This window comes from Candidatus Clostridium helianthi, assembly GCF_045310795.1.
Lineage (GTDB): Bacteria > Bacillota > Clostridia > Clostridiales > Clostridiaceae > Clostridium > Clostridium helianthi.
Window position 1 is genome coordinate 57672 of the sequence record NZ_JBJIAB010000016.1, and the last position, 52684, is coordinate 110355.

A 52684-nucleotide genomic window follows, 5' to 3' on the forward strand; every position below is an offset into this window, starting at 1 on the left:
AACTGCTTAGAGCAACGCTATTTCTCTATTGCACGCCTATATAAGGAAGAAAAAACTATGGACATACATATACATGACTGTTATGAAATATATTACTCTATATCCGGCGGAAAACAAATACTTATTCATAATAAGCTATATGATATCAGCCCTGGAGATCTATTTGTAATTAATCAATATGAAAGTCATCACGTTTCCAAGGTTGATAGGGCTCATGAACGAATTGTTATTTCAATTCATCCAGAATTCCTTAAATCTATATCAAGTGATAAAACAGATTTAAGTTATTGTTTCACAAATCGTAGTGAAAACTTTAATCATAAGATCTCTTTAAATAAAGAACAGCAACAGCACTTTCTTTATTTTATCAATAAAATAATAGCTACTAATGGATATGGCTCTGACATAATTGAGTATGCATCTTTTTTAGAACTAATTACTTTATTAAATGGAATTTATATTGCAAATAATAACTTACATATTGATGATCACTCTTATAAATACAACCAACAAGTCCAAGAAATTATAACATATATAAATGAAAATATTACTGAACCTATTACCATTGACTATTTAGCGAATCATTTTTATTTAAGTCCATCTTATATATGCAGGATATTTAAATTAGCCACTGGAACTACTATAAATAAATATATTTCAGCACGAAGAATAACCATAGCCAAGTCATTGTTAGCTAATGGCACAAATGTTAATGAGGTTTGTGAGAAATGTGGTTTTAATGATTATACTAATTTTCTAAAAACATTTAAAAATGCAGTTGGAATTTCTCCTAAAAAATATTCAACATTTAGCATAAGTTAACTCTTAAAATTTTTGTATAACTACCTTAAATCGATAATATATTTATTAGTAACATTATCTAATTAACTAAAGTGAAATCTTTAGTAGAAATTAAGTTTTTGAATTTATATGAAGCAGAATATGAAAATAAAATTATGTATTTTTAAATTTTGATTAGTTTAACAATTTTAAAGGAGATATGATTATGTTACTGACAAAAGGTTCTACTGGTTCTTACGTTACTTATCTGCAGTATGCCTTAAAAATCAAATGTTGCTATTTTGATATAGTTAATGGCGAATTCTCAACTACAACATATAATGCAGTGATAAAATACCAAAATTCAAAAGGATTAACTGCTAATGGTGTGGTTGATGATACTGCTTGGAATGTTTTAAAAATAGATATTCAATTAATACAGCAGCGACTTAATAGCAAAGGCTATGTCTTAACTGTTGACGGTATTGCTGGTATTAATACCTATAATACAGTAGTAAAATTTCAAAGAGAAAACGGGCTTGCACCTGATGGAATGGTTGGCCCTAGTACATTAGCAGCTTTGGTTACCCAAACACCAAGTCCACAGCCTTCTTCAGCATCTGAACAAATTGTTTCAATAAATCAACTTAATGAAGTGGGTTGGAAGAATGTATCCCTTAACCAAATCAACGAGCTAAATAGCTGCTTAAAAACATTTGCTATAATAACCTTTCCAAGGCTAAGGCATTTTATAAGCCAATGCAGTTATGAATCTGAATGTGGACTTTACACTAAAGAAGTGGATCCTGGTTATAAATACGAAGGTCGTGAAGATTTAGGAAACATATATCCTGGAGATGGTCCAAAATTTAAAGGTGCTGGTTATATACAAATAACTGGTCGAAGTAACTATCTAAGCTTTTCAAATTATATGCGTGATAGAAACATTATGGATGGAGTTAACTACGTAGCAGCTAATTATCCTTGGATGAGCGCTGGTTTCTGGTGGTATACTAATAATATGAATTCACTTTGCGATAGCAGATCTTCTGTTGAAACTATAACAAGAGCTGTTAATGGTGGATTAAATGGCCTTAGTGGCAGGCAAAAATATTATGATATTTGTCTTAGAGTTTTTAGGAGCGATGTCTACTAATTTATATTTTTTTATTACATAATAAGGATATGCCTCAAAATAAATATTCCAAAGCATATCCTTATTACTAAACTACCATTCCCTGCCCTTATCACCAGACATATTATTTTTAGTTCCACTAGGATATAATACTGAATAATGGTCCAATTTAGGATCATTTCCAGAATCCTTAAAAACAAATAAAATCTTAAACTCGCTTCCAGATTTATAGCCTATAATCTTTTCTCCATTTGATGTAACATCATGGTCTGGCTGCCCAAAAAAGTCTTTAACATCTGAAAGTGAAATTTGTTTTAGCTGACTGTCAAATGATCTAACTTCAAAAACTTGATCACCTTTATTAGTACCAAATACAACATTCTTACTTGAATAAGTAGCATAATTTCCTTTTGCTTCTCCTACCCAATCTGATTTATCTGCTTTTCCCCACTTTTTTTCTATATCCTGTAGAGTTGAAGTTTTTACAGGGAAATCGCAGTTAATGATCTTTCCCTCTTCAGATAATTTCTTAATATTATCAAGAACTGCTTTCTGTGCATTATTTTCAGTGTTTGACGTCCCAGCATTACTATTTTCTGAAGGAGCATCTGACTTTGAATTTTTGTCTTCACTGGTTTCACTAGTTTCACTGCTGCTTTTGCCATCATTTGCTGCATCACCTGAAGGCTTACTTGAATTCGAGCATCCTGCCATTATGGTTATAAACAAGGTCATAACAATTATCAATATTGATCTTTTATTAAAAAATAAACTCATATCATTTCTTTAGGCATAGCACTGAATTTATAAATTCCTTAGCCTAAATACTCACTTCCTTTCCTTTTATATAAATATTTTAACTTAAATTCACTAAGATACCACAATTATATAATACCCATAATTGATATTATTACTCATTAAAAAATATGGTTACTATACTTTAATTTTATCACTTTTATCATTTAAATAGGAGACTATTAATAAATAAAATTACTAATCAACTTACTTCTATAATAAAATCTTGAGGACTTATGAGTTTCGTTACTGTAACTTTTTCCTTTTAAGAATAGTTTATAATCAATAGATGGTATTAAAATTAAAGCTTAGATTTTTGTTTTATACTAAAAAATCTAAGCCTTGATTAAATAGAATTACATCATTAATAATTTTCTTAAAACTTCATAAAATGTAATTGAATTTTCTTATGTATTTAATTTCTTTAATTCTTTTATACATTCTTCGCAGATAGCAACTTCTTTAAATTTGGTAACACTTTTTATATTGCCACAAAAAATACATCCAGGAGTATATTTTTTTAATATTATTTTCTTTTCTTCTTCAAAAATCTCCAAAGAGTCCTTTTCATTAATTGAAAGTAATTGCCTTGTTTCCTTTGGAATTACTACTCTTCCGAGTTCATCGACTTTCCTTACCATTCCTGTTGCTCTCATTATCAACATTCCCCCTTAACATATTATAATTCTACTATAATATATTTCGGAAATTATTTACAGTCTCATTTTTTCAAATTATGGCAAATTAATACCATTTTTTAGCTTCAAATTCTTATTATCAGCGTTATTGATAGATTTAAAATATTTTTACATTTTTCAAAAAATTCTATATTTTAAATAGAATAATATAATAAACTATCATGATAGTCATCCCAAGTGGAATTCCTAGCTTCATCCATTCCTTGCTGTTAATTTTTAATTTACCGGCCGAAATGATATTAGGAATATTCCCTGGAATCATCATTCCTCCACTAATAAGTAACCCCATTAACACAGCTTTAACTTGTGCCTCTGACATTTTCACACTTACTTCAGCAGCTGCTAATGTTGCATTATCAAGAACAGCTGATGACATATTAAACCAATATAAATAGCCAATATGAAGATTTATTACATAAGTATCAATTAATATCTTAAATCCTTCTCCAAGTAATTCTAGAGCTATAATAAATAAAATAATTTTAAGCGCTCTTATGAATATTTCCCTGTTAGTTTCTTCTATAATAATTTCTCCTGTATTATTTGATTCTATTTTTTCTTGAATACCATAAAATGTACCAATAATTCCAAGAATAAATATAGCAGGTATTATATAAATTCCATACTTATCCAAGAGGTACCAAAAGCCCACATTAAGTTTTGAAACAATCATTGTAGACAATGGCTCTCCTATAGGTGTTAATACCGCTCCAATCCCAATTGAAAAACATGCAACCACATCAATATTAATTTTGTTTTTTCGGCTTATCGGTAGTATGCTAACTATTTCTACTAAAAGCAAAGCTGCAATAATGGCAGTTATTATGCTTGATAAAAACCCAATAATAACTATTAACAAAAATATAAAAAGTTTTAATGGTACGTATTTAAGAATATACGTAAGTGCTCCTTTTATGTGAGTTGATAGAGCCTTAAATATAAATCCACCAATTAGTACTGCAACGGCTATTGTATACATAAATTTATTTTGAATAATTCCTAAAAATAATTCTTTATTTATAGCTCCTGAAGTTATGCACGATAATACTCCTACTATAAATAAAAATATTTCAAGATTATTTTCAACTTTCTTTGATGCTATTGGTAATACAAATGTCACTGTCAATAATAATATTAATACATAAAACAAATTCTAACACTGCCCTTCCGTTATAAAATGAACTTGATTGCTGCTTAATTCCTGTTAGATTTTTACCCTAGTTAATAAATTTACAAATGATATTAAGTTAATCTTACCATTTTAATTTAGCACTTTAGATAGATATAGTGGTATAAAAAAAGCAGGAAACTCAAATAAGAGTTTCCCACCCTGGAAACAAACTTCTTGGAATCAAGTGCAAACTTGTCCAACCGATAAAAAAATATTCTATTAAATCTTCCAAAATTATAGCATATATTTTATAAAACTTCAAATAAAATATATAATCCTAATTTATTCACAAAAATATAAAAATCATGCTTACAGTGCTGCATAAGTGATTTTTAATGACTTAATATTTTCACCAATTGCATTTAAAAAGCGTGGATTTAATAAAAGATCTACGGTAATTTTCTATAAATAAATATCTGAAAATTCTACATGTGTAGTTTGTATTAGACGATTTCCTGAGAACTCTACCACTTCTCTTTCACCTTTCTCTTGAACTATGCTTTCACTAGGAAGAAATATTGAGAAAGTACTTCCTCTTCCAACCTTACTTTTAAGAGATATGGTTCCGCCAATTGCTTCAACAAATTTCTTCACTAAAGATAAACCTATTCCAGTTCCTTCTGCTTGTCTTGATAAAGAACTATCAACCTGACCAAACCTTTCAAAAATTATATCAGCTTTATCCTGAGGTATTCCTATACCTTTATCCTTAACTTCAATGCAAATCCCATCTCTTCTTGAGAGAATTTTTACACTTATTGATTTTCCTTCTGGAGTAAATTTAATGGCATTTGATAATAGATTAAGTAATATTCTTTCATACTTTTCATCATCTATTCCAACAATCTTTTGTTTAACGGATGCTGAAAATATTATATCAATACTCTTTTGACTAGCATAAGTATATACCGAATCAACAATAGCCTTAGTCATAAATATTATATCTATGTTGCTTTTATTAACTTTTATTCTTCCTGCATTAGCTCTAGTAATGTCCAATATATTATTTACTAGTCTTAGCTGCCTAAATGAATTTAATCTTATCATCCCTAAGTACTTTTTGAGCCTGTCCGATAGTTCTTCACTACAAAAATAATCTATTGCTTGAATAGCAGAATTTATAACATTAAGAGGTGTTCTAAACTCATGAGATATAAGTGATAAAAACTCATCTTTCATTTCTAATGCTTTTTCAAGAGTCTCATTTTTTTCTCGTTCAGCTTCCAAAAGCTTGATTTGAATTTTTTCTAAAACTTTCTGATTTTCCATAAAATCTGTTATATCTCTGCTATTAATAATTCCATAAGCAAAGTTTCCTTCTTTATCAAAAACAGGAGTTCCACTCACGGAAACATATTGTTCACACTCCCCTATTTTTATCTTCATAAAGTATTCTTTAACGTATTCTCCACGTATAATCTTACAATGTGGTATATCTTCTGCCATAATCTCATATCCATCTAAATCTAAAAACTTTTTGTTTGTATCATTTGGATGATTATAATCCCAATAATAGCTCATTCTTTTTTGTGCCATCTTATTTTTCAAGAAAATTTCGCCATCTTTATTAAAAACATAAATCGAATCTTGCATATTATCAAGAATTGCCTGTAACTGCTCTTTTTGCTCTAATATTTTTCTTTCATTATTGAAACGCTCCGTAATATCATGAGCAGAAACCAGCTTTGTAATTAAATTTTTCCTATCGTCATATATCGGGCAAGCGCTTACACTATAATGAATAGTTTTATCTGGTCTTTTAGCTGTAATAAAGAAGTTTTTAATACTCTCACCATTCATTAACCTAACACCCGGTAGATCATTTACTTCAAGCAGATTTCCATCTTTATCATAGTATTTAGTATCTTTGCACGTATCGCCCACGCTTTTATATCCATTGATATCATATATAAATTTTTCTGATTCTTTATTTAATAAAGTTACACTTTTGTCTGGATTAAACAAAAACATTCCATCCGATGCACTGCTAATAATTGCTTCAAGCTTTTTATTTTGTTGTTCTATAAGCATCTGCGCTTCAATATCATGTGTAATATCGCGACTGCAAATAACTGCAAATTTTATATTTCCATTGCTATCATAAATAGGTCTTCCATTTAAACTAATATGTTTTGTTTTAGTCGCATTTTTTAGAGTCATTCTATCATTTATAACTACTTCTCCCCTAAATACTTTTGAAATAGTCATTTCTTCTTTAGGAATCTCGCCTCCATTTAAATTATAAAACTTATAATGATTGGGATTACTAATTTTTCTAAGATTAGTAATCTTAAAATATTCTTCAGCAGATTTATTAGTTAAATAACAATTTTTATTACTATCATAAATAACCAAAGCATCATCTATACTTTGTATAATCTCATCTAATTCAGCTTTTTGATGCTTAATTTCCTCTTCTAACCTCTTCCTTTCGGTTATATCACGATTAGTTTCAAGTACTACTAACTGTCCATATTCATCGACAAAAATTTGATGACTTGTTTCAATGATAAGTTTTGTTCCATCTTTTTTAGTATGCTCTATTTCACCGCTCCATACCCCGTCCTCTAGCATACTCTCCTTAATAGTTTTTATATCTACTGAATGAACAGTTTTTAATAAATCATGACTTATGCAGCCAACAGCCTCATCACTGGTATAGCCATACATAAGCTCTGCACCTTTATTCCAATAAGTAATAATTCCATTTAATTTCCAAGCGAAAATAGCTTCTCTTGATAAGTTCAACATGTCTGCCTGTCGTTTTAACGTATAATTCTGCTGTTTAATTATTTCTGCCTGTTCCTCAATTTTTTTTCTATGAACGACCTGTTCAGTTATTTCTGTAAGCATTACAACGCAATATTTCATTTCACCATCTTCAAAAATAGGTATTAATGATATTCTCCAATAGGTAATTCCCCTACTAAAACCGTCATACTCATATTCATCTATGTTGCATGCACACCTTGTTCTAAGTAAATTATCCCATAGCCTTTCATATGCACTCCCCTTAAAGCCTGTCGTGAATTCTGATATATGTTTTCCTATACAATTTTCTATTTTATTAAAAGGCTCATCCATAAAACTCACATACTTCTCATTAGTTTTAAGAAGCGTCATATCTGGAAGACTATATACTCCTACTCCATAATAATTATTTAAAATTAATTCATTTAAAAATGAATGTTTAATTTCAATATTAGAATTCATTTTTTCACTAAAGATATATATATCTTTTTCTTTCTCACATATTACTTTTATATTAACAAATTTAACTCCTAAAGATTTCGTGAACAAAAAATAGTTGATCTTCTCATCAATATCGCTAGTATTAATGTTTGGACCAACCCTTAATTTTTCAAATACATTAATTATGCTACTATTTAATAATTCCTCATACCTATACTCTGTTAATTCTATAAACTGTGTACTAACATCAACAATCAAATCATTTTCTATAACTAGAAAAATTGAACTTTTCATATATTCATTAAGCTTTTCTTCTTTCATCTATGACACCCCCATTGCTAATAACAATTATCATTAGTTATAATATTCGCATAGGGATATTTTAGCATAATATGACATATTTTTCTACAAAACTACTTAAAAAGTAGAATTATTACTCTTATTTACGTTTACCGTCTTTATCAAATACTTTTCTTAAATGGATCTCTGTATAAAATATTGATATTAAAACAATTATTAAAGATCCCATAACACATGTTATATTTGATCTTCCTGGATTATTCCCATATAAAAAAGTTATCGTGATGGAAAAAATTATTGATATAACTGCGCCTAATATCATCATTGTTCCACTATAGCTATTTGCTTCTTTCCATACATCATTGTTTTTCTTTGAAAAAGAAGTTCTATATCCATAAAAATTATTTACCTCTTTGGGAGGCCACAATTTTAATATAATTCCAACACCAAGAAATACTATGCTTGGTCCTAAGTTACCTAATATCTCCATAAAACTTCCCTCCATTTAAGCTATATCTCTATATATTTAAATTTATTTTTACGCCACAAAATAAATTTTTCAAAATCTTTATAAGAAATTCCTATGGTCGCTGTATTTACATTAGGATGAAAATTAACAATATCCTGATTAGCTAAATCTTTATCTATTAATACTATAACTTCTCTATTAGAATCGTTTATTAATCCAAAAGGAGTAACGGATCCTGGTGTTAGCTTTAAATATTTATATAAACGTTCTTCTGATGCAAATGATAACCGAGTACTGCCAATTTGCTTATCTAAAGCCTTTAAATCAACTCTCTTATTTTCATCTAAAACAACTAAGTAATGGGTATCTCCTTTTCTATTCCTAATAAAAAGATTTTTACAATGACCTCCTGGAATATCTATATCTAAATTTTTGGCTTCTTCAACTGTATATATTGGATTATGCTCATATTTAGTGTACTTAATACATAATAAATCTAATATTTCATATACTTTCTGCTCGTTTGTAATACTCATTTTTTCTCCTTTTCTATAAGACTATATACACGTTCTCTTATAACTGCAGCATATTTTTTAACCTTCAAAATTATTTCCGTATTTATTTCAAACTAATCTTCTATTATTCATTAATTATATGTACTATCTTTAGGAAGGTAAGATAAATTAAAGCATATCCTCCCTCACTAAAGATCAATCTCTAACTCAAAGCACTAATATGCAAATTTTATTGTATTTAACATACTTTCAAAAGATGTCATATTTTCATCTGATATTTTTCCACGTTGCATAAGTGTAAATAAATATGCTTTGTTACTGTTACAAATTATTGCTTGTTCTACTTGTACATCCATTCCCTTAAAATTATAAGAATAATTTAGCGTTAACACATTATTATTATTAAATTTACGCTCTTTAATTTGTAAATTATTTATATCTGAGCGATTTTTTATATAAGTTTCTGCTGAATTAAAATAAACCTCTTCTGAATATCCCTCCATGCCATCTATAACCAAGTTCACATTAGTCCCCTGATTATCTAGATAGTAAATATCAGCTCCTTTTAAAGTCGTTTTAGTCCAATTTGAAGGATATGAAACTGAAATCTTATCAGATTTAGTTTCTAGACCTGTCCAATCCCCATTATTACTTAAAACATATCCATCAATAACTGTGTTTTTAGCCATATAACCACTAGCATAAAAATAATACCATTTTCCTTCTATCTTTTTCCAACCTGTAGCATATGAATCACCTTCTGTGTACCACCATCCAGTACTATTACTCTTCCATTCTGCGCTTGCGCTTATCGGAGTTATAGCTAACACTGAAACCGCTATTAGTGACCCTGCTATTAATTTTTTTAATTTTACCATTATTATTCCCCCTAAGTTCTTATAATATATAAGTTCCATTTAATAAACTTTCTAATCATTAAAGTTATTCCTTTTCATACTTCCGCTTTAAAGATTTAACTTTGATTGATAAATTTTTAGAACTCATATATAATTTTATCTTACTTTTGTCCTTTGTCAAATATTCCAAGTAATAGAATTAAATAGTAGTTGTTAGTTATTGAGTTTAATAAAATGTTAAAATTTATTTGATAATCTCAAAGTTTCTCTAAATAAAGATAATATTGAATTATCATAAATTTTAGTAAAAGCAAATAATACAGAATTATCACTTAAAATATCCGTTAGAGCATAATTATATAAAAACTACTTCAAATTAAAATGTACTCTATAGGATAAATCTTTATCTTCTAGAGGATTAAAAGAAAATATAGGAATTAGTATATTTTCTCTGTCTACCGTTGTTATAAAAATATATTGTTCTATTAAATACAAGCCATTAATAGAACTCCAATTATAAATTGTTTCAGCAAATTTGGTCTGGATCTTTATTCCGTCATCCATAAAGCTTAAATGTTTTGCTTCAAATAAATTTCTGTATTTATCAGAATCATATATTCTAAAAACTTTTTTCCTTAACCTAAATTTAAAGATTCTTTTTCTAAAAAGTAAAAATATGCCGCAAGTAATTAATCCTGCTATAACATACAAAGTACTTCTAAATACTAGTATTACACCTATTTCTATTATTAAAATAATATATAGTATAAAGACGTATTTGTTGTTTGTAAACTTTCGTTTCATGAATATGTTTGATATGAAAATCTAGCAGATCATCATTTGAAATCTTGAAATCTACCTCCATAAGTACCTCTTTCTATCCTTGTTTCAATTATTATTATATGTTAACATTTTGTTATACAAATTTTTACTTTAAAGCTTAACATGATAAAGCTTTAATATAAAGTTAAATGCTTGACTATTAATATTTGAATCTCTTATTACTATTTTTTAAAGCTATATAAGGAGGACATATATTGAAAAAACTTAATTACATAACACTAGCAACATTAATTATAGTATCTTTTACAGCTATCGGCTGCAACTCAATAGGTAAAAATGAAAATGCTGATAAAAACCAAACTACAGCTGAACATAAAACTGAAGAATCAAGTAAAGATACAGATAAAAATGATAATTCTGAAACTCGCGGAAACTCTCCAAGAGATCAGGCAATTTTTGAAGAAAACGAAGAAAGAGATAATACTGAAATAGATAAGAGATATAAAGAAGTGGATAAATCTAAACTGAATTATGATAAAACTAATTCTTCTCTTACTTACTATGAAACTGAAAATAGCTTTGTTGGCAGTGAAGCTGGAATACCTAATGTAGATAATAAAAAATACAAAGATATATTAACTGACTATACCTATGCAAGTGAAGTAAATCCAACAAAAATAACTTATGAAAATGCAATAAGACTTGCTAAAAGCGTGTTGCCTAATGATATAAAAGAAATAAGAAATAAATATGATAATTCCACTGGAAAAACTCATATAGTTTACTCCTCTAATCAAGGTAATTTTGTATTAGGTCTAGCATACGATTATGACGAATCTCATAATTCTGGTTTCACCCCAAATTCCAAGAATAATACTATCGTTGGAATAGATTATATGAAAGAAATTACAGAACAATAAAGAAGGACTGTAGTAAGATTTGCATAATAGCAAGCCTACTACAGTCCTCTATTTTAAATTAATACAATATCTTGTTAATTCCAATTTTCATAAACAGGAGTATCACAAGAATTATATCTTATCCTGCAATCTATGAACATACCATAAGTATCATCAGAAATTTGATTTCCATTTCTATCATATAATGCTCTGATTCTAAGATAATCTGGGTGACTTGTACCATTTTGTGATCTGCTTTTATATAGTTAAATTTAAATTTTCTTTAACTTTAGTTATTGTTTATGATTTGTGGTAGCCAACTCTGGTCATTTATGGAATTACATAGATTTAAGAAACCATCAAAATACCCAAATTGGAGATAATATTAATTTATTAGATTCAATAAAGTTATATATAAATTAAGCTTTCTAATATTAAAATTAGCTCTAAATATTTTATTATCTCAAAAAATCTTCCTATGAAGATTATAATTTTCAAAATATGCTGATTTAGCTTTATATTGCGAAATCTAATTAGTTCTAAAAATCTCAAAATATTTTACTGGAACATAATCAGTTAACCACACTTTGTTTTCAGATAGGAAGAAATTATATCCATCTTTATTCATCTGCTCACTGTTAATTTTAAATATAACTAATTCTCCATGTCTTTTACCTACTTTTGTGGCTGTTTCTATATCAGCTGATAAGTGAACGTATTGTCTATTCTGTTTTTTAATACCTTCTCTGCATATGCTATCCATAAACCTGGTTGAAGTTCCATGATATAATACTTCAGGTGGCTCAACAGCTTGCAATTCAAGATTAACTTTTATTGAATGGCCCTGATTTGCTTTAATTTTAGTTTTATCATTATTAAATGAATATCTTTGTTTACCATCTTCTGCAACAATTCTTTCAATATCTGAAATTGTTACCCTATATTCTTTTTTATTTAGTCCATTAATTAAATCAGAAGTACTAATATATCCATATTCATCTAAAGTTAATCCAATTTCTTCTGGTTTATGCCTGAGTATAAGGCTTATAAATTTACTAATTCTCATATCTTCATTACTTATCATCGCTTAACACCTCATTTTCTATACTCTATTAGCTTATATAAATATATATACTTTTATTACAAACTCCATTTTAGACAAATAAACAAATATTATCTCGCGTAACTATTAAAAGAGATTTTTGATTTATTATGAATCTATTAAACAAACTAGAATTTATTATTAATAATTGACATATATACTAACTAATTTTAACTACTTCTTTAATAATTCAACCTAAAAACCAATTAACTTATATTTTACCATACTCTGAAATTACTTGAAAAACTTTATGAGAATGTATTCTTCTATTATGACATACATTTAAAGTCTTAGAATCCTGTAAATGAAATTCCTGTACGTTTGCCAGTTCCAAATTTCATCATGTATAATGATAGGGCAACTAATGTCTCTTGCATTAATTTGGCAAATGAAAGCTTTAAGTAGTACTTATATGTCTAGACAAAATATTTTATGACTTTTTCTTTTTATTTTACTAGAAACTGAGTACAAAAAATGACTAAAAAACAAAGTTCTATTAAAATTACAATCAGTGCATTATTTATTATACTTATGGTAGGTACACTTACTACTGTAGGCTACATTATATTTTCTAATTGGAAAACCTCGTCAGATAATATTATAAAAAAATTGGAGAATGAAGCTAGCAATAATATATTAAATAAAATTGAGGCACTTGTTGGAATTCCGTTGAATACAAATGAACTAAATCATAATTTAATTGAAAATGATACCATAGATATGTCTAATAAAGAAAAACGTGATGCATTCTTTGCTGGAGTAGTGAAATCAAGCAGAGAAGAAATTTATAGCTTTAGTTACGGAATGGAAGATGGCAGTTATTATGGCGCTCGACGAAATAAAGATAACAACATAGAGATATATAGGAGTACTCCACAAACAAATGGACATTCTCTTTACTATTCTGTAACTAATGATTTGCATGAAGGGAATTTTGTAGAAGATTTCGGAGCTTTTGACCCTCGTACAAGAGACTGGTATGAAATTGCAAAAGAAAAAAAGATGCCTATATTTTCACCTCTTTATAAGCACTTTGTAAAGGATGATTTGGCGCTTTCTGCAGCTTATCCTATTTATGGTAAAGGCGGAGTTCTTCAAGGCGTATTGGGTACTCATATAATTCTTTCCAGTCTAAACCAATACTTGAAGGATATTGTTAAAGATAATAACGGAATTGCCTATATTATTGAAAAAAACTCAGGGGCTTTAGTGGCTAATTCTCTTTATAAGCCTAACTTTGAAACTATTTCAGGAAGCGATATAAGAAGAATCAAAATCGATGAAACCGAAAACAAACCTATTGCTGAAGCTTATGAAAATTATAATAAGACATCAAACACTAACTTCGTCATAAAATCAGGTGGAGATAAATTTCATGTGAAGCTAACTGAGTACAAGAGAGAAGGTTTAGATTGGCTAATTATAACAGCTATACCTGAAAGTCTGTTTACATCTGAAATAAATAACAATATTCAGACTGCAATATTTTTCTCAATTATTGCACTTCTTCTATCTTTGATTATTTATTTAAAGAGCACTGAGGTTATACTAAGGCCAATTAATCATTTGATAAATATTTCGGAAAAATTTTCAAAAGGAGACTTGCATCAAAGAGCAAAAATCTTTAAAAACGATGAAATTGGAAAGTTATCTAGTGCTTTTAATAAGATGGCAGAAGAATTACATATCCTTATAGACAATCTTGAAGAAAAAGTTGAAGAAAGAACTAGGAAATTAGAAAAAACAAATACAGAACTTAAGTACGCAAAAATAGAAGCAGAAAAAGCTAATGAGGCTAAAAGCGAGTTTCTTGCCAATATGAGCCATGAAATTCGTACTCCATTAAATGCTGTTATTGGTTTTAGTGAGTTGCTGAAAAATACAATAAAGGATGAAAAGCACAAAAGTTATATTGAGACTATAAATGTTGCAGGAAACAGTCTGCTCACTATAATTAACGATATTCTCGATCTATCAAAGATAGAGGCTGGGAGAATAGAGCTGCAGTACAAGCCTCTAAAGCTTAGCAATATCTTTAGAGAAATTAAAAACATATTTAGAGAAAAGGCTAAGAGTAAAAATATTGAATTTTTACTCGATATTCAGGAGGACTTTGACGAGAGTATTCTTCTTGATGAAGTGAGAGTTAGACAGATACTATTAAACCTAGTAGGAAACGCTGTAAAGTTTACTGATAATGGATATGTGAAGCTTTCACTAAAAGGAACTACTTCCAAAAACAAGAGTAGTGTGGACTTTAGAATTTCGATTGAGGATACAGGCATTGGTATTGCTGAATGTGAAAGAGAGAAAATATTTGATGCTTTCAAACAAGCATCAGGACAAAGCATAAAGAAATTTGGCGGCACAGGTCTTGGGCTCTCCATTACTAAAAAGCTTACAGAAATGATGCAGGGGAAAATCTTTGTTGAAAGCACTGAAGGAAAAGGAAGCACTTTCTATGTTGAATTTTATAATGTTCCAATAGCTGCGACTGAAGAACTTCCTGAAGATACAAGTACTGCTTATTTTAATAAGTACAACTTTTCTAATGAAAAAATACTTGTTGTAGATGACATAGAAACTAACCGCTTTTTATTGGAGGAATTGCTTTCAAAGGCTGGTCTTAAAGTTATAACTGCCGAAAACGGCTTTGAAGCAATAAAAATATTTGAGCAAGGCAAACCAGACTTGGCAATTATAGACTTAATTATGCCAGAAATGGACGGTACTCAATTATCATCAAAACTTAAAGAAAATCCAGAATTTTGTTGCATTCCAATTATTGCCCTAAGTGCATCTACCGCACAAGACGTACCTAATGGATGTAAATTCGATGATTATTTGATCAAGCCTGTTAGCGCTGACAGGATATTTAGTAAAATATCTAAGTATATTAGAAATAAGTCTGAAAAAGATATTCATGTTTCCATTAAAACCAACAGTGAAAACACGATATCAATTACAATTGAGTCTGATAAACTTATTGATTTGAAGAATAAAGTTACACCATTAATAAAAAAATTAGAAAACTCAATGATTATAGGTAATGTAAAAGATTTAGCCCAAATATTAATTTCATTTGGGGAACAGCATGATTTGAAGTCTATATCTGATGAGGGTGAGGAATTGATTAAAAGTGCAGAAAGTTACAATATAATTAAAATTAAATCAAGCTTAAGTAAAATAAAAAGACTAACCTTGGAGGATGGACTGTATGAGTAACATTAATAGCGACTTGATATTGATAGTAGATGATAATCCAAATAATATACAAGTAGTAGCTACAATTATGTCTGAAAACGGATATGAACTAGGTATTGCAATGAATGCCACTGAGGCATATAAATTTCTTGAAGAAAACATTCCAAAACTTATTTTGCTGGATGTTGATATGCCAGAAATTGATGGTTTTGAGGTGTGCAGTACCCTAAAAAAAAGTTCAAAGTATAAAGATATACCCATAATATTTCTAACTGTGAAAGATGAAAAAGATGACATTGTAAAGGCCTTTGATTTAGGAGCTGTAGACTATGTAACAAAGCCATTTAATAGAAAAGAATTAGTTTCTAGAGTAAAAACACATATTTCATTAGAAAAAACAAAAGATGAACTTAAAAAGAAAAACCTCGAGCTTGAAAGAACATTAGAAATGAAGGACGAGTTTCTGTCCCTAATATCACACGAATTTAGAACTCCTCTCAATGTTATTAGCTCAGCAATTCAAGCCATGAACTATATTTGTTCCAATGAATTGTCAGATAAAGCAAAAAAGTACTTACGTATGATAAGACAAAATACCTTTAGACAGCTAAGGCTTGTTAATAATTTACTAGATATCACAAGAGTGAATGCAGGACGAATTAAAATTAATAAAAAGAATGTAGATATTGTGTTTTTGACAAGGTCTATCATAGAGTCAATATATACATATGTAGCTCTAAAGTCCATTGATGTAACATTTGTACCTCTAATTGAAAAGAAAATTATAGGAATTGATGATGAGAAATATGAAAGAATACTTCTAAATCTTCTTTCTAATGCCACTAAATTTACTCCTGAAGGCAAGCCTATTATTGTAACTTTAAGTTCTATAAACGATAAGATATGTATTGAAGTTAAAGATAAAGGAATAGGCATACCAGAAGATAAGGCGAACATTATCTTTGAAAGATTTGGACAGGTAGACAGCTCTCTATCAAGACAGGCAGAAGGCGCAGGCATTGGTCTGTCGCTGGTAAAGAAGTTTGTTGAATCACTGGGAGGCAGCATATCTGTTAAAAGTGAGTTGGGCAAAGGAAGCGCTTTTACTATTTTACTTCCTAGTGAAGCTATAATTGAGGATTATATGGATAAAGAACCAGTAAATTTATTGGATAATCGCCTTGTGCAAAATACCAAGATAGAATTTTCTGATATCTATTTGTAATGTATTTTTATGAAACTTCTCTTTAAATTGAAACCTGCTGATAAAGGTAAATACTTTTATCAGCAGGTTTTTAAATTTAATTTTACCTATTTTTCTGTATGCCAATTATCCAGACCATTTTTTATTTTTTGCTATAAATAAATTATTACTCTGCAAGAATACTTACCCTTCTATTTTTTTAGCCATTCATGTAATTATTCATATTACAAAACTCTCCATAAACGCATTATTATATTTAGATGAGTAAATCAAAAAACTTCTATATGTAGTAAACATATTACTTTAGGTTACTCTTCAATAAATTAATATAAATTATTTTCTATTTTTATATAAAGCATACATTCTCTACCGTATATCTACATTTAGAAATTAACTTAACACTAAACACAACATATGTAAATTAATCAATTTAGTTTGCAGCCATTAAACGAGGAAGGAGGTTCATATGAATTTTGATTATATTGAAAATCTGGTGAGAAGATGTAAAAATAATGATGAAGTCGCAAAAGAAAAATTAGCTGATGAGTTTAAGCCTTTAATCTATAATATCTCAAAGAAAACTTTTGTTGATGGATACAGCATTTATGATATTCAGCAGGAATGTTATAAATCACTTTTTAAATCTGTTTCCATGTACAATTTGGAGAAGCACAGGTTTGTTGCTTATGCTACTAATGCAATAAAGAATAATGTAAATGATTTAATTAGGAAAATGAATTTTAGAAGTTCCACTGACAGTAATGATGTTTTAAGTTTTCATGATAACTTTGAAGAAGATATCCCCTCACAAGAAATATCTATCGAGGCTTCATTATGTGAAGTCTGTGATTATGAAGATTTAAAGTCAGCTCTTAAAACTTTAAATGAAGAAGAAATTGAACTTATAAATTTTGTATTTTATAAGAATCATACTGTTAAGGAATATGCCTATTTTAAAGATATGTGCTACTCTACAGCCGTTTTGAAAAAGAAAACTATTTTAAGAAAAATATTTAATAGCATCCCAGTATATTATTAAAATCTAACAGCATCAAGGTTAACATTTACCTTGGTGCTGTTATTTTTATTTTACTGGAATATAAATTCCTAAAGAATAAAAAAGCCTAAAGTAAAAAAGTATATTTATAACTATACTTTTCTACTTTAGGTTAAACAAATTGGTGGCTCACCCGGGAATCGAACCCGGGACACCATGATTAAAAGTCATGTGCTCTACCGACTGAGCTAGTGAACCAAAATAATAATTATGATAGGATGCTTTTGCAAATAATTAAGCTAAATCGATTTCCTTGCAGCCTACTAATATTTTTACATGGGGTGAACGATGGGACTCGAACCCACGACAACCAGTGCCACAAACTGGCGCTCTACCAACTGAACTACGTTCACCATTATGGTGCGTTTTAAGGGATTCGAACCCCTGGCCCACGCCTTAGAAGGGCGTTGCTCTATCCAGCTGAGCTAAAAACGCATATTATTTATTATGTTGCAAACTCTTTAATTTTTTTGGAGCGGGTAGTGGGAATCGAACCCACCTTTCCAGCTTGGAAGGCTGGAGTATTACCGATATACGATACCCGCAACTAATCTGCTTGTTTATTATATGTTACATATTATAGGTTGTCAACACAAAAATTTAATTTTTTTCAAATAAAGTGCTGAATATTGTATTTTTTACCGCAATTTCACCTTATTTAGATATCTCTCACCTAGCAGTATCACAGGCTTTGACTTTTTTATTTACTGCATTAATATAAATTTATAAATATATTTAAATTTATATCACTTTGAGTATAATGCTTTTCAATAATAAGTTTATATTTCAAATTTTAGTAAGCAAACTGCTTAATAAATAATCTAATATTAAAACTTAATTATTTTATTTAACTAAATTTTAATATTAAATTAGAATTCACTCTCAATTATTTATTAGCCTCTTATTTTTTATTCCATGTCTTATTAAATTAAACCATAAAATAAAAATGTTAACATATGTGCTATATATATTTATAGTTACAGAGTATTATCCCGATAAACTGTATCTAATTACAGTACCACTATCTAACCAAATTCTAAATGGTTCAACTAATACTTTTTTCATTTACTCCCCTCCCAAATTTATTTTCATAGATAATTATTTCATATTAATTTGTTATTGCCTTAAATATTTTTTATTACCTTCTAAAAAATTCAATCATATATTACACTCCCTAAAAGTTTTTAATTTAAATACTAACCTCTCCTTAAGCCACATTTTTCAAGCATATTCTGAAGAATATATATTCTTATATGGTAATATTCTAGAGAATATTAGAATATTCTCTATTTCTGCATATATCCTAAGTGAGATAAATGAAAATTCAAAAGATCTCTTCAAAAAAGTTATCCTGCAAAAAGTAAGATCCAAATTTTGCATCTGATTAACAGAGCTCTTTCATTTAATCTTTTATATTTAGAAGCATGCATTTCTTTTCTTTGATCATTCATAGAAAAAATGTATAAAAATTTTTATAAAATTTATTAAAGGAGAACACTTATGAGTAAAAGAAAACAAAATGAACTACCAAAAAATGATTTTGCACCAGATGAGAATGAAGAAATAATTGGTTTTACACCTGAACCAGTCATTTCTGGCAAGTGTATTTCATCTTTTTCATTTGATGATGATGAAGATGAAAAAAATACTGCTATGTCCAATAACAGCAGTAATAATAATAATAATAATAATAATAATAATAATTGTAGTTATAACAGTAATAATATATCGTCTATTGAATCTAATAATCCTACTCTAATCATCTCATTTGATGATGAAGCAGCATCTACCCAAAATGTTAAAACATCTAATTCTAATATTTTTGCAGATAATAGAAAAATTTCAGTAGCAAATGGCATGGCTCCACCTATTGATGGTGAATTCCTAGATATTAAACGAACTTATATGCTTAGATCTTCTACTGTTAGAAAAGTTAATGAATTAAAGAGCAGGCATCCTGACTTAAATACCTATGTAAGTACTATAGTGGACATGGCTATAGCTCACTACTATAATTACATAGTCAATGAAGGCGAAAAAAAAGAATGATCTACTAGGGTGTAATAGATCATTCTAAATACTGGTTATCATTTATTTAATAAGGGGTAAATAATGATTAACTATCTTATAAATTTATAATACTAGATGAATATGTCAATTGTATGACAAGCTATAATTTTCTAAATCAGTTCTTAGAATTTTGTAATAGTCTATTTTTCTTAACTTGCCATAATATATTTTGAATATAATTTCACCGCTTTCAAATACTATAAATTATGAAAGGTGGTGAGTATAATGAAAAAATTTATTGTCCCATTTTCTATTATTTTATTCTTATTGTTTAGCATGAATACAATAAACGCTTTTGCCGCTAGTAAAACTTTAACTCAAGGTCTTTATTCTCTAAAGGACTCAGGATTATCAGCAGGCGTTGATTATAATGTTCAAAATAATTCTTCTGGTAGAGCCATGCTTCTTATAGTTGATAGCACTCAATTAATACAGGAATTAATTCGTTTTGAACCTAATTCTCGCAAATATACCATGAAACCGCTAAATTATGGGGATATAATTATAATAGTTACTGCGGGTAATTTAGAATTCTCTTAATGAGTATACTTATGATTTTATCAATACCTGCTGACTCATTGTCATCCAGCTATCTATTAATCTACTTAAGCATTTTGTATTAATATAATGATATATTGAACTAATTTCATTCTATATTAAAACAACTTTTTATTGCTTTATACGAGACAAAATTATAATTGTAGTTATAATACATGCCGTTCCAATCCATTGTGATATTCCAAGCTCCTCATGTAACCATAATACAGACAATATAGCAGCCGATAAAGGTTCAGCTGATGATAATATGCTTGACTCTGTCGGCTTTATATAATTTAAACTTTCTAAGAAGCAAGTAAAAGCAATTAAAGTTCCAAATAATACTACAAATATAATAGCTAATATTGAATTAGTAGACCAAATTCCAGTGCAATTCCATGGCTGCTCAATAAAGCTGAAGGCTATTCCTCCTGTTAACATCCCCCACCCAACTACTAATATGGATCCCCATTTTCTAAGAAGCAAGCGAGGTTGTAAAGTATAAAAGGCTGCTGCAAATGCTGATGCAATCCCCCAAAACAATGCTAACCTTGAAATAGATATACTATGAATATTCCCCTTTGTAATGATAAAAAATGTCCCTAGCATTGCTAGTCCAATAGCAATAATTTCTTTAAGCTTAGGAATTTTTTTATTACGAATGGCTAAATAACAAGTAATTATTACTGGTGATGAATATTGAAGTATTGTTGCTGTTGCTGCATTCCCATATTTAATTGCCGCAAAATATGTATATTGTACTCCTAGCATACCTAAAACGCTAAAAAATATAAGACTTAGTGCATCATTCTTACTTTTCCATACTTCCCATATATTTTGCTCACCTTTCATAAAAGTATATAATAATAAGATTATTCCCGATGATAATAAACGTATTACAACAAGCCACTCTGGACTAAATCCTTTTTTCTGAAATAAGTATTGAGCAGCAGTACCTGATATTCCCCATAACATGGCTCCTATGATTACCAGTATTATTCCTTTTATCCTTGGCTGAAAGTTCACTATGCTTCCTCCTTTTTGTATTTATTCTTAATTAATCTATATACATTGCAAAAATAATCCTTCATCATAATTCTAAAAATATTGCAAGAATCTTAGCCCTAATTGTGCATTGTTAAATATGCATTATGAATTTCAACATATATATTATGATTTGCACTATCTATTGCAGCAAGTTGCAATTATATTGATTTAATTAAACAAATATGTAATAATTTTATTATTATTTCTGGCATTAAACAATTAATATATTATCAGAAATTAAAACTATATTAGCGAGATGATAAGAATGCAGGCAACAAGAATAGAAGTAAATGATGATTTGCAAGAAACAATAAAACATGGTTCTCATGATTTTCCATTAGCAATTTACACTGACAAATTTGATCTATTTGAAGATGGGTATATAAGATGGCATTGGCATAGGGAAGTACAATTTTCATATTCACTATATGATAAAGTAGTTGTATATATAGAAGATGAAGAAATAATCTTATCTCCAGGAGAAGGAATTATGATAAATTCAAATGTACTTCATCAAATTAAACCATACGATAATAGCAATTGTATGATGTTTTCTATTGATTTTGATTCAACTTTAATTGGAGGAAGTGAAGAATCACTTATCGAAAAAAAGTACTTGTCACCAATTATTGAGAGCAATAATTTAAAGTTTATATCTTTAAAACTTGACGTTCCATGGCAAAAGAGAATATTAGCTCATCTGGAACAAGTTTTTATATTATCTCATGAAAAAGCATATGGATATGAATTGGAAATGAAAAATTACTTAAGTATTGTTTGGCTAAACTTAGTTAAAGAAATAAAAGAAGAAATTAAAGCCTCTGTAACTGCTTCATCAAATGATGATGAACCTGTGAAAATGGCAATGCAATATATTCAAAAGCATTATGCAGATAATATTGATCTAGATAGTATCGCAAGAGCCGCAAATATCAGCAAAAGTGAGTGCTGTAGAAGTTTTAAAAGAATTTTGAAAGTAACTCCTTTTGAATACTTAATGGAATATAGAGTTTCAAAAGCAGCAGAACTACTTCTAAAAAATAAGGATTCCATTTCTAATATTTCTCTTGATGTAGGTTTTAATGGCATAAGTTACTTTGGAAAAGTATTTAAAAAATATAGGAAGTGCTCTCCATCTGAATATAGAAATAAATATTGCCGCAGGTAACGTAATTATAAAATATATACTATATCTACGGAGCTATAGCTTACTTTTATTAATAGCATGAGCATTTTGAGCATTTACGGAATATTATATATATAAAGAAACTCTATAGTAATATTTATAAAATTAATCCGTAGGAGATGTAATTTATGTTAGAAAATAATAGTAATTATATCCTAGATAATAAAAGTGGTAAATTACAAGAAGTAGTTAGTATTCCTATTTCTTTATATAAATCAATGAGAGGAAGATACTTTGTAGGCCAGACAGAAACTTTATGGGTTGGTAATGGTTCATCAAATGCCTGGGCTGGTTTAGTAAATCCACGTAATTCAGATGTCAATTTATATGCAAATCTATTTACTATTTCAAATTTATCTAATGACTATTTAACTGCCCAAATATGGTTAAATACTAGTTTTCCTGAAAAAGCTTGTGTATCCCGTAAGACCTCTCCAACCAACACTGCGTTAAAGCCAATACCAAAAAACAAGGTAGATATTAGATTTATTGAATCTACTAGAATTGTTCCTAAAGATGGAGTTAATGTATATGAAAGAATAGTACCTCCTAATACAACATTAGTAGGTGAGGAAGATGGAAAGTTTATAGAATCTCCAGGTGGAAACTATACTCTAATTATAAAATCATCAAATTTAACAATTGATAAAGTAGTAGTGGCATTTGGATGGTGGGAAAAACCAATATGTAAAAAGTAGATTCTGTTAAATAGCTCGCCTAATGGTCCGCTCATATGAATAATTATTTTTAACTCGCATATAATATGATTGCTTCTCATTATGTTATTATTTATGGAATCCATTTTGACTCCTCAATTGGAGTCTTTTTTATGGAAAGAATTATTTATGAGAAATTAGAATTATTTAAACTTATCCTTCATATAATTAAAGGAAACCTCTTGAGTGTTATTTTTTTGTTCTCTTGGTTACCCTTCATTCATAGCTACTTTTTGTTTTAATCCATTCACTTTTGAGCCCCTTATTTTAGGGGCTTTTATTATTTCTTCCATGAATAATTTTATGAAATATTCGCAAACTAAAATGTCTTCATAATCAAATCAGTGCTCCATTTTTGATCTATTTAATTTTAAATATGTGATATTTACATTGTGCATTATTTAAGATATATTAGGCATGGTATAAATCCCCCACAAATATTAATTATCACATACATAAAAATGCCCCTTTATTGGGGTATTTTTACTATATTCTCATTGAAAATGGCATAATATGAGTTAAATTTATTTACCTATATCACCCCAGATTCTTTTTCATCAATATATGCAGACAATCTTCCTCTAAATAAGCTTCTCCCTGCTTTTCATACCCTTGTTTTTCATAAAATTCTGCAACTCGTGCCTGTCCTGACAACATTACGCTTTTTCCACCTTCTCGAGTAATGCTATCTTCTGCAGCATTAAGGATTTTTGCCCCAATATTTTTCCCTCGCCATTCCTTTAAAACAGCTACTCTTCCTATGATGAATGACTCTTTCTTAATATCAAAATAGATTCTACAGGTTGAAATTGGCTGTTCTCCTTCATACATAACCATGTGCTTAGCAATTCCATCAATTTCATCAAACTCTTCAACAAAGCCCTGCTCTTTTACAAACACTTCTACTCTTATTTTTTTAGCCTCTTCTGGTAAATAGTTATACTCTTTAATTATCATTTTATGACCTCCCCTTCAAAACAAAAGGCATCCAAAAGCTAACCTTATAGTGTGAAAACACACCGTACCTACGGCTGGCTTTTGTATGCCTTATAATACAATCATCCGGTGATGAAAGTATAAGCTCTTATTTATTTTTTAAATAAATTATATATAAAAATTTGTTGTAAGTCAATGAATAATGCTATTCAATTTTGACAGCATACCCATTAACCCCATTGCCTAAGATAACAGCTTGTTTTGCGTTAGAAGTATCTGTATTGGCAAGCTGAATATTCGTAGTCTTGTCTCCTTCTAACGAAAGAAAATTATCTGTTCCATCAGGACATAGTACATTATTAAATTCATAACCACCACTATTTTTTAGCGTGAATACACTTCCCTGCTGTGGAAAAATACATTTCTGTTTAAATTTTAAAATACAACTAAATAATATACATTCTCTGTGAAATTTATATGAAATATTATAGATATTGTTGCTGCTGCTTATATCATTAGCTAGTTTGTAAAAACATTATTTATATATCTTTTATATCCTAGCAACATTGCCAATCATATACTACTTTCGAAAAATCCTTGTCCTTCAAAGCATTCTTAGGAATAGAAAAAACACAATTTCCAGAATCTCCAAACATAATTCCACACTCATCATCTATATCTAACTGCAATAAAAGAAAATCCTCATCACTAAAACCTAGGTAATCATTTTGTACAAAATATGGATAACCTCCAACTCTGCTGTCACAGCTATAGCAATCGTCACTCAGCTTCTCATACTCTTCTTCTGAAAGTTCATTCTTATAAGTCGTTTCAAACAGCTCTAACGAAGAAGACATAGGCATCTCTCTTATTTCAAAATGCATTTTTCCATTATTTAAAAAAGGAAGGCCTTCTTTATATTCTTCACTATTTTCATAAGGATTTTCCTTTATTAATTGCATTTCATCTTCTTCATATTTTTCTATATACCTTACGACAATAGGGCTTTCTAAGCCAAACATATCATCATTTACAACGAAAAACTGCAATAGTCCTTTCTCTGGTAGATCATTCAAATTTTTAATTTCTGATAGATTTAGCTGTGCTAAAAATATCATAGGCTCTCCATCTTCATCTAATGGGTACTCTTCAATATTTTTAAGATAAGGACATCCTCCTAGTTTACTCTCCCATGGTTTTGTTTCTTCACATTTGAAAGTTATCTCGTTACTATACCTAAAAGTTCTTTTTATTATATTTTCATGTGCTTTTAAATTCTCAGGAATTTCGTATTTAATCATTTTCTACCTCCAATATGTTTCAATATCTATATAATTTTCTCTTTATTATATACTTGCTTATCAATTATTTTATATATTTTCATCAGTCTATTATTCAGAATAAAATCCATTTTTATAAAATGATAATTTAGGTAAATCATAAACTTTTTATAGTTAAAACTACCATTAAAATTATAAAAAATACAGATATGTTTCTTCCAACCTTTGCTCCATAATTTTCTATGTATTTATGACCTATAAAAGCTGAAATAATAAATAAAATCATTGAAATAACCATAACTGGAAATCTTATTCCGATAGCCGCCAGTATATTTTCACCAATACTCTTCTCCCCTAAAGAGGTAAATGAAAACATTATAGAAAATATAGAAATTATCAATGCTGATGTTCCTACTCCACATTTTCTTTTATTAATATTGCTTATCTTCTTTTCCATATTACAAATTCCCTTTCTTATAGAAACTAATTCTAATTCACTAGAAATCTTAAAAGCTAATTGTAACATATTTGTAAATATTAACTTATTAGTTTTTAGATAACCGTAGAATCACTTATTACTTAGACCCACAAAATTTATATCCATCTTACAACCTCTTCTAATTGCTTTCGTGGCCTTGGATATGGTGATTGATCTGGATATCCAATTGCTACTGCTGCTACAAGTTCATCTTTGCAATTTAACCATGAGCATATTTCTCTGTCACAATAAAATATGTCGCAGATCCAAAGAGTTCCTAGTTTAAAATCCTGCGCTACTAAAAGTAGTGTTTGTATCGCAGCCCCAATTGATTGAGTATCAGTAAGTGATCTATGATGGTTATAATCTTCTTCAAAATTAGAAAAAGTGTTAAATACTAAGATCACTGCCGATGCTTCATTAATTGAATTTATACTTGACTCCAAGCTACCAGTAGATTTATTCTCTTTTTTATTCTGATGTAGTGAATTCTCCATAATTCTTACCATCTCATCTTTTGTATTATTCTGCACAACAACAAACTTCCATGGTTGACGATTCTTTCCTGACGGTGCTTTAGTTGCTAATTCTAAGACCTTTTCTATTATCTCTTTTGGTACTACCTTATCTTTAAACTTTCGTATACTTCTACGCTCTTCTATTGCTCTTATTACATCCATACTAATCTCCTAAATTTAATACTTTTACTTGAATCATAAATCTACAGTTACTTATATTTATTTACTCTCACGAATTAACATACGTTATTATTTTCCCTATATCCTTCTTATCTGTAAAATCTACTGGTTTATCATAAATAGCAAGCATTCCTTTTTCATCTGCTGATAAATCTTCCTGCTTCTTATTTTTTATTTTCAATTTTAGTAATGTCATTAGAAATTTATCAAAAGAACTTAGTTTATTATAATTGAATCCACCTCTTAGATAAAAGAATTTGATATATTTTTGTTCATCTACTGTAAAGTTTTTATTTATTACTTCGTTTATAACATTATCTCTTAAAGGTGATGCTCCTGTTGCAAACACTACTAACCTCTTATCTTTAAGCTTGTTAATATTCTTTTTGATTAATCCTACCCCAATAATGCCTACTGCATACAAACTTCCACCATAAATTATAGTATCATACTTATTCAACGTATTAACATTCACCTTTGATGCATTAAAAATATCCGCTGATAACTCTTCTGCAATCCACTCCGCATATTTTTTTGTAAAGCCTGTTTTAGATTTATAGATTACTACTGTTTTCATTATCCACCTCTATCTAAGCAATTATATTAAATTACAGTTATATAAAGATTATCTTTTTCTTTGTAGACTTCATTAATTTCTTCTATTTTTTCATCAAGACTTGGGCAACTTCTTAGGATCTTTATCAAGTTCTTTTTTATTACAAGCATGGATAGAACACAAGGCACAATTATACATTATAAAATCCTTCTTCCATTATAACCTTTTTTGAAATACTATGATTTACTAATGAATTCACCGCATAATTGCCTTCCATAATTAAATCAATTATAACATATATTCTTTATTTATTTTGTTGTATAGTTTCCATAAACTGTGTCAATAATTATAACATAACTTCATATTAAAATAAAAAAGAGATAGCTTTTATTATCATCCACCTGATTTTTCGCTATCTCTATTTTTGCGTAAAAAAATAAAGATGAATCAGATATCTTACTCTAATCAATCTTTATTTTTATGTAAAACTAATTTTATGTTGTTATATTGCAAATGAATCTTTTTTGTATTATACATAAAAAATAATGAATTAAATTTCTTGAATAATACAATTTTACAACTTACTATTGTTTTCTAGTAAGTTATGACTATACACATATTGTTTATTAAATTTAACTCAAATCATTATTATCTCCAACGTTTAAGAGTTGGTAATAATGTTGTCATTTCTTTTCTTGCTTCTTCTTCCCCTATTACTTTTCCCAAAATCGGTACAATTAGCTCCACCATTTCTTTCATGGACATATTGGGATCAATAAATTTTCCGTCTTTATAGCAATTTGTACAATAAATACTCTCACTTCCATCTTGCTCTTTTGCTATAAAATGTGCATGCTCTTCATTAAACGGTAACCCACAACTCTGACACATCGCTACTTTTGTCATTCTTATCATTCCTTTCATATAATACACATAATTATTTAACCAACTACTCTCCTACGTTTATTATAACATAGCTAATAAACATGCTACTATTTAATCATCACTAAATAATTATAATAATAACATTATCACCACTTATTCAAATATTTCTAATAATATAATAATTATCTTATGTAATATTACATTAAATCTTTTTATTTTTATTGCTATCTGAAGTAACTATTTTCTCGTAATTTTATATAGTATATAATATAGAGAATATTTCTCATATTTAATTTGCAATCTGATCATGGTACCTTCTACTACTTTCTGCAGTTAGTTTAAATATAATAATAGCAGTAGTTTTTTATCTACTGCTTTTCTCCAATTATTAAAAACAAAAAATAGATTAAGTATTCCTACCCAATCTACCTTTAGTAATTTTTAATATGTTTAATTTATCCACGGTTATTATAACTGATTTACCTGAAAATCATACAGGTTTTGCATAATACGTATCATTATTACTTACCCAAATATTCCTGATAGGGAAGACGGACTGAAATTCCTGTTTCATCAAATTCGTAATTTGTACTATATAATGGATTTCTATTATAAACATAGTTCATTCCAACATTGTAAAGAACTTTAGCAACCTCTGATGGGTCTTGAAATACGGAACCAGTCATCATGCCAGCATCAATTAATTCTCTGGCTTCTGGTATTGCCTCAATTCCAACTACCGGTATTGTTGGCGTATTCTCGCCTTTATTATAACCATATTCTTGTAATGCTTTAATAGCGCCTATAGCCATAGGATCATTATTTGCAAATATTGCTTCGATCCTATTTCCATATTGTAGAAATAATGCTTTAATAACTTCTTTAGCCTCATCTTCATTCCAATTACAAGCTCTTACTGCGAGCTCTTGAGTTTTTATTTTAGAATTATTAACCTTTAGAATAGGATACTCTGTTTCCTTAACTGCATCTAAGTTATTTTCCTGTCCCATTAGCATAATATATTGTAGTACATTATCTTTATTTTTATCCATAACTGATTTTTTCTCATTCCATAAATTAGTAATGATTCCTCCCTGCAATAACCCTGCTTCTTCTACCCTAGTTCCAACATAGCAACACTTGTTATAAGACTTTATAGCCTCAATAGCAGCAGGTTCTTTACTAAATAAAATTATTGGAATATTTACTCTTTTAACCTTCTCGACAACTTCTTGTGTGCTATGCGTTGTAACTAAATTCACTAAGAATAGATCAACACCTCTTTTTTTAATTAATTCATCTATGCTTGAATTTTGCACTGATTGATCATTTTTGCCATCATAAAAAGTAAATTTTATTTTCCCTTCATTCTCCTTTTGAATTTTTTCTAAGTTTTGACGTATTAATGATATATAAATATCATCAAAGCTATATAATAATACTGCAACATTAATTGGTCTGTCTTTACTGAAAATTTGGCTCGCATTAGCTATTTCTCTAGTACAAGATAACATTATAATTGTTATCATAAATGTAATAATTATATTATGTAATATCACATTAAATCTTTTCATTTTTATCCTCCGTATAATTCTTTATCTGAATAACATATAAATTTAATATATTCATTTGAAGATTTAAATCACATAATCAAATATATCTTATTTTATATTTCATTAAAAAGATTTATACTAGGCATTTAGTGGGAGTTTACTTGCCTTAATTAATATTAGGGTACTTATACCACAGCAATAATACATTAAATTTATAATATATATTGCCAAAATAATCTTTCATTATAATTCTAAAAATATTGCGAGAATTTTAGCGATAATTGTACATTTTGAAATGTTCATCGTGAATTTCAAAATATATAATCTCAACTTAAAATATAGTTTAATTTTTATTAAGCATTTAATTATTAATGGTAGAAATAAACTTATCAGTTAAATTAGATATCTTTTCATTCTTACGTGTACAAATAACAATTTCATTTTTTAGATCAACATTATCTACATAAATTCTGGTCAATTTCCCCATATCAATAAATTCTTTAGCAGCAATTGATGAACAAAAACTCACACCATATCCAGAAGTAGATGCCATAAGAGTTTCATGTAACCCATTAAATTCAAGGGCTATGTCAGGTACTTTACTACTACTAATGTGGCAAAGTGATTCCAAAAGCACCCTAGCGTAACTTCCTTTTTCCCGCATTATAAATGGTTCTAACATAATATTATCTAGACTAACCTTTTTGTTTGCATATTTATGATTTGGTGAAGCTACAAACCATAAATCATCATCCATTATTTTAATGGTATCAATTCTATCTGTATATTTCATTGCTCCACTCCCTAGAACTGCAACATCTACTTTATATGAGATAAGATGATCAATGGCTTCTTCAGTATTTAATGTATTAATCTCAACATTTATATCTTTATTCTCTTTCTTTAATTTAGCCGCCCACATTGGTATTAGAAAATTTGTTGAAAGATAATTTCCTGCTATTTTTAATGTACCATTTTTACCTTTTTTATAATTATCTATTAATGATTCCATTCTATTCTCTATTTTAAAAACTGCATCTGCTTCTTTTACCAATTGTTCACCTATTTCACTTAAACAAATGCCTCTGCCCCGTGGTAAGAATAATGTAATATCATTTTCTCTTTCAAACTTTTTAATTTGTGATGTGATTGCTGGCTGACTAATTTTTAATTGCTCTGATGCAACTGTTACACTTCCAGCTTTAGCTACCATATAAAACAATCTTAATCCATGTAAATTCATACTTTCTCCATTCATACATTTTATTTATGAATATAATAATAACATATATTATACATATAGATTTTGTTTTGATATACTCTCTTTATAAATTATTGCTGGCATTTTTTATAATAAAATATTTAGGAGCGAACTTATGGGACAAACTATTTTATATTTAATTAGACATGGACAAACAAAATGGAATCTAGAAAAACGAATGCAAGGCCATAAAGATTCCCCTTTAACTGAATTTGGCATATCTCAAGCTCAAAAATTGCGTGATAGACTTATTAATGAAAAAATTGATTTAATATACTCTAGTGAAAGCAAACGTGCTTATGATACAGCTAAAATCATTCAGCATAATCGAAACATTCCTATAAACATAAAGAAAGAATTAAAAGAAATCCATATGGGAAAATGGGAGGGCATGAATCAAACAGATATTATTAATAAATATCCTGAAACTTGGGAAAATTTTTGGAATAACCCTTCTGTATATGTTCCAACTGATGAAGGAGAATCTTATGAAGAATTAAAAGCTAGGGTCATCCCATCAATTGAAGAAATTATTAATTTAAATCAAGGCAAAAGTATTGTTATTGTTACACATAGAATTACCTTAAAAGTTATCATGTCACATTTCATAAATCAAAATATATGTAATATTTGTAGAAATCCAGATATAGAATCGGCTAGCCTTTCAAAAATACACTTAGAAAATGGAGTCTTCAAAATACTATTATACGGAGATATATCTCACTATAAATAGAAATTATTTAGCCTAAAATACTTTTATTTTAATTAATATAATGAAAGGCAGATTAAACACCTCTATTTAACCTGCCTTCATCTCTTCTTTTAAATCAAGCTGACTTTTTTCTTAATTATCCCTTCATTTTTAGCTTGAACTAATAACTTATTATGTACCATTCTAGTTTTATTTATATCCACTAGAAAATCTTTATTATCCTCATATATAAGGTCTTTATATTCTGTAGCTTGATCATGTAGAACTTCTAATGCCTGTAATATTGTTAACATTTCAATCTCATTTAATTTTATTTCCATATAAACCACCTCATAAATTTTATTTCAAATTATCTATATGGCTATATTCGTAAATTTATATAATTACTTTTACTTTTTCGTAACAAAAATTACGACAAAAAAATACAGCCAACTAGTGGCTGCAAAATTAACTAAGGTATACTAATGAAAACTTTTTTACAAGCTTTATTATAATGTAGTTTTCTGAACACTAGCTTAACAGCTAGAATATTCTTATTAATTCTCTACTATAAACTTATCTTCATTTAAAATATGCTTGTCTATCCAATCTACAACAAATTCTAATATCTTCTTTACTGACTCATCTTGATTTAAATCTATTTCGTGTAAATCAATGTTATCAATAGATTTTATAAAATCTTCATGTATTACTTTATGTGATAAGAATTTTTTATATCCTATACTCAACATATATTCCTCTTCAGATTTGAAATGAAATATAGTATACTCTTTTAACTCCCCAAGTATTTCAGTAATTCTATCATACTTATCAAGTATAAAATCATTTGTTAATAGTTTATAAGCACGATCTGCTATTTCAAATAATTTTTCATGCTGCTCATCAATGCGTTTTACCCCAAGTTCATAATCCGCTTTCCATTTTACCATCAAATCACCTCAAGTAACAAAATTCTCTAATATTTTATCATATTGTGGCAATATATTATATATTTTTAATACTTAATGACTTTGGAAATACAGAATATAATTAAAAATCGCTTTTATTCAAACAGTAATAAACCTTATCATCATTCGCTTTATCATACTTAAATCCAGATTTTTCGATTACTCTTTTAGACTGATTATTGTTTACAAAGTGAGAACATACAATAGAATCAAGCTCTTCTTCATTAAAGGCATAATCAAGAACTTGTTTAAACGCTTCTGGCATTAAACCCTGTCCCCAATATTTTTGTGATAAAACACATCCTATTTCTTTTGAATTTATATATATTCCTTCTGAATATTTGTGTAATTCAATCCATCCAATTGTTTTATTAGTATTTTTTAATTCAACTGCCCATAATGAATCAGAAGAATCTATGATAAATTGCTTCAATATCTTTAAGCTCTCTTCTTTGTTATTCTTCACACTAAAGCCTGCTAAATTTGCAACTTTTTCATTTGACATAAATTCATGTAAATCATCTAAATCAGAAATTTTCCAAGGTCTTAAAATCAATCTATCACTCTCTAATATTCTCATTTCTAATTTATCCTCCAATATTTTGTCTAAATTGCATATTCACTTCATTAATCCAATATCACTTACATTTGTATACTTACTACTTATTATAAATTCCCTTTAGAGTATATTGCTCCAAAATATGTCCATCCATTTCATGATATAATTCATTTAATAAAAATCCTTTTTTTAGATTTAGCAGTTTATCTAAAGCAAAAACATAAAACTCATAAACATGTGCTTTATCTGGTGGTGTCATACCACCATAATAACAAGAAAGTTCTTTTGATTGCTGATTCCCCTGCAAGCTAGTCCAGCTATTTGTGCCTTGTATAAAATCCTCTGCTGTCTGGCTCTCATTATCTTTCAATTCACTCCTTGTAATATTGGCTGCAAGCCAATGTATCCAGGCAAAACCTCCTGTTACTGGATAGGCATCTTTATCTTCTAATACTATTGCAAATGAAGCAGTATTTACTGGAGCATTTTCAATTTTTAATGGAAGAGAAAAAGTTGGAACTCCATTCTCATTAAAATGTTCTCCACGACTACCATATTGATCTTGAATAATCCCATTTATAATACCTGCACTTGTTGCTATCATATATATTACCTCCAAAGCTATTATTTATAGGCAAATTATAGCAAAGAGCTTTTATAACGTAAATTACTAACTTTTTTGTGGGTATTACTCTGGAATAACCCTTTTTTCAATCAATGTCTTTTCCATACCATGTTCCTTTAAGTAATCAATTCCAATGGACTGCATGATTTTTAAGGCATCTATAATCTTCATTCCCATATCTATTGTTAAAGAGTACTCCACACGAAGAGGATAACCATCAAATGATTTCTTTTCCACAAATCCATAATCAATTAATTCTTTTAATTGCTCTAATAGCATTTTTTGATTAATCCCATCAATATCTCTTTCTAACTTAGCTAATGATGTAGGGCCTAATCGCAATCGCCATAATATAATAGATTTCCATTTTCCTTTAATCATATCGTGTACTAGTTCTAAAGGACACGTATATTCTTCTCTTATTTTCATTGTATCTCCTAAAAATAAATTCTTATTTATACTACCTTTGCAGGTAATTCACTTTTATATAACCAACCCATTTATCTTGAAGCTCCTCTTCTGTCATTCCAAAAATCTCTACAATACTATTGGGCGTCTTTATTAAGTTTCGCAACTTTTCATATCCAAATAGTTTAATTATTGATTCTACTATGGTATATGAGTATTGATATCCATTACGTGCAAAGAAAGTTTCAAAATCCGCTCCTGTATCTAGTTCTTTAAATGTAGGAATAATATTATTTTCTAATCCATTTTGAACAGTTTTTATTATCCAGTTTTCATTATTGTCTTTTGCTTCATAACATGCTATTCCTTCATTAAGCCATCTAGGTGTATTATCATTTATCTTATTTACTATCATGTGTACAAATTCGTGAACTGCTGTATTTAATACGTTATAAAAATCAGAACCTGGTGGTGGATTTAAAGGTGATGCTATTACAATTTTCCCCACCCCAATTCCGCCTCTCACCCAGTCAGGCGCATTTGGAAATCCTAATGCCATATGAAGTTCATTATGGTCTGGGTGTATTTCTATAGTTAATTTTTCGTTAAGTTGCATATTTAAGTTATTAGTAATCCTATTATAGTTATCTTCAAGGACATTAGACACTTTATCTATGCACTCTTTATCAAATTCAGTGTAACGAATTATGAAATTTTGAGTTTCTTTTCTTAAATTTAGTTTATAATCTTTCTCTCTATTAACATTTTTAATTTCTAGATTATCTAAGTATTCCTCTACTTTTCCTGCCATTTTAATTTTACTCCTTTAATGATATTTTTACATATAAACACATATCTTTATGTAGCAATCATATTTATTCAATAATAATACAACTTCTCTATATATTAATTTTAAATTTTCAATAATATTATAGAATTGCATATTTGTTTCATAACCATTCTAATTATCTTTCTATACAAAGTTAAAATAATTAATTACAATAAGAATCATCAAAATATAAAATAATCAGAAACCATTGCAAACATCTCATCTTTGCTTCTCATCTTACTAAAAAGATGTAAGCAACCTGCTAGTCCAAAATATAGTCCACCTGCTACAGCTGCTGCTAATCGAAATTCTAGAAACGGAAGTGATAATATTCCAATCAGGCCTAAACTTATATTCGCAAACCCAACTTCTCTAACAATGCGAAAACTTTTCTCTTCATTTAATTTAAATATTTCTTTTGCTGTAAATGAAGGATTTATTGATTGCTTTAATCCTGCTGTAAATAATCTTAATCCAACTCCAGAGAAAACAAACCATTTAAAAATCAAACTAAAAGGACTGATTTCAGATCTATTAATACGAATATTAATGATAAATGCAATTATAGGTAGAAGTATAAAAAATATAATTACTGATATTTCATATAAACCAATTTTCTTCATTTATTCTTCCCCTCCTATATCTGAATTTTTAGATATAATGATAACATCTGTAAATAACTTTTAGATTGAAATTTAACGATATTTGCGATAGTAGAAGTAACTATCGCTCTCCATATTAGGTTGATTGTGACCAATTGGAGTTCTTTTCTCAAACAATTTAAATTGCGCTTTTTCTGCCACTTTACATGACGCGATATTTTCACAATCGATAGTAAGAATCATATATGGAATGTCTGATACGCTTATGCACCATTCATACAATGCTCTTAGTGCTTCTGTTGCATATCCATTTCCAACATGATCTTCATCTATAAAATATGCCATTTCAACTTCATTTAGTGTATCTTCTAATCCCATTCCAACCATACCAATTAACTCATCTGTTTCCTTTAATGTCACAGCATATCGTTTATTTTCATAAATATCCTTTGAATCCTTTTGTGTCTGAAGCCAATCAATATAACCTGAAAGCCTTCCTTTAACAGTGCTATTTTCAGACCAGTCTTTCATAAATCTTATTACATCTTTTTGCCATATGATTTTCATTAAATTTTCTTTATCTTTATGTTGAAAATCACGAATAATTAATCTCTCTGTATTTATTAGCATATTTTTCACCTCATCTTAAAATAATACTTTTTTCATTCTCTTTATTAATATAAAACTCTCTATAAAAATATAAATTATCATAATAATTAATGGCATAATTAAATTAGCTATATTAAAATGCATAAGATCTAAATATGCTGTTGAAACTTCATTTATAGGAGGAAAAATCCACATCACATATTTTGAATATGGAACCTCATTAATTACTGGTCCTTTAATTATACTCATTAATACAATAAAGATTGCACCTAGTATGGCCATTTTTCTATTTGATATTATTCTTGGTTGCAATAGCATTCCAATTAATGCTCCTATTAATGATAAAAACATGTGGATAATAAATGAAACAAATATATCGCTGAATGTAACAGGATATTTAAAAACACTACAAATAGTAGGAATTCCAATAGACAGTGTAGAAAAAAATAATCCTACTACACCCATAAAAATAATTTTAGATATCCAGTAGCGTGTATGACTCTTTAACTTTAATATTAAAACTTCTTCCGCAATTAATTCTATATTGCTGCAATAAGTAAAACCAATCCATGTCATTAAGGCAAAGAGAAAGGCTGCTGAAGATACCATGCTGCCTACAATATCAAGGAATGCTACGGAATAAGAAATTGCCATATATATTATAAAAATAAAAAAAGGCATTATATATTTATGAGACTTCATGTACATTTTAAAATTATATTTTAATACTGATATTAACATAAGCTACATTCCCTTTACCTTTCAAAATACTTTAAAGTATAACCATTATTAATCATTTCTGTTAAAACCCTATTGCTTTCGCTTACTTTTGTTTTAAATTCTATATAATCTTCATTTTCATGATAATCGTAGATACCCTTAATATTTGAAGTTACAAAGGATTTATCTGCTTCTTTTCTGTAAAAAGTCATTGAAGCATATTCATCAGAGCTAATATCTGTCCTTTTAATTTCTAATATTTTAGAATCTTTAACCTGTAATATTCTACTAGACAATTGATCTATTAAAAATAATTCGTGACATGACATTATTACTGTAACGCCATCTTTTATAAGCTCTCTTACCATTCTAATAAACGTTTTTTGTGAATCACTGTCTTGTCCAGAAAGTGGTTCATCTAATAACAAAATATCTGGTTTTGACAAAAGGGCCTGAACTACCGAAATCTTCTGCAGGGTTCCTTTAGATAAGTTTTTCATAGAAGTGTTTATCATATTTTCTAAGTTAAACTCCTTATATAAGTAATTAGTTTTCTTCACAAAATCATCTTTTGATATCCCTTCTATTTCTCCTATTAACTTAATATATTCACCCGCTTTTATGTTAAGCTGTGAAAAATTTTCCGGAATATAATTAAATTTAAGATTTTTATCTCTAATAACCTCTCCAGAAGTTATACTTGTAAGACCGCACAAAATCTTTATTAATGTGCTTTTCCCCATACCATTATGCCCTGTTAAAGCAATACTTTCGCCTTTCATTATATCTAAACTTACATCATCAAAAATCAATCTATTATCATATTTTTTCACTAAGTTTTTTATTTTTATTATTGGTATATTCATAATATGCCCCCATTTATTATAATAAGCATGACCACTTTCGTATTATACCACTTTTTACATAATAATAGAAATAATTACAAACGCCATTGATTTAATATCCCCTTTAAAGCTTAATGTACAATAGTTATATCGAATTATTTATTAAATATGTCATGTTACATAAGTTCTAAAATAGTAGCTCCACTAATTGTCTCTACTATTTTAGAATTTGTCTTATTTCTTGTAATCTGTATTTTAAACGTATTTTAATGCTAAATTATCCAGTTCTATTTTTAATTTTGAATTGTTAAGTTTAGCTGCAATTGTGGAAAATATCTCTTATGTAATAATCAAAGAATCATTTACCAATCATATATTAAGCAATAAAATAAACCCAACAGAAAACTTATATTCTCTGTTGGGTACAGCTTTATATAGAAATAATTGTTTTGCAGTTCTAATACATATTTCATTAAAAATAAAGAATGAACTATATTATTTATAACTTATCTATACTATTAATAATCTACTTTAAATTTTTACCAGTAAATGCTAAAGGAAGAATTTCTTCTAATGTATGTTCTAAATATTCTTCTGTGCTTTTAGCAATAATTATTTTAAAAGTCTTTAAATCACAGAACTCTGCCATAACTTGCCTACATACTGCACAAGGTGCACAAAAATCTCCTTCGCCAGGTTTTACCCCTTTTTTATTTCCTACTACTGCTATTGCAGTAAATTCTTTTTTTCCTTCAGAAATTGCTTTAAAGAAAGCTGTTCTTTCTGCACAGTTTGTTGGTGTAAATGCTGCATTTTCTATATTGCAGCCCTGATATATTGTTCCATCATCACAAAGTAAAGCCGCACCTACATTAAAATTAGAGTATGGAGTATAACAAAACTTTTGTGCCTCAAATGCTTTTTCTATCAATACTTTTGCATCTATCATATTTTATTACCAAACCTTTCTTTAAAATTCCAATATATTACTATATATTGAGGAATTAAATTGTACCACTATTATACAAGCATGTAAATATAATTTGATGCAATTTCATGTAGATGCTCAACTTTTAACCTGCACTTATGCAATAATCCACTGAAATTAGAAACATTGTTTATAGTGCATTTTCTTTGTATCTTTCACCTACACCTTCTATTTTTCTCCTAAATCTTATAATCTGTTTTCCATCAGAAATAAATAGCCCTAATAATGTTAAGATAATTCCTATAATTGAAATAAAGGTTATTTTCTCATGTAAAATAACAGCAGATGAAGCAGCAGTTATTACAGGGACTATATAAATATATATGCTTGTTTTCACGACTCCCAAAATCTTAACGGACCAATTCCAAGTTACAAAGCATAATGCAGATGCTCCAAAACCTAAATATAGGATATTCATTAGATTTGATACATTGGTAAATCTATATATTTGAAGCTTAAAATCACAAATAAATATGGCAGGTATAATAAAAATTAATCCATAAAAAAATACTTTTCGAGTACAGATAATGGTATTGTATTGAAATTGACTAATTTTCTTCATGACAACAGAATAAACAGCCCATAAAATAGCAGCAAGTATTGCTAATATATCACCAAATGGATTTAATTTTAAAACAAATTTTCCGTTAAACTCTATAAGAAGTATCCCTATTATTGCTATTGTAAGTCCAATGAAAAAGTATGATGTTAACTTTTCATTATCTAAAAATAGATTAGCAAAAACAGCTGTAAAAAATGGAGCAATTGAAATAATTACACCTACATTAGTTGCAAGGGTATAGTTCAATGCGATATTTTCACAAAGGAAATACAAGGTTACTCCTGCTAATCCAGCTGCTGCGAAATAAAGTTCTTGTTTCAATTTAGCCGTTTTTATATGATATGGGCATATGCAAAGCAATGTAAGATATCCAATTACAAATCTAAAGATTAAAATTTCAATTGGCGTAAAATCTTTTAATAATACTTTAGTTGAAATGAAGGTTGTCCCCCAAATTAATATTGTCATAACTGCTGATAAATGTCCTGCTTTAACTTTGTTATTACTCATTTTCTTTACTCCTACATCTATTAATAAAAATATTCATATACTGCTTTGGCGTTAATCCAATTAACTTTTTAAAAAAGTTTGTAAAATGACTTTGATCTGTAAACCCTGTTTTGAATGCTACGTCAATTGGGGCAATTCCTTGTTCCAGCATTTTTTTCGCCTTGCCAATACGAATTGTTTGAAGATAATTATATGGTGATATTCCCTTTTGCTTAGTAAAAGAGTGTAACAAATAATATTTACTTAATCCAGTTAGATTGCTTAATTGATTTAATGTTATATTTTCCATATAATTATTTTCTAGATAATCGCACACTGTCTTAATTTCTGCACTAGCTTCCTGTATAGTCATTTCAGAAACTGGGTTTGAATATTCCTTTATCAATTGCTCAATTATGAATAGAAACAATTCCTCTTTTTTTAAATTCCTCTCCTCCTCCATTATCATAAGATGTAACTCTTTTAAAGAAGATGTAACTTCATTACGGAATAAAACAAATTCCATAAAATTAGGCAGATATTCTTTTCCTGTTATTTCAAATGTGATTTTTTTCATAACATCTTTCTTAATATTAATGCACCTATAATCAAGCGTTCTGTCATCAATTTGTTCGCATGTATGAATATCACCAGGATTGAACACTATTAAATCCCCTGTTTCTATAATGTACTGCTTATTTTTGCAAGACAAATATCTTTTCCCATTCTCAATAAATCCAATAACATAATAGTCGTGAAAGTGATTTGGAAACTTCTGCATGATACCTTTAAAGTTATAAGCCTCTATGCTTAGCTCTGTATCAAAACAAACAGTCCTAACTTCGTTTAACATCTATTTTCCTCCTTTCCTTATGTCTATTTTCTAAGAATATCATAGAAATTAAAATAGTTCTTGTATGATGGTGTTCAACTTTTTATTTACCATGATTTCAGAAATTAATATGTACAATAATAGATTTTTATATATTCTTGCCACCGCTTATATGGAAACCTTTTAAATATTATGATATAATTTCCATGTATAATTCAATAGTTTTGTGGGCTACTGGTATCACTTACCTCTTTTTTGAAGGGAGGTGATACTTATCAGTAATGACGTTTTAACATTACTATTTCAAGGTGGATTATTCTTAATATCGCTGTTAACATTAATAGTGGTTCTTATAGAAAAAATCTCAAAAAAATAGTAGCCCCAGGTTCAATTGGAAGGCTACTATTTTTTAAATAAAAATCCTAGTGATACCAGTTGCCTAAGCAACTAGAATTATATACTATAGTGAAAAGCATATTGCAGTATGTTTTTCACTATTTTTATTTTTTTACTATTTACTTACACTATATGCAAGTTGTATTAAATAAATCATAGATTTATAATCTTACTTATATTATATCAATTTTAACAAAAAAATAAACACATATTTTTATTGAAATCTACATCTATAAAATATCTTATATATTATTATATTCCCTAAGGTTATTAGTCCTACTCAGTTATTTCTATTCTATTCCCATCTGGATCCAAAATACAACTTTCATAATATCCATCTCCAGTATAGCGAGGTTCACTTACTACCTTATAACCTGAATTTCTTAATGACTCAGTAAGATTATTAACTTTTTCAACACTGCCAACAGAAATGGCAATATGAATTAGTCCAATATATTGATTAATAGTATCATTTAAATTTGAAGGAATTGTTGGCATCTGCATAACTTCAAGTCTTGCTCCTGAATCAAATTTAATAAAATATGATTCAAATTGTTTTTTATGATTAGTATATTTATCTCCAGCAACTCCTTCAAAATAAGTAACATAAAAGTCTCTTAATTTTTCTATATCCTTAGTCCATATAGCCACATGTTCAATTTTCATATTTACACTTCCTTTACCTTTAGTATTAACTTTAAATTTCTGTGCTAATTTATTAAATTTAATTAAACGTTGTAATCATCAACATCAAACTCATTGTTTTTATAATAATATTTGCGGTCTTCTTCTGTAATCTCGCGTACAACTCTACATGGATTTCCTACTGCTATCACATTATCTGGAATATCTTTAGTAACTACACTTCCAGAACCAATTACAACATTATTTCCAATTTTAACACCTGGATTTATTACAACACTTCCCCCTACCCACACGTTATCTCCAATTATAACGTCAATTCCATACTCATAACCTGAATTTCTTGACTCTGGATGAATTGGATGCCCAGCAGTATAAATTGATACATTAGGTGCAAACAAAACATTCTCACCTATTATTACCTTTCCTACATCTAATATCGTGCAGTTATAATTAGCAAAAAAGTTATTGCCTACTTCAATATTTTTACCATAATCACAGTGAAATGGCTGCTCTATACAAACTTTATCACCAGTCTTACCTAAAATACCTTTGATAAGTTCCTCCATTCTATTCATTTCATCTGGACGAAGTAAATTATATTCATGTATTTTTAGCTTATTTTCCATTCTTTCTTCACCAAGTCCATCTAACCAAGCTTTATATGGTAATCCTGCTAGCATTCTTTCCTTTTGATTCATCTTTCTATTCCCCTTTTCTTTATCTATATAATTATTTTATTCTTCACCTTGAGGTACTTTGTATTTAAATATAGCAATTAATATTAAAGAAACACTATACACAACTGTAAATGCCAATGAAAATGCTATTCCATTTCTCATTGTTGCTGAATATATCATTCCTGCAATAACTCCTGCAATGCCTTGTACAAAGCTAATAAATGATATTCCTTCTGCAATTAGTTTATCATCTAAATGCCTCTGTGCAAACGCAAATGGAACAACTTGATGTATTCCAACTCCAATACCAATAATTGCAGTAGATAATATGATCACAAAGTAACTTGATATAAACAATGTTAATACATAAATAAGTGTTCCTATCAAAATAGCGCCTGACATCAGTATAAAAATTGCCTTTGTACAACCTTTCTTTGAAATATATATGCCAGAGGCACTTGATAATATCATAACAAATATATTGCAAGGAGCAAGAACAACAGCACTAATAGTAGTGTTTGCTCCTAAAACTGTCTGTGCATAAAGTGGTATGTAATTACCACTACATGAAATGCATGTAGCTATAAAAGTAATTAAAATAATTGTTAAATATCCCTTTTGTTTTAGTAATTTTACAATAAATAATTCTTTTTTATTTCTTCTATTTATATGAAGATTTTCTCCTTTATCATATTCCTTTATGCTGCTTTTTATAATGATTCTATTTTTTGTTTTACTTCTTGGCATAAAAAATCCCACAAATATCATTCCAATTATAAATAAAGGAAACAGTATAGCAAGGGATATCCTCCAACTCCATCTCTCTGTAAATATTCCACAAAGTACTGGACCCAAAATGAGCGTCAATGAATAAACTGTCTGCATAATTCCGATCCTAACTGGATACTCTTCTTCAGATACTATATCGTTTATCATTGTAAATACATTTGCAAAAAATAGTCCCCAAAAGAAACCTGAAGCTCCTCTAGCAATGAGAAATAGAGTTCCACTTGATGCTGCTGCACTAATTCCAACGCTTAAAGCAAACGTACCTACACTCCATATATACAATTGTTTACGTCCAAAATATTCTCCTGCTCTACCAGAAATAAGTAATGATATACTTCTTGCTAGTGGTTCTATTACAAACATAGCATTAAACAAATCTATCCTGCCATATTCACGAAAAGCTGTAGCCACATAAATTCCTGTGCTGCCAACAAGGTAGGATGCACATATATTTATTATAACAAGCCCAATAAATACTATATTTGCTCTCTCTAAGTGTACTCTTTTGGCTTTCATTTCTCTTTTTCCACCTTTTCAAATTAATATTACTACAGAAAAGATTTTAATTCTGATATAATATTCTCTTCATTCCTCTCACAATCAGTTCCCCCTATAGATATACTAGGTTTAGTTTTTCCATGAAAATCACTTTCTTCTTTAATTGCTTTCTTTCATTGTTTATATTATAATAATATTCCATAATTACTGCTAAAAATATAAGAATAAGCTATATTTTTATAACAATAGTATATTAATTGATATTCATACCGTTTGGAGGGGCGACTATGTTGAAGATGACACTATTAAATGATAACTCAGAAGTTGTATCTTATAACTTTGCGGATTTTCCTATTCGTGCAAAAAAGTCCTTACTTTCAGACTACCCAGCTATGGCAGCTGCTAACCATTGGCATACTGACTGGGAATTCATCTTACTTTTAAATGGCAAAATGTCTTATTCTGTAAATGGTAAGAGCTATGAATTACAAGAAGGGCAGGCAATTTTTATAAATTCTGAACAGATGCATTATGGATATTCTGCTGATGGTTCTGATTGTAATTTTATATGTATTTTGTTTCCCCCATCCCTTATTTCTAGCATTACAAGAATTAAGAAAACTTATATACTGCCAGTATGTGAAGACACATCCAATCCATTTTTTATATTGCATCCCGAAATCACTTGGCAGAGAAACTTGATTGAGCTTTTGAAAAACATTTATGAATTATGTAATGAAGAAAAAGATGGATTTGAATTACATGTCATGAGCCTTTTTAATACAATATGTTTTAGCCTTTATAACAATATAAAAGATAGCATTTCCATTCAAGAAACAGCTGATGACAAAAAACTTGAAGCTATGCATAATATGACAGGATATATACAGAAAAATTATCAAAAAAGAATCACTTTAAATGAAATTGCTGCTGCTGGAAATGTATGTCGTAGTAGCTGTTGTGATATTTTTAAGCTTATTTTGAATAAGACTCCTGTTTCCTATTTAACAGAATATCGTCTAGAAAAGAGTATTGAACTCCTAAAGATTTCTTCCCTTTCAGTTACTGAAATAGCACTTCAATGTGGATTTACAGGCTCAAGCTATTTTACGGAAATATTTCATAAAACAATAGGGTGTACTCCTTCAGAATACAGAAAAAAGAAATTTAATATTTTATGATAAAAAAGATTAGTACATGATGAGGAAAACATTGTAGTCAGAGAAATATTCTGAAAGTTGGCATTCCATTCCCCTCATCTGTAAATAAGAAATGTTGGTACATATTTTTGTGTAGACATCCTATCCTCCTTGATCTTTAATACCTTTTAATACAGTAACTTATTAGGAAGATAGAATTTGTCTACTTTTTATATAACTCTTTTTGACTTTATTCTACCATTTAATCTTCAATTAACAGATTTTAATCCTCTATGGTCTGTTTTATTTTTATAATTTCAGACATTATTTATATCATTAGTGCTACACACAATTTACCGATACTTTGATTACTACTTTTCTTATCTTTTCATTTTTTTCATAATTACATGCAGGTCTATGGACATCATAAGGAAAAAATATAGCAAAAGTACCAGGATTCATTTTTAAATAGATTTCATCTTTAATATCATTTTCATAAAAGACATTATCATCTTTCTCTAATAGATTGTCGCTAATTTTCTGCTCTCCTGTCTTTCTAGCAAACCCAATAATCTCTTTGCCCTCAAGAGAATATTGTATATCTATAAATTTACCATGCGTTTCTGGCTTTCTTTCATCCAAAAGCGCAGTTTCTGTTTCAAATACCTTTGCAAAAATTTCGTTTCCTTGAATTTCATAGGTTCCATTTTCTAATGCACTAAAATTAGTATTTTTTAAAAACTCAAGAGCTTTAACTATTGCTGCTGGATATATATTCTTTTCAATTTCTAAATGATTCAAATCTCCAAATATCATTTTATAATCACTCCTTCATCTATAAATTTAACAATTCATTCCAAACACCGTCATCTACAATAATTCCATTTTTCATTTGATCTTCTCTTTTATTCTTTGAATTTTCTCCAGGATAATATATTTCTCCACCATCTTTTGTTGGTTGAGCCGATTTAATATATTCTACAGTGTTGTCAAGTAATTGTTCAACCTGCTCTTTTCCTAATATTTTATATGGGTCTATTGCAATAAATACCTGATTGCAACTTCCACAGCTTCCTTTTTGAACTTTATCTATTTCAGCAGTAGCTAATCCACCTGATATTACAGCTGATATTACATCTAATAATATCGAAAACCCTGATCCTTTCCAGTAACCCATAGGTAATATTCTCATACTTTCTTCAATTGGCCCTGGTTCTGAAGTTAAATTGCCCTCTTTATCAAATCCTCCAGGGAAAGGAAGCAATTCATTTTTTAATCGTGTAACTTGTAATTTCCCATAAGAATATTGAGACATCGCCATATCTAGAACGATATTCCCCTTTTCTCTTGGAACTGCCATAATAAAAGGATTATTTCCTACACAAGTGCTTTTAGCTCCCCATGCAGGCATACAAGATTCTGTGTTTGTCCACAAAATACCTATATACCCTTTATTAGCAGCATCCCATCCATATGTTCCGCCTCTCATCCAGTGAGTTGTATTTTTTAGAGTAACAAGTCCAATTCCCTGACTTGAAGCTATTTCCATTGCACGATTCATTGCAAACTTAGCATTAAGTATTCCTGGCCCCATATTTCCATCGTAGTTTTCTACTGAAGAAAATTTATTTACCAAAGTAGGCTCCGCATTAACATCAACCCACCCTTTTTTTGCGTAATCAACAAATCTGCTAACACGATTTAACCCGTGTGAATAAACTCCATCTGCACTGCTTTCTGTGTGAATTTGTGCACAAATATCAGCTTTTTTCTCATCCATTCCAACTGATAACAACACACGCTTAATTTCATTTTTCATTGTTTCAAAAGATACTCTTGTCATAAACAAATCCTCCATTTCATTTTTTGTGTAAATTCTCGCATTACTTAAACCTTTACATAATTAATACTTTTGTTTGATAATTTTATAGCTTGTGTAAGTTTTCTAACACTAGATAATTTTTTATAAACTTTTATTTTTTATTAATTTATAATGTTATTACTCTATAAATTTCATTTAATTATCAAAAGTCAGTACTATTTTTCTAATACTAGGATCCCTACTATCTACGAAATCAAATGCCTTTTGTGCATCTAAGAAATTAAATTTATGAGAAATGCTATTTGTTAAATCTAACTTTCCTTCTGCAACTAAGTTAAGAACCTCCTGGAACTTTTTATTTTGTAATCTAGATCCTCTTACATCCAATTCTTTTGCAGTAATTTTGAATTGTGTAACAGCTGTTGGTTCTATAGAGAATCCCATTGTAATTACTCTACCTGCATTTCCTGTTAATTCTAAAAGTGTAGCAAGAGAATCTTTTGTGCAAGCTGCATCTATAGAAACTGTTGGGCCGTATCCTCCAGTTAATTCTCTAGCCCTTGCTACAACATCTTCTTTTAAAAGATTAATTCCATATGTGGCACCATTTTTCTTCGCTTCTTCTATTTTTTCATCTACTACATCTACTACTATAATAGTGGCACCACTTAATCTTGCAATCTTTAATATGCTACTGCCTAGAGCACCACATCCAAGAATAAGTAATGTATCTTCTTTGGTAAGTTCTGCTCTTGAACAACTTTGTACTGCAATAGTAGCAGGCTCAATCATTACTGCATCTTCATATGATAAATTATCTGGTAATATATATACATCAGATTCTGGTACTGCAATATACTCACGATATCCACCATGAATGTGTACTCCTCTTACCTTTAGGTTAGCACAAACATTTCCTCTTCCTTTCCTACATGCATAACACTCGCCACAATTTACCACTTGATCTACAATTACTCTATCTCCAGCTTTAATCTTAGTAGCATTACTACCAACCTCTACTACTTCGCCTACCATTTCATGACCAATAACTCTTGGATAAGTTGCTGCTGCATTCTGCCCATGATAAATATGAACATCAGAGCCACAAATTCCGGCTGCTTTCATTTTTATTAATACATTATCATGCTCAGTTATTACAGGCTTATCCATTTCTATTATTTGCAAATCATTTGGTTTGTTAATTATAACTGTTTTCATAAGACTTTCCCCCTTTTTATAGCCAAGCTTCTAATTAATACAGAAGAATAGGCAACGTTTTCGTAAAACTCAGCGTATTATTAAGATACTAAATCATTATCTTAAATTTTACATTTTCAACTTATAATAGTTCTGTAATCACCTCGTTTAAATATTTGATTTATAAGAGTTTTTTAAGATAGCCCTTTTGTAGTTCATACTTTTCAAAATTAACAAATTCAGACATTAATTTATGATTTTCAAACATATATTATTTGTATAATTTCATTTAATCTAATGAAACTTTTTCTAGAACTATTGCAATAGTATAGAATAAGAAATTATAATAGAAACAGCTATCTAGGCTCTGATATTATGTTCTTCATCTTCATGTATATTGTATATTAATTCGATTACATAAAACATGTACAATGTGATTATATTTGTACTATATTACTATATCTTATAGAGAACTTATACATGCTCAGTTATTTAATACTTGATCGAATACTAGCCATATATAAGTCAATAATTTAAATTACTTACCTACATAAATTAAAAACATAACATTTAGAAAGGAGCGATTCTTATTAACTTATTCAAAATAGAAGATTTCGAAAATATCTTTACACAAATTACATATGTAGCCAATCGTGAATGTACTCCTAATTGGCAATTCAAAGGTTCACCCATCTACGATAAACATAACATTATTTTGGTTTATGATGGTGAAGCTGTATTAACATGTAATAACGATGAATTTAAAGTTACTAAAGGAAGTCTTGTATATTACAGACCAGGCGATTCTCGTAAAGGATATACTTTTCCAGATAACTTAATGAAATGTTATACTATAGATTTCCTATATACATTACCTTATTTTAATGGTGATAGTTGGGAACTGCGTAATGCAGAATTACCTTTTTCCAGCATAAATAAGATTGAAGATAAGTTCTTATTTTCTCATCTGTTAGACTTATTTTCTAAATTCACAAGAACTTGGCTATTTGAAAAACATAATCGAGTTATTAAGGGTAGATCTATATTTTCAGAAATTTTATCTCTACTTTTACAAAGAAATTTCGAAAACGATTTTAATTACGATAGTATACGTAAAGTTGAAAAAGTAATTTCGTATATGACAGATCATTTTACTGATAAGTTAACATTGAATGATCTATCATTGGCTATTAATATAAGCCCATCCTATTTAGAAAATATTTTTAAGAACGTGACGGGAAAATCTCCTATTTCATATCTAATTGATATACGAATTCGTAAATCAAAAGATTTACTAAAGGATGGTCACACAGTATCTGATGTTTCATATTTAGTAGGATTTAATGATATTTTTTACTTTAGCAAATGCTTTAAGAAATATGTAGGAGTATCTCCTTCTCAATACAAATCAATTAACATAAGTTCGATGGAATGATTTAAGAAGAGCAATATACAGGGCTGTAAATCTTAGAAGTTCTAAACTCTTTAGTTTAATAGTTTTGTTAAATAACATGAATCACAAATTGTATGACCAACTATTATCATAATAGCTTATTGGAGGTATAGTATCTAAGATAGCATCTCCATATTTATGTTATAATAAATTTAATATATAAATCGTAAATTATAATAAAAGAAAGGAGTAATACTCTTGGATAATATAAAATGTGAGCGTAGAATATATAGTTTTAAAAGTAATACTCATGCTCATGAATATGGACAACTTATCTTGCCACTTAAAGGTTCCCTTTCTATAGAAACTGATTATAAGAAATTAGATTTAAAAGATGATTCATTATTCTTTCTTCCTCCAGATTGCAAACATACTTTTAATGCTGATAATACTAATGAATTCTTAGTATTGGATATACCTGATAAGATGCTCAACAAATATGACATGGAAAAAATGTGTGGTGGACAGGATATTTTGTTTGATGAAAAATGGAAGGCAATAAGATATTTATTGTTAAATGAAGCTGATGTTCACAAAACATCTAGTTCCATAAATAACTTATTCCTCTACTTTTATAATTTTATTACTACTGAAAATTCACCTAATTCCATTAAATATATTAATGATAATTTTACCGAAGATATTGATTTAAAAAAGCTAGCAGATATAGAGCATTACAACGTTAGTTATTATAGTGAATGGTTTAAAAATAATATGAATGTCTCTCCTACTGAATACATACAAAATTTAAGAGTAAAAAGAGCAAAAGAACTCCTTTTAAATACAAACTTAACAGTTTTGCAAATTTCTCAAATGGTTGGCTATGAACACAATTCATCATTTACCAAGGTATTTAAAAACCTAGAAAAAATATCACCTGCCGAGTTTAGAAGAAACATCAAAGAATAGACTAAAAACCAACTGTATTTTAGCAAAGATTTATCTAACAGAAGCGATATAATATAGATAACCCAACTAAGGCCTGAACTTATGCATATAACTCGCCGAAATGAATAACATACTTTTGTTCCAGTTTCTAGGTAATTCTGATGGGTGATTCTAAGGCTATAAAGTTGCACCCAAAATGCTAGCCTCAAAGAACAAGCTTTGAACTAGCACATTTGGAACAACTTATAGCCAAAGAATCACATCCATCAAAATTACCAATGAAACATTCCACAAAAATATATTACCCATTTCTAGTTGGGATATATTTCATAGTATAAATCTAATTTATAATTAGACTTATGTGATAAGTTACCGAAATCATAAATATTTTGATTCCGAAAAGCTATGAAAATATATTTTTGATTTCTAATGAAGATACAAACTTAAAGTTTTAATAACTTTGTAAATATGTTCATCTAATAAGCCTAATTCTGAATTGATTTATCTATATAGATTTCCAAAATAGTAGTCGTACTTATTGTATGAACTTACCTAAAATTATAAATGTTAAAAGAAATAGTTTGTATAAAGAGAGGATATGCTTTAGTATGAAAGAAAAAATTACTAAATTGATAAAAAACTTTGTTAAAGAATATGAGGAGCAAGATAATATTTCAACAAAATGGGGTGAGCCTTTAGTAGGTTTTGCTGATGCTAATAATCCTTACATTTTAAATTTTAAGAAGCTTATTACACCAACTCATAAATTACCAACCGATGTACTTTCCGATGCATCAATTGTCATAGCATACTTTGTCCCATTCACTAAAGAATTGGCTATAACCAATGGAGCTCCTGGTGATGTTTCCTCTCCCGAATGGGCACTAGCTTATGAAGAAACTAATGCAATGTTTGTTAAGCTTAATGGATATATGATATCAGAACTACGAAAACTCGGATATCATGCAGATATTTCACCAGAGGCTTCTACATTTGACCAGAAGATATTAAAAAGCAATTGGTCTCATCGTCATTTTGCAAAAGCTGCTGGTCTTGGAACCTTTGGTATCAATAACATGCTTATAACTCAGGTTGGATGCTGCGGAAGATATAGCACCATTGTGACAAATCTAGATGTAAAAGCAGATTCGCCTTTAAAAGAAGATCTTTGCCTGTATAAAAAGAATGGAAGCTGTGGTGTATGTGTAAAACATTGTCCATCAGGTGCATTGACTTTAGATGGATATGACAGACACAAATGCTATGTGGTACTAATGAAAAATGCAGAATTGTATACAGAGTTTGGAAGTTCTTACACCGACGAATCTGGTGATGAGCCAAACAGTATAGGTAGTGAAGTATGTGGAAAGTGCGTAGTAAATACACCATGCACATTTTTTATCAAATAGCTTGCATCTATGGCCTTCCCTCTCCACTATAAATAGACTATTTAATAAACTCAAAAGTTTATATATAAAATTCTTCTACCACAATATAAAATGCCCTAAAAGTGAGAACCCAAATATAAAACTTGCCTTCTCACTTTTAGGGCATAACTTTTCATGAATATTTTTATTACATCCTCACATAATAATTTTAGTTATATAGTATATACCTTAAAATTATGAAAGAAGGCTTATCAAATGAAAAAATTCATATATACTCTTTCTGTCTTTTTACTTATATCATTTACCTTTAATACAATAACAATTACTGCCCAGTTAAAAACTTATTCTCAAGGCTTTTATGCCATGAAAGATTTGAATTTAAGAGAAAATATTAGTTATAAGGTTCAGAATCATGAGCCCTACGTTGACGGACTATTAATTATTGTTGATGCTGATAGAAAAATACAACAACTCATTCGAATACCCGCTAACTCCACTGAAATTCCTATAGCACCTCTTAAATATGATTATAAGTTTATAATATATAATAATGTTCTTTTGACATTTTCTTAAAAGGCACTTATGCAGTGCCTCTTTAATTTACTTTAATGCTCAATTTTCTATAAGAACTAAATCGCTAAAAGCGACGGCTTGGTTTAGTGATTAAATAAAATTTTATATGGAAAAAATAAGAAGTGAAG

Annotated in this window: 53 protein-coding genes, 4 tRNA genes, 1 pseudogene and 1 other annotated feature (1 of these 59 running past the window's edge); of the genes and pseudogenes, 17 read left to right on the forward strand and 41 right to left on the reverse strand. The window is 28.8% G+C overall.

Going from position 1 to position 52684, the window contains the following annotated elements; all coding sequences use genetic code 11:
- A protein-coding gene (locus tag ACJDTP_RS13575; RefSeq protein WP_171771947.1) for an AraC family transcriptional regulator crosses the window boundary here: on the forward strand, positions 1 to 822 show its 3' portion. Its footprint begins 36 nt before the window's first position; the window shows 822 of its 858 coding nt (coding positions 37-858); its start codon lies off the left edge, out of view; it ends in the stop codon at positions 820 to 822.
- 184 nt (positions 823 to 1006) lie between these two features.
- Entirely contained in the window at positions 1007 to 1936 is a 930-nt protein-coding gene (locus ACJDTP_RS13580) for a peptidoglycan-binding protein (RefSeq protein WP_078117418.1), read from the forward strand.
- Positions 1937 to 2008: 72 nt separating this feature from the next.
- Here ACJDTP_RS13580 and ACJDTP_RS13585 read toward each other — a convergent pair whose 3' ends face one another.
- The 7 genes from ACJDTP_RS13585 to ACJDTP_RS13615 form a co-directional block, all read right to left on the reverse strand.
- A complete protein-coding gene (locus ACJDTP_RS13585; RefSeq protein WP_077837697.1) occupies positions 2009 to 2692 on the reverse strand; it encodes a YjgB family protein in 684 nt (227 codons plus the stop codon).
- A gap of 425 nt (positions 2693 to 3117) precedes the next feature.
- Positions 3118 to 3366, reverse strand: coding sequence for an AbrB/MazE/SpoVT family DNA-binding domain-containing protein (locus ACJDTP_RS13590; RefSeq protein ID WP_078117416.1), 249 nt, complete (start codon positions 3364 to 3366; stop codon positions 3118 to 3120).
- 169 nt (positions 3367 to 3535) lie between these two features.
- The gene (locus ACJDTP_RS13595) at positions 3536 to 4558 is read right to left on the reverse strand and encodes a DUF1646 family protein (protein ID WP_406761504.1); all 1023 of its coding nucleotides are present in this window, start codon (positions 4556 to 4558) and stop codon (positions 3536 to 3538) included.
- Between the two features lie 169 nt (positions 4559 to 4727).
- Positions 4728 to 4781 (reverse strand) — a sequence feature (sodium ion sensor (DUF1646 type); this cis-regulatory element may regulate processes involved in with the transportation of sodium ions).
- 200 nt (positions 4782 to 4981) lie between these two features.
- Positions 4982 to 8092 carry a sensor histidine kinase gene (locus tag ACJDTP_RS13600; protein WP_406761505.1) on the reverse strand — a complete coding sequence of 1037 codons (3111 nt, stop codon included), beginning with the start codon at positions 8090 to 8092 and terminating at the stop codon, positions 4982 to 4984.
- Positions 8093 to 8210: 118 nt separating this feature from the next.
- A complete protein-coding gene (locus ACJDTP_RS13605; protein WP_406761506.1) occupies positions 8211 to 8561 on the reverse strand; it encodes an SdpI family protein in 351 nt (116 codons plus the stop codon).
- Positions 8562 to 8581: 20 nt separating this feature from the next.
- Positions 8582 to 9076 (reverse strand): prolyl-tRNA synthetase associated domain-containing protein, encoded by a 495-nt coding sequence (locus tag ACJDTP_RS13610; RefSeq protein WP_171780587.1) that lies wholly within the window; start codon positions 9074 to 9076, stop codon positions 8582 to 8584.
- Between the two features lie 194 nt (positions 9077 to 9270).
- On the reverse strand, positions 9271 to 9933 hold the full coding sequence (locus ACJDTP_RS13615; RefSeq protein ID WP_406761507.1) for a PsbP-related protein: 663 nt from the start codon (positions 9931 to 9933) through the stop codon (positions 9271 to 9273).
- Positions 9934 to 10949: 1016 nt separating this feature from the next.
- Between ACJDTP_RS13615 and ACJDTP_RS13620 the strand changes: the two genes are divergently transcribed.
- Positions 10950 to 11615, forward strand: a complete 666-nt coding sequence (locus ACJDTP_RS13620; protein ID WP_078117409.1) for a hypothetical protein — start codon at positions 10950 to 10952, stop codon at positions 11613 to 11615.
- A gap of 508 nt (positions 11616 to 12123) precedes the next feature.
- Here the strand turns inward: ACJDTP_RS13620 and ACJDTP_RS13625 are convergent.
- Positions 12124 to 12678: an RNA 2'-phosphotransferase gene (locus tag ACJDTP_RS13625; RefSeq protein ID WP_406761508.1), complete on the reverse strand. Its 555-nt coding sequence runs from the start codon at positions 12676 to 12678 to the stop codon at positions 12124 to 12126.
- A 235-nt stretch (positions 12679 to 12913) separates the two neighbouring features.
- A pseudogene (locus ACJDTP_RS13630) lies at positions 12914 to 13085 on the reverse strand (transposase); the annotation flags it as partial.
- 85 nt (positions 13086 to 13170) lie between these two features.
- On the opposite strand from ACJDTP_RS13630, the gene ACJDTP_RS13635 reads away from it, so the two are divergent.
- From ACJDTP_RS13635 to ACJDTP_RS13645, 3 genes are all read left to right on the forward strand, one after another.
- A complete protein-coding gene (locus ACJDTP_RS13635) occupies positions 13171 to 15921 on the forward strand; it encodes an ATP-binding protein (RefSeq protein WP_171983669.1) in 2751 nt (916 codons plus the stop codon).
- The gene (locus tag ACJDTP_RS13640) at positions 15914 to 17125 is read left to right on the forward strand and encodes a hybrid sensor histidine kinase/response regulator (protein ID WP_406761509.1); all 1212 of its coding nucleotides are present in this window, start codon (positions 15914 to 15916) and stop codon (positions 17123 to 17125) included. The genes ACJDTP_RS13635 and ACJDTP_RS13640 overlap by 8 nt, the downstream gene beginning before the upstream one ends.
- Before the next feature lie 445 nt (positions 17126 to 17570).
- Positions 17571 to 18143: a sigma-70 family RNA polymerase sigma factor gene (locus ACJDTP_RS13645; RefSeq protein ID WP_103697764.1), complete on the forward strand. Its 573-nt coding sequence runs from the start codon at positions 17571 to 17573 to the stop codon at positions 18141 to 18143.
- 140 nt (positions 18144 to 18283) lie between these two features.
- Here ACJDTP_RS13645 and ACJDTP_RS13650 read toward each other — a convergent pair.
- The 4 genes from ACJDTP_RS13650 to ACJDTP_RS13665 form a co-directional block, all read right to left on the reverse strand.
- Positions 18284 to 18359: transfer RNA gene (locus tag ACJDTP_RS13650), tRNA-Lys, on the reverse strand.
- Between the two features lie 79 nt (positions 18360 to 18438).
- Positions 18439 to 18514: transfer RNA gene (locus tag ACJDTP_RS13655), tRNA-His, on the reverse strand.
- Positions 18515 to 18519: 5 nt separating this feature from the next.
- Positions 18520 to 18596 (reverse strand) — tRNA-Arg (locus ACJDTP_RS13660).
- Between the two features lie 36 nt (positions 18597 to 18632).
- Positions 18633 to 18706, reverse strand: a tRNA-Gly gene (locus ACJDTP_RS13665).
- A 955-nt stretch (positions 18707 to 19661) separates the two neighbouring features.
- On the opposite strand from ACJDTP_RS13665, the gene ACJDTP_RS13670 reads away from it, so the two are divergent.
- Together ACJDTP_RS13670 and ACJDTP_RS13675 are read left to right on the forward strand one after the other, a co-directional pair.
- The gene (locus ACJDTP_RS13670) at positions 19662 to 20210 is read left to right on the forward strand and encodes a hypothetical protein (protein WP_406761510.1); all 549 of its coding nucleotides are present in this window, start codon (positions 19662 to 19664) and stop codon (positions 20208 to 20210) included.
- 246 nt (positions 20211 to 20456) lie between these two features.
- Positions 20457 to 20771, forward strand: coding sequence for a hypothetical protein (locus ACJDTP_RS13675; protein ID WP_078116606.1), 315 nt, complete (start codon positions 20457 to 20459; stop codon positions 20769 to 20771).
- Positions 20772 to 20900: 129 nt separating this feature from the next.
- Here ACJDTP_RS13675 and ACJDTP_RS13680 read toward each other — a convergent pair whose 3' ends face one another.
- On the reverse strand, positions 20901 to 21794 hold the full coding sequence (locus ACJDTP_RS13680; RefSeq protein ID WP_406761511.1) for a DMT family transporter: 894 nt from the start codon (positions 21792 to 21794) through the stop codon (positions 20901 to 20903).
- A gap of 286 nt (positions 21795 to 22080) precedes the next feature.
- On the opposite strand from ACJDTP_RS13680, the gene ACJDTP_RS13685 reads away from it, so the two are divergent.
- Together ACJDTP_RS13685 and ACJDTP_RS13690 are read left to right on the forward strand one after the other, a co-directional pair.
- On the forward strand, positions 22081 to 22983 hold the full coding sequence (locus tag ACJDTP_RS13685; protein WP_406761512.1) for an AraC family transcriptional regulator: 903 nt from the start codon (positions 22081 to 22083) through the stop codon (positions 22981 to 22983).
- 146 nt (positions 22984 to 23129) lie between these two features.
- Positions 23130 to 23699: a DUF6143 family protein gene (locus tag ACJDTP_RS13690; protein WP_406761513.1), complete on the forward strand. Its 570-nt coding sequence runs from the start codon at positions 23130 to 23132 to the stop codon at positions 23697 to 23699.
- A gap of 555 nt (positions 23700 to 24254) precedes the next feature.
- Here ACJDTP_RS13690 and ACJDTP_RS13695 read toward each other — a convergent pair.
- From ACJDTP_RS13695 to ACJDTP_RS13730, 8 genes are all read right to left on the reverse strand, one after another.
- The gene (locus tag ACJDTP_RS13695) at positions 24255 to 24674 is read right to left on the reverse strand and encodes a GNAT family N-acetyltransferase (protein WP_171771980.1); all 420 of its coding nucleotides are present in this window, start codon (positions 24672 to 24674) and stop codon (positions 24255 to 24257) included.
- A 536-nt stretch (positions 24675 to 25210) separates the two neighbouring features.
- The gene (locus tag ACJDTP_RS13700; RefSeq protein ID WP_078116611.1) at positions 25211 to 25954 is read right to left on the reverse strand and encodes a YwqG family protein; all 744 of its coding nucleotides are present in this window, start codon (positions 25952 to 25954) and stop codon (positions 25211 to 25213) included.
- Between the two features lie 136 nt (positions 25955 to 26090).
- Positions 26091 to 26390, reverse strand: a complete 300-nt coding sequence (locus ACJDTP_RS13705; RefSeq protein ID WP_406761514.1) for a hypothetical protein — start codon at positions 26388 to 26390, stop codon at positions 26091 to 26093.
- 137 nt (positions 26391 to 26527) lie between these two features.
- Positions 26528 to 27091, reverse strand: coding sequence for a nitroreductase family protein (locus ACJDTP_RS13710; protein ID WP_406761515.1), 564 nt, complete (start codon positions 27089 to 27091; stop codon positions 26528 to 26530).
- Between the two features lie 67 nt (positions 27092 to 27158).
- Complete coding sequence (locus ACJDTP_RS13715) at positions 27159 to 27686, reverse strand: flavodoxin domain-containing protein (protein WP_103697772.1); 528 nt, start codon at positions 27684 to 27686, stop codon at positions 27159 to 27161.
- Positions 27687 to 28313: 627 nt separating this feature from the next.
- Positions 28314 to 28571: a zinc ribbon domain-containing protein gene (locus ACJDTP_RS13720; protein WP_077839901.1), complete on the reverse strand. Its 258-nt coding sequence runs from the start codon at positions 28569 to 28571 to the stop codon at positions 28314 to 28316.
- Between the two features lie 500 nt (positions 28572 to 29071).
- Positions 29072 to 30124 (reverse strand): galactose ABC transporter substrate-binding protein, encoded by a 1053-nt coding sequence (locus tag ACJDTP_RS13725; protein WP_078116614.1) that lies wholly within the window; start codon positions 30122 to 30124, stop codon positions 29072 to 29074.
- A 340-nt stretch (positions 30125 to 30464) separates the two neighbouring features.
- Positions 30465 to 31346 (reverse strand): LysR family transcriptional regulator, encoded by an 882-nt coding sequence (locus ACJDTP_RS13730; RefSeq protein ID WP_406761516.1) that lies wholly within the window; start codon positions 31344 to 31346, stop codon positions 30465 to 30467.
- A 133-nt stretch (positions 31347 to 31479) separates the two neighbouring features.
- On the opposite strand from ACJDTP_RS13730, the gene ACJDTP_RS13735 reads away from it, so the two are divergent.
- Entirely contained in the window at positions 31480 to 32097 is a 618-nt protein-coding gene (locus tag ACJDTP_RS13735; protein ID WP_406761517.1) for a histidine phosphatase family protein, read from the forward strand.
- 89 nt (positions 32098 to 32186) lie between these two features.
- Here the strand turns inward: ACJDTP_RS13735 and ACJDTP_RS13740 are convergent, their stop codons facing one another.
- From ACJDTP_RS13740 to ACJDTP_RS13800, 13 genes are all read right to left on the reverse strand, one after another.
- The gene (locus ACJDTP_RS13740) at positions 32187 to 32396 is read right to left on the reverse strand and encodes a hypothetical protein (protein WP_017210934.1); all 210 of its coding nucleotides are present in this window, start codon (positions 32394 to 32396) and stop codon (positions 32187 to 32189) included.
- Between the two features lie 216 nt (positions 32397 to 32612).
- Positions 32613 to 33005 carry a bacteriohemerythrin gene (locus ACJDTP_RS13745; RefSeq protein WP_171771988.1) on the reverse strand — a complete coding sequence of 131 codons (393 nt, stop codon included), beginning with the start codon at positions 33003 to 33005 and terminating at the stop codon, positions 32613 to 32615.
- 100 nt (positions 33006 to 33105) lie between these two features.
- The gene (locus ACJDTP_RS13750) at positions 33106 to 33603 is read right to left on the reverse strand and encodes a GNAT family N-acetyltransferase (RefSeq protein ID WP_406761518.1); all 498 of its coding nucleotides are present in this window, start codon (positions 33601 to 33603) and stop codon (positions 33106 to 33108) included.
- A 79-nt stretch (positions 33604 to 33682) separates the two neighbouring features.
- Positions 33683 to 34186 carry a YbhB/YbcL family Raf kinase inhibitor-like protein gene (locus ACJDTP_RS13755; RefSeq protein ID WP_406761519.1) on the reverse strand — a complete coding sequence of 168 codons (504 nt, stop codon included), beginning with the start codon at positions 34184 to 34186 and terminating at the stop codon, positions 33683 to 33685.
- A gap of 84 nt (positions 34187 to 34270) precedes the next feature.
- Positions 34271 to 34636 carry a winged helix-turn-helix transcriptional regulator gene (locus ACJDTP_RS13760; protein WP_078116618.1) on the reverse strand — a complete coding sequence of 122 codons (366 nt, stop codon included), beginning with the start codon at positions 34634 to 34636 and terminating at the stop codon, positions 34271 to 34273.
- 31 nt (positions 34637 to 34667) lie between these two features.
- Positions 34668 to 35426 carry a peptidase MA family metallohydrolase gene (locus ACJDTP_RS13765; RefSeq protein WP_406761520.1) on the reverse strand — a complete coding sequence of 253 codons (759 nt, stop codon included), beginning with the start codon at positions 35424 to 35426 and terminating at the stop codon, positions 34668 to 34670.
- A gap of 200 nt (positions 35427 to 35626) precedes the next feature.
- Positions 35627 to 36067, reverse strand: a complete 441-nt coding sequence (locus ACJDTP_RS13770; protein ID WP_406761521.1) for a DUF6790 family protein — start codon at positions 36065 to 36067, stop codon at positions 35627 to 35629.
- 72 nt (positions 36068 to 36139) lie between these two features.
- A complete protein-coding gene (locus tag ACJDTP_RS13775) occupies positions 36140 to 36676 on the reverse strand; it encodes a GNAT family N-acetyltransferase (protein WP_406761522.1) in 537 nt (178 codons plus the stop codon).
- A gap of 15 nt (positions 36677 to 36691) precedes the next feature.
- Entirely contained in the window at positions 36692 to 37396 is a 705-nt protein-coding gene (locus ACJDTP_RS13780; protein ID WP_406761523.1) for a hypothetical protein, read from the reverse strand.
- A gap of 14 nt (positions 37397 to 37410) precedes the next feature.
- A complete protein-coding gene (locus tag ACJDTP_RS13785; protein WP_406761524.1) occupies positions 37411 to 38241 on the reverse strand; it encodes an ATP-binding cassette domain-containing protein in 831 nt (276 codons plus the stop codon).
- A 505-nt stretch (positions 38242 to 38746) separates the two neighbouring features.
- Positions 38747 to 39169, reverse strand: a complete 423-nt coding sequence (locus ACJDTP_RS13790; protein WP_012059610.1) for a cytidine deaminase — start codon at positions 39167 to 39169, stop codon at positions 38747 to 38749.
- 169 nt (positions 39170 to 39338) lie between these two features.
- On the reverse strand, positions 39339 to 40280 hold the full coding sequence (locus ACJDTP_RS13795; RefSeq protein ID WP_406761525.1) for a DMT family transporter: 942 nt from the start codon (positions 40278 to 40280) through the stop codon (positions 39339 to 39341).
- Positions 40273 to 41112: an AraC family ligand binding domain-containing protein gene (locus ACJDTP_RS13800; RefSeq protein WP_406761526.1), complete on the reverse strand. Its 840-nt coding sequence runs from the start codon at positions 41110 to 41112 to the stop codon at positions 40273 to 40275. Before ACJDTP_RS13800 ends, ACJDTP_RS13795 begins: the two co-directional genes overlap by 8 nt.
- 244 nt (positions 41113 to 41356) lie before the next feature.
- Here ACJDTP_RS13800 and ACJDTP_RS13805 point away from each other — a divergent pair, with 244 nt between their 5' ends.
- Positions 41357 to 41467: a putative holin-like toxin gene (locus tag ACJDTP_RS13805; RefSeq protein WP_236886675.1), complete on the forward strand. Its 111-nt coding sequence runs from the start codon at positions 41357 to 41359 to the stop codon at positions 41465 to 41467.
- Between the two features lie 296 nt (positions 41468 to 41763).
- On the opposite strand, the gene ACJDTP_RS13810 is transcribed toward ACJDTP_RS13805, so the two are convergent.
- The 3 genes from ACJDTP_RS13810 to ACJDTP_RS13820 form a co-directional block, all read right to left on the reverse strand.
- On the reverse strand, positions 41764 to 42153 hold the full coding sequence (locus tag ACJDTP_RS13810; RefSeq protein ID WP_406761527.1) for a VOC family protein: 390 nt from the start codon (positions 42151 to 42153) through the stop codon (positions 41764 to 41766).
- Positions 42154 to 42215: 62 nt separating this feature from the next.
- A complete protein-coding gene (locus ACJDTP_RS13815) occupies positions 42216 to 42830 on the reverse strand; it encodes a sugar O-acetyltransferase (RefSeq protein WP_406761528.1) in 615 nt (204 codons plus the stop codon).
- 36 nt (positions 42831 to 42866) lie between these two features.
- Positions 42867 to 44114 (reverse strand): MFS transporter, encoded by a 1248-nt coding sequence (locus ACJDTP_RS13820; RefSeq protein ID WP_406761529.1) that lies wholly within the window; start codon positions 44112 to 44114, stop codon positions 42867 to 42869.
- A gap of 269 nt (positions 44115 to 44383) precedes the next feature.
- Here ACJDTP_RS13820 and ACJDTP_RS13825 point away from each other — a divergent pair, with 269 nt between their 5' ends.
- A complete protein-coding gene (locus tag ACJDTP_RS13825) occupies positions 44384 to 45277 on the forward strand; it encodes an AraC family transcriptional regulator (RefSeq protein ID WP_406761530.1) in 894 nt (297 codons plus the stop codon).
- Between the two features lie 300 nt (positions 45278 to 45577).
- On the opposite strand, the gene ACJDTP_RS13830 is transcribed toward ACJDTP_RS13825, so the two are convergent.
- The 3 genes from ACJDTP_RS13830 to ACJDTP_RS13840 form a co-directional block, all read right to left on the reverse strand.
- Positions 45578 to 46051 carry a NanQ anomerase/TabA/YiaL family protein gene (locus tag ACJDTP_RS13830; RefSeq protein WP_406761531.1) on the reverse strand — a complete coding sequence of 158 codons (474 nt, stop codon included), beginning with the start codon at positions 46049 to 46051 and terminating at the stop codon, positions 45578 to 45580.
- 19 nt (positions 46052 to 46070) lie between these two features.
- The gene (gene yiaK / locus ACJDTP_RS13835; RefSeq protein WP_078116631.1) at positions 46071 to 47078 is read right to left on the reverse strand and encodes a 3-dehydro-L-gulonate 2-dehydrogenase; all 1008 of its coding nucleotides are present in this window, start codon (positions 47076 to 47078) and stop codon (positions 46071 to 46073) included.
- Positions 47079 to 47252: 174 nt separating this feature from the next.
- Positions 47253 to 48275 (reverse strand): zinc-binding alcohol dehydrogenase family protein, encoded by a 1023-nt coding sequence (locus tag ACJDTP_RS13840; protein WP_078116632.1) that lies wholly within the window; start codon positions 48273 to 48275, stop codon positions 47253 to 47255.
- A gap of 694 nt (positions 48276 to 48969) precedes the next feature.
- On the opposite strand from ACJDTP_RS13840, the gene ACJDTP_RS13845 reads away from it, so the two are divergent.
- The 4 genes from ACJDTP_RS13845 (at position 48970) to ACJDTP_RS13860 (ending at position 52556) form a co-directional block, all read left to right on the forward strand.
- Entirely contained in the window at positions 48970 to 49689 is a 720-nt protein-coding gene (locus ACJDTP_RS13845) for a helix-turn-helix domain-containing protein (RefSeq protein ID WP_406761532.1), read from the forward strand.
- Between the two features lie 216 nt (positions 49690 to 49905).
- Positions 49906 to 50616 (forward strand): AraC family transcriptional regulator, encoded by a 711-nt coding sequence (locus ACJDTP_RS13850; protein WP_406761533.1) that lies wholly within the window; start codon positions 49906 to 49908, stop codon positions 50614 to 50616.
- 587 nt (positions 50617 to 51203) lie between these two features.
- Positions 51204 to 52004: an epoxyqueuosine reductase gene (locus tag ACJDTP_RS13855; protein WP_406761534.1), complete on the forward strand. Its 801-nt coding sequence runs from the start codon at positions 51204 to 51206 to the stop codon at positions 52002 to 52004.
- Between the two features lie 234 nt (positions 52005 to 52238).
- Positions 52239 to 52556 carry a hypothetical protein gene (locus tag ACJDTP_RS13860; protein WP_078116636.1) on the forward strand — a complete coding sequence of 106 codons (318 nt, stop codon included), beginning with the start codon at positions 52239 to 52241 and terminating at the stop codon, positions 52554 to 52556.
- The last annotated feature ends 128 nt before the right edge of the window (positions 52557 to 52684 follow it).

Excerpts from the sequence above, each read along its gene's own strand:
- ACJDTP_RS13765 (WP_406761520.1), bottom strand. The coding sequence starts at position 35,426 with ATGGCAGGAAAAGTAGAGGAATACTTAGATAATCTAGAAATTAAAAAT.
- ACJDTP_RS13790 (WP_012059610.1), bottom strand. The coding sequence starts at position 39,169 with ATGATAGATGCAAAAGTATTGATAGAAAAAGCATTTGAGGCACAAAAG.
- ACJDTP_RS13815 (WP_406761528.1), bottom strand. The coding sequence starts at position 42,830 with ATGAATCAAAAGGAAAGAATGCTAGCAGGATTACCATATAAAGCTTGG.
- ACJDTP_RS13695 (WP_171771980.1), bottom strand. The coding sequence starts at position 24,674 with ATGATAATTAAAGAGTATAACTATTTACCAGAAGAGGCTAAAAAAATA.
- ACJDTP_RS13705 (WP_406761514.1), bottom strand. The coding sequence starts at position 26,390 with ATGGAAAAGAAGATAAGCAATATTAATAAAAGAAAATGTGGAGTAGGA.
- ACJDTP_RS13590 (WP_078117416.1), bottom strand. The coding sequence starts at position 3,366 with ATGAGAGCAACAGGAATGGTAAGGAAAGTCGATGAACTCGGAAGAGTA.
- ACJDTP_RS13720 (WP_077839901.1), bottom strand. The coding sequence starts at position 28,571 with ATGACAAAAGTAGCGATGTGTCAGAGTTGTGGGTTACCGTTTAATGAA.
- ACJDTP_RS13615 (WP_406761507.1), bottom strand. The coding sequence starts at position 9,933 with ATGGTAAAATTAAAAAAATTAATAGCAGGGTCACTAATAGCGGTTTCA.
- ACJDTP_RS13645 (WP_103697764.1), top strand. The coding sequence starts at position 17,571 with ATGAATTTTGATTATATTGAAAATCTGGTGAGAAGATGTAAAAATAAT.
- ACJDTP_RS13715 (WP_103697772.1), bottom strand. The coding sequence starts at position 27,686 with ATGAAAACAGTAGTAATCTATAAATCTAAAACAGGCTTTACAAAAAAA.
- ACJDTP_RS13795 (WP_406761525.1), bottom strand. The coding sequence starts at position 40,280 with ATGAGTAATAACAAAGTTAAAGCAGGACATTTATCAGCAGTTATGACA.
- ACJDTP_RS13710 (WP_406761515.1), bottom strand. The coding sequence starts at position 27,091 with ATGGATGTAATAAGAGCAATAGAAGAGCGTAGAAGTATACGAAAGTTT.
- ACJDTP_RS13730 (WP_406761516.1), bottom strand. The coding sequence starts at position 31,346 with ATGAATTTACATGGATTAAGATTGTTTTATATGGTAGCTAAAGCTGGA.
- ACJDTP_RS13670 (WP_406761510.1), top strand. The coding sequence starts at position 19,662 with ATGAGTAAAAGAAAACAAAATGAACTACCAAAAAATGATTTTGCACCA.
- ACJDTP_RS13635 (WP_171983669.1), top strand. The coding sequence starts at position 13,171 with ATGACTAAAAAACAAAGTTCTATTAAAATTACAATCAGTGCATTATTT.
- ACJDTP_RS13855 (WP_406761534.1), top strand. The coding sequence starts at position 51,204 with ATGAAAGAAAAAATTACTAAATTGATAAAAAACTTTGTTAAAGAATAT.
- ACJDTP_RS13690 (WP_406761513.1), top strand. The coding sequence starts at position 23,130 with ATGTTAGAAAATAATAGTAATTATATCCTAGATAATAAAAGTGGTAAA.
- ACJDTP_RS13750 (WP_406761518.1), bottom strand. The coding sequence starts at position 33,603 with ATGAGAATATTAGAGAGTGATAGATTGATTTTAAGACCTTGGAAAATT.
- ACJDTP_RS13780 (WP_406761523.1), bottom strand. The coding sequence starts at position 37,396 with ATGTTAATATCAGTATTAAAATATAATTTTAAAATGTACATGAAGTCT.
- ACJDTP_RS13810 (WP_406761527.1), bottom strand. The coding sequence starts at position 42,153 with ATGAAAATTGAACATGTGGCTATATGGACTAAGGATATAGAAAAATTA.
- ACJDTP_RS13580 (WP_078117418.1), top strand. The coding sequence starts at position 1,007 with ATGTTACTGACAAAAGGTTCTACTGGTTCTTACGTTACTTATCTGCAG.
- ACJDTP_RS13775 (WP_406761522.1), bottom strand. The coding sequence starts at position 36,676 with ATGCTAATAAATACAGAGAGATTAATTATTCGTGATTTTCAACATAAA.
- ACJDTP_RS13685 (WP_406761512.1), top strand. The coding sequence starts at position 22,081 with ATGCAGGCAACAAGAATAGAAGTAAATGATGATTTGCAAGAAACAATA.
- ACJDTP_RS13640 (WP_406761509.1), top strand. The coding sequence starts at position 15,914 with ATGAGTAACATTAATAGCGACTTGATATTGATAGTAGATGATAATCCA.
- ACJDTP_RS13760 (WP_078116618.1), bottom strand. The coding sequence starts at position 34,636 with ATGAAAATAAGAGAAGAATATACGTGTCCTTTAGAACTAGTACACGAT.
- ACJDTP_RS13755 (WP_406761519.1), bottom strand. The coding sequence starts at position 34,186 with ATGATAGCAACAAGTGCAGGTATTATAAATGGGATTATTCAAGATCAA.
- ACJDTP_RS13675 (WP_078116606.1), top strand. The coding sequence starts at position 20,457 with ATGAAAAAATTTATTGTCCCATTTTCTATTATTTTATTCTTATTGTTT.
- ACJDTP_RS13585 (WP_077837697.1), bottom strand. The coding sequence starts at position 2,692 with ATGAGTTTATTTTTTAATAAAAGATCAATATTGATAATTGTTATGACC.
- ACJDTP_RS13600 (WP_406761505.1), bottom strand. The coding sequence starts at position 8,092 with ATGAAAGAAGAAAAGCTTAATGAATATATGAAAAGTTCAATTTTTCTA.
- ACJDTP_RS13725 (WP_078116614.1), bottom strand. The coding sequence starts at position 30,124 with ATGAAAAGATTTAATGTGATATTACATAATATAATTATTACATTTATG.
- ACJDTP_RS13785 (WP_406761524.1), bottom strand. The coding sequence starts at position 38,241 with ATGAATATACCAATAATAAAAATAAAAAACTTAGTGAAAAAATATGAT.
- ACJDTP_RS13825 (WP_406761530.1), top strand. The coding sequence starts at position 44,384 with ATGTTGAAGATGACACTATTAAATGATAACTCAGAAGTTGTATCTTAT.
- ACJDTP_RS13740 (WP_017210934.1), bottom strand. The coding sequence starts at position 32,396 with ATGGAAATAAAATTAAATGAGATTGAAATGTTAACAATATTACAGGCA.
- ACJDTP_RS13610 (WP_171780587.1), bottom strand. The coding sequence starts at position 9,076 with ATGAGTATTACAAACGAGCAGAAAGTATATGAAATATTAGATTTATTA.
- ACJDTP_RS13735 (WP_406761517.1), top strand. The coding sequence starts at position 31,480 with ATGGGACAAACTATTTTATATTTAATTAGACATGGACAAACAAAATGG.
- ACJDTP_RS13770 (WP_406761521.1), bottom strand. The coding sequence starts at position 36,067 with ATGAAGAAAATTGGTTTATATGAAATATCAGTAATTATATTTTTTATA.
- ACJDTP_RS13625 (WP_406761508.1), bottom strand. The coding sequence starts at position 12,678 with ATGATAAGTAATGAAGATATGAGAATTAGTAAATTTATAAGCCTTATA.
- ACJDTP_RS13840 (WP_078116632.1), bottom strand. The coding sequence starts at position 48,275 with ATGAAAACAGTTATAATTAACAAACCAAATGATTTGCAAATAATAGAA.
- ACJDTP_RS13700 (WP_078116611.1), bottom strand. The coding sequence starts at position 25,954 with ATGATTAAATACGAAATTCCTGAGAATTTAAAAGCACATGAAAATATA.
- ACJDTP_RS13745 (WP_171771988.1), bottom strand. The coding sequence starts at position 33,005 with ATGGTAAAATGGAAAGCGGATTATGAACTTGGGGTAAAACGCATTGAT.
- yiaK (WP_078116631.1), bottom strand. The coding sequence starts at position 47,078 with ATGACAAGAGTATCTTTTGAAACAATGAAAAATGAAATTAAGCGTGTG.
- ACJDTP_RS13830 (WP_406761531.1), bottom strand. The coding sequence starts at position 46,051 with ATGATATTTGGAGATTTGAATCATTTAGAAATTGAAAAGAATATATAT.
- ACJDTP_RS13860 (WP_078116636.1), top strand. The coding sequence starts at position 52,239 with ATGAAAAAATTCATATATACTCTTTCTGTCTTTTTACTTATATCATTT.
- ACJDTP_RS13800 (WP_406761526.1), bottom strand. The coding sequence starts at position 41,112 with ATGTTAAACGAAGTTAGGACTGTTTGTTTTGATACAGAGCTAAGCATA.
- ACJDTP_RS13820 (WP_406761529.1), bottom strand. The coding sequence starts at position 44,114 with ATGAAAGCCAAAAGAGTACACTTAGAGAGAGCAAATATAGTATTTATT.
- ACJDTP_RS13605 (WP_406761506.1), bottom strand. The coding sequence starts at position 8,561 with ATGGAGATATTAGGTAACTTAGGACCAAGCATAGTATTTCTTGGTGTT.